55 protein-coding genes, 4 tRNA genes and 2 pseudogenes (2 of these 61 cut by a window edge) are annotated in these 55,067 nt (G+C 59.9%); 36 read left to right on the forward strand and 25 right to left on the reverse strand.

The annotated features are described in order from the left end of the window. The 4 genes from ACV8MC_RS10605 to ACV8MC_RS10620 all read right to left on the reverse strand — a co-directional run. A protein-coding gene (locus tag ACV8MC_RS10605; RefSeq protein ID WP_457265227.1) for a GreA/GreB family elongation factor crosses the window boundary here: on the reverse strand, nt 1-83 show its 5' end (the start). It extends 412 nt beyond the left edge of the window; 83 of the gene's 495 nt are visible here — the first part of the coding sequence; it begins with the start codon at nt 81-83; its stop codon lies off the left edge, out of view. Nucleotides 84-153: 70 nt separating this feature from the next. Beyond that, complete coding sequence (locus ACV8MC_RS10610) at nt 154-510, reverse strand: hypothetical protein (protein WP_095181853.1); 357 nt, start codon at nt 508-510, stop codon at nt 154-156. A gap of 219 nt (nt 511-729) precedes the next feature. Next, the gene (locus tag ACV8MC_RS10615) at nt 730-2,583 is read right to left on the reverse strand and encodes an Lnb N-terminal periplasmic domain-containing protein (protein ID WP_457265229.1); all 1,854 of its coding nucleotides are present in this window, start codon (nt 2,581-2,583) and stop codon (nt 730-732) included. Between the two features lie 97 nt (nt 2,584-2,680). Next, nucleotides 2,681-3,169 carry a DUF3015 domain-containing protein gene (locus ACV8MC_RS10620; protein ID WP_016773112.1) on the reverse strand — a complete coding sequence of 163 codons (489 nt, stop codon included), beginning with the start codon at nt 3,167-3,169 and terminating at the stop codon, nt 2,681-2,683. A gap of 302 nt (nt 3,170-3,471) precedes the next feature. Here ACV8MC_RS10620 and ACV8MC_RS10625 point away from each other — a divergent pair, with 302 nt between their 5' ends. Both ACV8MC_RS10625 and ACV8MC_RS10630 read left to right on the forward strand, forming a co-directional pair. Next, nucleotides 3,472-5,910, forward strand: a complete 2,439-nt coding sequence (locus ACV8MC_RS10625; protein ID WP_457265231.1) for a Lon protease family protein — start codon at nt 3,472-3,474, stop codon at nt 5,908-5,910. Nucleotides 5,911-6,234: 324 nt separating this feature from the next. Next, the gene (locus ACV8MC_RS10630; protein WP_016773114.1) at nt 6,235-6,555 is read left to right on the forward strand and encodes a PA4575 family protein; all 321 of its coding nucleotides are present in this window, start codon (nt 6,235-6,237) and stop codon (nt 6,553-6,555) included. Here ACV8MC_RS10630 and ACV8MC_RS10635 read toward each other — a convergent pair. After that, complete coding sequence (locus tag ACV8MC_RS10635; RefSeq protein ID WP_457265233.1) at nt 6,552-8,381, reverse strand: hypothetical protein; 1,830 nt, start codon at nt 8,379-8,381, stop codon at nt 6,552-6,554. The two genes, ACV8MC_RS10630 and ACV8MC_RS10635, sit on opposite strands and share 4 nt — an antisense overlap. Before the next feature lie 160 nt (nt 8,382-8,541). On the opposite strand from ACV8MC_RS10635, the gene ACV8MC_RS10640 reads away from it, so the two are divergent. From ACV8MC_RS10640 to ACV8MC_RS10650, 3 genes are all read left to right on the forward strand, one after another. Next, nucleotides 8,542-9,030 (forward strand): TIGR00645 family protein, encoded by a 489-nt coding sequence (locus ACV8MC_RS10640; protein WP_016773116.1) that lies wholly within the window; start codon nt 8,542-8,544, stop codon nt 9,028-9,030. A 130-nt stretch (nt 9,031-9,160) separates the two neighbouring features. Beyond that, the gene (locus tag ACV8MC_RS10645; protein WP_305381553.1) at nt 9,161-9,466 is read left to right on the forward strand and encodes a DUF6482 family protein; all 306 of its coding nucleotides are present in this window, start codon (nt 9,161-9,163) and stop codon (nt 9,464-9,466) included. 120 nt (nt 9,467-9,586) lie between these two features. Then, nucleotides 9,587-10,204, forward strand: coding sequence for an FKBP-type peptidyl-prolyl cis-trans isomerase (locus tag ACV8MC_RS10650; RefSeq protein WP_039761705.1), 618 nt, complete (start codon nt 9,587-9,589; stop codon nt 10,202-10,204). Nucleotides 10,205-10,343: 139 nt separating this feature from the next. Here the strand turns inward: ACV8MC_RS10650 and ACV8MC_RS10655 are convergent, their stop codons facing one another. The 3 genes from ACV8MC_RS10655 to ACV8MC_RS10665 all read right to left on the reverse strand — a co-directional run bounded on the left by ACV8MC_RS10655 (nt 10,344) and on the right by ACV8MC_RS10665 (nt 12,297). After that, a complete protein-coding gene (locus ACV8MC_RS10655) occupies nt 10,344-10,601 on the reverse strand; it encodes a PA4570 family protein (RefSeq protein WP_016773118.1) in 258 nt (85 codons plus the stop codon). 204 nt (nt 10,602-10,805) lie between these two features. Next, a complete protein-coding gene (locus tag ACV8MC_RS10660) occupies nt 10,806-11,147 on the reverse strand; it encodes a zinc ribbon domain-containing protein YjdM (protein ID WP_016773119.1) in 342 nt (113 codons plus the stop codon). A gap of 181 nt (nt 11,148-11,328) precedes the next feature. Next, nucleotides 11,329-12,297, reverse strand: a complete 969-nt coding sequence (locus ACV8MC_RS10665; protein WP_016773120.1) for a polyprenyl synthetase family protein — start codon at nt 12,295-12,297, stop codon at nt 11,329-11,331. A gap of 241 nt (nt 12,298-12,538) precedes the next feature. Here ACV8MC_RS10665 and rplU point away from each other — a divergent pair, with 241 nt between their 5' ends. From rplU to ACV8MC_RS10690, 5 genes are all read left to right on the forward strand, one after another. Beyond that, nucleotides 12,539-12,850 carry a 50S ribosomal protein L21 gene (gene rplU, locus ACV8MC_RS10670; protein ID WP_007924746.1) on the forward strand — a complete coding sequence of 104 codons (312 nt, stop codon included), beginning with the start codon at nt 12,539-12,541 and terminating at the stop codon, nt 12,848-12,850. A 35-nt stretch (nt 12,851-12,885) separates the two neighbouring features. Then, nucleotides 12,886-13,143, forward strand: coding sequence for a 50S ribosomal protein L27 (gene rpmA / locus ACV8MC_RS10675; protein ID WP_016773121.1), 258 nt, complete (start codon nt 12,886-12,888; stop codon nt 13,141-13,143). Nucleotides 13,144-13,336: 193 nt separating this feature from the next. Continuing rightward, a complete protein-coding gene (gene cgtA / locus ACV8MC_RS10680; RefSeq protein WP_457265238.1) occupies nt 13,337-14,560 on the forward strand; it encodes an Obg family GTPase CgtA in 1,224 nt (407 codons plus the stop codon). Between the two features lie 137 nt (nt 14,561-14,697). Further along, nucleotides 14,698-15,816, forward strand: a complete 1,119-nt coding sequence (gene proB, locus ACV8MC_RS10685) for a glutamate 5-kinase (protein WP_039761700.1) — start codon at nt 14,698-14,700, stop codon at nt 15,814-15,816. A gap of 10 nt (nt 15,817-15,826) precedes the next feature. Beyond that, entirely contained in the window at nt 15,827-16,294 is a 468-nt protein-coding gene (locus ACV8MC_RS10690) for a CreA family protein (RefSeq protein ID WP_041477794.1), read from the forward strand. Nucleotides 16,295-16,478: 184 nt separating this feature from the next. On the opposite strand, the gene rpsT is transcribed toward ACV8MC_RS10690, so the two are convergent. After that, nucleotides 16,479-16,751 carry a 30S ribosomal protein S20 gene (rpsT, locus tag ACV8MC_RS10695; protein WP_003228351.1) on the reverse strand — a complete coding sequence of 91 codons (273 nt, stop codon included), beginning with the start codon at nt 16,749-16,751 and terminating at the stop codon, nt 16,479-16,481. 252 nt (nt 16,752-17,003) lie between these two features. On the opposite strand from rpsT, the gene murJ reads away from it, so the two are divergent. The 6 genes from murJ to ispH all read left to right on the forward strand — a co-directional run bounded on the left by murJ (nt 17,004) and on the right by ispH (nt 24,556). Continuing rightward, complete coding sequence (gene murJ, locus ACV8MC_RS10700; RefSeq protein ID WP_122506671.1) at nt 17,004-18,542, forward strand: murein biosynthesis integral membrane protein MurJ; 1,539 nt, start codon at nt 17,004-17,006, stop codon at nt 18,540-18,542. A 129-nt stretch (nt 18,543-18,671) separates the two neighbouring features. After that, nucleotides 18,672-19,610 carry a bifunctional riboflavin kinase/FAD synthetase gene (ribF, locus tag ACV8MC_RS10705; RefSeq protein ID WP_016773125.1) on the forward strand — a complete coding sequence of 313 codons (939 nt, stop codon included), beginning with the start codon at nt 18,672-18,674 and terminating at the stop codon, nt 19,608-19,610. Between the two features lie 13 nt (nt 19,611-19,623). Then, complete coding sequence (ileS, locus tag ACV8MC_RS10710) at nt 19,624-22,455, forward strand: isoleucine--tRNA ligase (RefSeq protein WP_095181847.1); 2,832 nt, start codon at nt 19,624-19,626, stop codon at nt 22,453-22,455. Continuing rightward, nucleotides 22,448-22,960, forward strand: a complete 513-nt coding sequence (gene lspA, locus ACV8MC_RS10715) for a signal peptidase II (RefSeq protein WP_024014359.1) — start codon at nt 22,448-22,450, stop codon at nt 22,958-22,960. Before ileS ends, lspA begins: the two co-directional genes overlap by 8 nt. Beyond that, nucleotides 22,953-23,405: an FKBP-type peptidyl-prolyl cis-trans isomerase gene (fkpB, locus tag ACV8MC_RS10720; protein ID WP_056790492.1), complete on the forward strand. Its 453-nt coding sequence runs from the start codon at nt 22,953-22,955 to the stop codon at nt 23,403-23,405. Before lspA ends, fkpB begins: the two co-directional genes overlap by 8 nt. A gap of 206 nt (nt 23,406-23,611) precedes the next feature. Beyond that, the gene (ispH, locus tag ACV8MC_RS10725) at nt 23,612-24,556 is read left to right on the forward strand and encodes a 4-hydroxy-3-methylbut-2-enyl diphosphate reductase (RefSeq protein ID WP_016773129.1); all 945 of its coding nucleotides are present in this window, start codon (nt 23,612-23,614) and stop codon (nt 24,554-24,556) included. Here ispH and ACV8MC_RS10730 read toward each other — a convergent pair. Beyond that, nucleotides 24,513-25,082: a GspH/FimT family pseudopilin gene (locus ACV8MC_RS10730; RefSeq protein WP_056790489.1), complete on the reverse strand. Its 570-nt coding sequence runs from the start codon at nt 25,080-25,082 to the stop codon at nt 24,513-24,515. The two genes, ispH and ACV8MC_RS10730, sit on opposite strands and share 44 nt — an antisense overlap. A gap of 130 nt (nt 25,083-25,212) precedes the next feature. Here ACV8MC_RS10730 and ACV8MC_RS10735 point away from each other — a divergent pair, with 130 nt between their 5' ends. Genes ACV8MC_RS10735 through thiO form a run of 7 tightly spaced genes read left to right on the forward strand, consistent with a single transcriptional unit; the run spans nt 25,213 to nt 31,983 of the window. Then, nucleotides 25,213-25,686, forward strand: coding sequence for a GspH/FimT family pseudopilin (locus ACV8MC_RS10735; protein ID WP_041477800.1), 474 nt, complete (start codon nt 25,213-25,215; stop codon nt 25,684-25,686). Continuing rightward, nucleotides 25,683-26,132: a type IV pilus modification protein PilV gene (gene pilV, locus ACV8MC_RS10740; RefSeq protein ID WP_071173641.1), complete on the forward strand. Its 450-nt coding sequence runs from the start codon at nt 25,683-25,685 to the stop codon at nt 26,130-26,132. Before ACV8MC_RS10735 ends, pilV begins: the two co-directional genes overlap by 4 nt. After that, nucleotides 26,129-26,842 carry a PilW family protein gene (locus ACV8MC_RS10745; RefSeq protein WP_056790483.1) on the forward strand — a complete coding sequence of 238 codons (714 nt, stop codon included), beginning with the start codon at nt 26,129-26,131 and terminating at the stop codon, nt 26,840-26,842. Before pilV ends, ACV8MC_RS10745 begins: the two co-directional genes overlap by 4 nt. Before the next feature lie 10 nt (nt 26,843-26,852). Next, nucleotides 26,853-27,332: a pilus assembly PilX family protein gene (locus ACV8MC_RS10750; protein WP_095181844.1), complete on the forward strand. Its 480-nt coding sequence runs from the start codon at nt 26,853-26,855 to the stop codon at nt 27,330-27,332. Next, nucleotides 27,319-30,408, forward strand: a complete 3,090-nt coding sequence (locus ACV8MC_RS10755; RefSeq protein WP_457265245.1) for a pilus assembly protein — start codon at nt 27,319-27,321, stop codon at nt 30,406-30,408. The genes ACV8MC_RS10750 and ACV8MC_RS10755 overlap by 14 nt, the downstream gene beginning before the upstream one ends. A gap of 15 nt (nt 30,409-30,423) precedes the next feature. Then, a complete protein-coding gene (locus tag ACV8MC_RS10760; RefSeq protein WP_095181842.1) occupies nt 30,424-30,825 on the forward strand; it encodes a type IV pilin protein in 402 nt (133 codons plus the stop codon). Nucleotides 30,826-30,882: 57 nt separating this feature from the next. Next, nucleotides 30,883-31,983 (forward strand): glycine oxidase ThiO, encoded by a 1,101-nt coding sequence (thiO, locus tag ACV8MC_RS10765; RefSeq protein WP_457265247.1) that lies wholly within the window; start codon nt 30,883-30,885, stop codon nt 31,981-31,983. 92 nt (nt 31,984-32,075) lie between these two features. On the opposite strand, the gene ACV8MC_RS10770 is transcribed toward thiO, so the two are convergent. The 4 genes from ACV8MC_RS10770 to ACV8MC_RS10785 form a co-directional block, all read right to left on the reverse strand. After that, entirely contained in the window at nt 32,076-33,422 is a 1,347-nt protein-coding gene (locus ACV8MC_RS10770) for a sigma-54-dependent transcriptional regulator (RefSeq protein ID WP_375122703.1), read from the reverse strand. After that, nucleotides 33,419-35,008 carry a sensor histidine kinase gene (locus ACV8MC_RS10775; RefSeq protein ID WP_073475487.1) on the reverse strand — a complete coding sequence of 530 codons (1,590 nt, stop codon included), beginning with the start codon at nt 35,006-35,008 and terminating at the stop codon, nt 33,419-33,421. The genes ACV8MC_RS10770 and ACV8MC_RS10775 overlap by 4 nt, the downstream gene beginning before the upstream one ends. Beyond that, complete coding sequence (locus ACV8MC_RS10780; protein WP_056790465.1) at nt 34,998-35,231, reverse strand: PP0621 family protein; 234 nt, start codon at nt 35,229-35,231, stop codon at nt 34,998-35,000. The genes ACV8MC_RS10775 and ACV8MC_RS10780 overlap by 11 nt, the downstream gene beginning before the upstream one ends. Nucleotides 35,232-35,358: 127 nt before the next feature. Then, nucleotides 35,359-36,375, reverse strand: a complete 1,017-nt coding sequence (locus ACV8MC_RS10785; RefSeq protein ID WP_056790462.1) for an outer membrane protein assembly factor BamD — start codon at nt 36,373-36,375, stop codon at nt 35,359-35,361. A 151-nt stretch (nt 36,376-36,526) separates the two neighbouring features. On the opposite strand from ACV8MC_RS10785, the gene rluD reads away from it, so the two are divergent. The 9 genes and pseudogenes from rluD to ACV8MC_RS10830 all read left to right on the forward strand — a co-directional run. Continuing rightward, nucleotides 36,527-37,489: a 23S rRNA pseudouridine(1911/1915/1917) synthase RluD gene (gene rluD / locus ACV8MC_RS10790; RefSeq protein WP_016773140.1), complete on the forward strand. Its 963-nt coding sequence runs from the start codon at nt 36,527-36,529 to the stop codon at nt 37,487-37,489. Next, nucleotides 37,486-38,208, forward strand: a complete 723-nt coding sequence (pgeF, locus tag ACV8MC_RS10795; RefSeq protein WP_150638502.1) for a peptidoglycan editing factor PgeF — start codon at nt 37,486-37,488, stop codon at nt 38,206-38,208. The genes rluD and pgeF overlap by 4 nt, the downstream gene beginning before the upstream one ends. Before the next feature lie 130 nt (nt 38,209-38,338). Next, nucleotides 38,339-40,903, forward strand: a complete 2,565-nt coding sequence (clpB, locus tag ACV8MC_RS10800; protein WP_016773142.1) for an ATP-dependent chaperone ClpB — start codon at nt 38,339-38,341, stop codon at nt 40,901-40,903. A 297-nt stretch (nt 40,904-41,200) separates the two neighbouring features. Next, nucleotides 41,201-41,276, forward strand: a tRNA-Asn gene (locus ACV8MC_RS10805). A gap of 9 nt (nt 41,277-41,285) precedes the next feature. After that, nucleotides 41,286-41,362: transfer RNA gene (locus ACV8MC_RS10810), tRNA-Pro, on the forward strand. A 5-nt stretch (nt 41,363-41,367) separates the two neighbouring features. Beyond that, a tRNA-Lys gene (locus ACV8MC_RS10815) sits at nt 41,368-41,443 on the forward strand. A gap of 97 nt (nt 41,444-41,540) precedes the next feature. Continuing rightward, nucleotides 41,541-41,617, forward strand: a tRNA-Pro gene (locus tag ACV8MC_RS10820). Between the two features lie 161 nt (nt 41,618-41,778). Further along, nucleotides 41,779-42,501: pseudogene (locus ACV8MC_RS10825) on the forward strand (MCP four helix bundle domain-containing protein); the annotation flags it as partial. Between the two features lie 303 nt (nt 42,502-42,804). Then, a pseudogene (locus tag ACV8MC_RS10830) lies at nt 42,805-43,404 on the forward strand (methyl-accepting chemotaxis protein); the annotation flags it as partial. 156 nt (nt 43,405-43,560) lie between these two features. On the opposite strand, the gene ACV8MC_RS10835 reads toward ACV8MC_RS10830, so the two are convergent. From ACV8MC_RS10835 to ACV8MC_RS10850, 4 genes are all read right to left on the reverse strand, one after another. Then, on the reverse strand, nt 43,561-44,859 hold the full coding sequence (locus tag ACV8MC_RS10835) for an NAD(P)/FAD-dependent oxidoreductase (protein WP_016773144.1): 1,299 nt from the start codon (nt 44,857-44,859) through the stop codon (nt 43,561-43,563). A 63-nt stretch (nt 44,860-44,922) separates the two neighbouring features. Continuing rightward, the gene (locus ACV8MC_RS10840) at nt 44,923-45,096 is read right to left on the reverse strand and encodes a DUF3094 domain-containing protein (protein ID WP_007909875.1); all 174 of its coding nucleotides are present in this window, start codon (nt 45,094-45,096) and stop codon (nt 44,923-44,925) included. 51 nt (nt 45,097-45,147) lie between these two features. Then, a complete protein-coding gene (locus ACV8MC_RS10845) occupies nt 45,148-45,675 on the reverse strand; it encodes an MOSC domain-containing protein (protein ID WP_095181837.1) in 528 nt (175 codons plus the stop codon). Further along, nucleotides 45,672-46,298: a DUF1780 domain-containing protein gene (locus ACV8MC_RS10850; RefSeq protein WP_007909887.1), complete on the reverse strand. Its 627-nt coding sequence runs from the start codon at nt 46,296-46,298 to the stop codon at nt 45,672-45,674. Before ACV8MC_RS10850 ends, ACV8MC_RS10845 begins: the two co-directional genes overlap by 4 nt. 190 nt (nt 46,299-46,488) lie before the next feature. On the opposite strand from ACV8MC_RS10850, the gene ACV8MC_RS10855 reads away from it, so the two are divergent. Beyond that, entirely contained in the window at nt 46,489-47,178 is a 690-nt protein-coding gene (locus ACV8MC_RS10855; protein ID WP_457265253.1) for an energy-coupling factor ABC transporter permease, read from the forward strand. Between the two features lie 65 nt (nt 47,179-47,243). Then, nucleotides 47,244-47,459 (forward strand): hypothetical protein, encoded by a 216-nt coding sequence (locus ACV8MC_RS10860; RefSeq protein ID WP_016773148.1) that lies wholly within the window; start codon nt 47,244-47,246, stop codon nt 47,457-47,459. A gap of 7 nt (nt 47,460-47,466) precedes the next feature. Here ACV8MC_RS10860 and yacG read toward each other — a convergent pair whose 3' ends face one another. Genes yacG through pilB form a run of 5 tightly spaced genes read right to left on the reverse strand, consistent with a single transcriptional unit; the run spans nt 47,467 to nt 52,078 of the window. Further along, nucleotides 47,467-47,667 carry a DNA gyrase inhibitor YacG gene (yacG, locus tag ACV8MC_RS10865; RefSeq protein WP_016773149.1) on the reverse strand — a complete coding sequence of 67 codons (201 nt, stop codon included), beginning with the start codon at nt 47,665-47,667 and terminating at the stop codon, nt 47,467-47,469. Next, on the reverse strand, nt 47,664-48,287 hold the full coding sequence (gene coaE / locus ACV8MC_RS10870; protein WP_457265256.1) for a dephospho-CoA kinase: 624 nt from the start codon (nt 48,285-48,287) through the stop codon (nt 47,664-47,666). The genes yacG and coaE overlap by 4 nt, the downstream gene beginning before the upstream one ends. Further along, nucleotides 48,284-49,156 carry a prepilin peptidase gene (locus ACV8MC_RS10875; protein ID WP_457265257.1) on the reverse strand — a complete coding sequence of 291 codons (873 nt, stop codon included), beginning with the start codon at nt 49,154-49,156 and terminating at the stop codon, nt 48,284-48,286. The genes coaE and ACV8MC_RS10875 overlap by 4 nt, the downstream gene beginning before the upstream one ends. 1 nt (nt 49,157) lies before the next feature. Next, nucleotides 49,158-50,375 (reverse strand): type II secretion system F family protein, encoded by a 1,218-nt coding sequence (locus ACV8MC_RS10880; RefSeq protein WP_095181835.1) that lies wholly within the window; start codon nt 50,373-50,375, stop codon nt 49,158-49,160. Nucleotides 50,376-50,377: 2 nt separating this feature from the next. After that, the gene (gene pilB / locus ACV8MC_RS10885) at nt 50,378-52,078 is read right to left on the reverse strand and encodes a type IV-A pilus assembly ATPase PilB (RefSeq protein ID WP_056790439.1); all 1,701 of its coding nucleotides are present in this window, start codon (nt 52,076-52,078) and stop codon (nt 50,378-50,380) included. A 226-nt stretch (nt 52,079-52,304) separates the two neighbouring features. Between pilB and ACV8MC_RS10890 the strand changes: the two genes are divergently transcribed. Continuing rightward, nucleotides 52,305-52,721, forward strand: coding sequence for a pilin (locus ACV8MC_RS10890; protein ID WP_071173630.1), 417 nt, complete (start codon nt 52,305-52,307; stop codon nt 52,719-52,721). 291 nt (nt 52,722-53,012) lie between these two features. Continuing rightward, entirely contained in the window at nt 53,013-53,366 is a 354-nt protein-coding gene (locus tag ACV8MC_RS10895) for a BON domain-containing protein (RefSeq protein WP_071173629.1), read from the forward strand. Between the two features lie 264 nt (nt 53,367-53,630). Here ACV8MC_RS10895 and ACV8MC_RS10900 read toward each other — a convergent pair whose 3' ends face one another. Then, on the reverse strand, nt 53,631-53,930 hold the full coding sequence (locus ACV8MC_RS10900) for a DUF2845 domain-containing protein (RefSeq protein ID WP_150742242.1): 300 nt from the start codon (nt 53,928-53,930) through the stop codon (nt 53,631-53,633). Beyond that, nucleotides 53,927-55,067 carry the 3' end of a DUF748 domain-containing protein gene (locus tag ACV8MC_RS10905; RefSeq protein WP_457265261.1) on the reverse strand. Its footprint extends 1,811 nt past the window's final position, so the window shows 1,141 of its 2,952 coding nt (coding positions 1,812-2,952); its start codon lies beyond the right edge, outside the window; it ends in the stop codon at nt 53,927-53,929. Before ACV8MC_RS10905 ends, ACV8MC_RS10900 begins: the two co-directional genes overlap by 4 nt.

The following is a 55,067-nucleotide window of genomic DNA, read 5'->3' on the forward strand; positions in this document are numbered from 1 at the left end:
TTGGGCTGCGTGCTGACCTGACGTTCGACCGGCTGATCGGCCTGCGCGGCGGCGTTGTCTTCGTTGACGAATGCGCGACTCATGAAGTCCTCCTGTTAAAGGATTTGGGCCATGGTTGCCGGCATTTGGTTTCAACGGATGTCTGCAAGCGACCTATTGCGAGCGATAAGCCCGCCCGACGTCCTGGTCCTTCTGCTGCTGCCAGGCACGTTCGCGCTCATCCCAATGTTCGTTGCGATATTGCTCGCGATCCCTGTTTTCCAGCATCGCCTGACATTGGCGGAAGCCGTCGACCCAGCCGTCGGCGTATTGCTGGTCCTTGAGATAGCGCGGCACATTCTTGCGAAACTCACCGCTGATCGAGCCCGCCGCTTGCCGGCCGCTGACGCAACCGTCATCGAAACCGTCGGCGAAGGCCGGTGGATAACCCTTGGCGATCAAGTCTTCATGGGTGGTCTGGCAACCGCCCAGCGCCAATACAACGCCCAACAATCCCACGCACCGCCACATCGCACTCTCCCGCGCCGATACTCGGCTCATAAGGAAAGTCTAGAAGGGGATTCATGAGGCGGCTGTCGAAGGCCTGTGAAAAATCCATTGCACACCACAAGGCCCCTGTGGGAGCGAGCCTGCTCGCGAAGGCGTCTTGTCAGGCAACACTGCTATTGACTGACCCACCGCTTTCGCGAGCAGGCTCGCTCCCACAGGGAGATTTACACAGGCTCGGGATCAGTAGTGATACCACTTCACTTCAAGCATGACTTCCGTTTCCGGGCTGGCGAGCTGGCTGAACTCGCGTTGCGCGCTCAGGCGCAAACCGAGGTTGCGCGACAGCTCCCACTGCTGATTCAGGCTCAGGCTGCGGCGCACTTCGCCGTTGAAGAAGTAGTCGCCCTTGGCCTCCAGGCTCAGATTGCCCAGCGGGTTTTTCCACAGCACGCCGGTATTGAAGCCACCAGCCGGGGAAACGAACTCGGCGAAGTCGTTGTTGTGTTCCACGCGCACCGTGCCCAGCGCGAAGCCGAGCACGTCTTCGCCCAACTGCCACGTGCCGCCGCCGCCACCGTTGACATGGCTGACCAGCGTTTCGTCGTCATGCTTGCCCGGCACGCGCTCAAGGCCACCGGTGACTTGCCACGACAGCGGTTGCAGCAGCTCGTTGCGCGGTGTCAGCGAACGAATGGTGGCCAGATCCAGTTGCTGTAACTGCCAGTCATTGCCTTCGTACTGGCGCAGCTTCAGTTGCAGGATCTCGATCTGCGCCCCGAGAGGAAAGCTTTCGGCGTTGTCATTGAGGTCGTGATAAGCCATGCGCAGGCCATATTCGCCAAAGGCGCGATCGCCTCGCGTACCTAGGCCGGCCTGCCAGGTGCGGGACTCGTGGCCATCTTCGGGCAGACCGGGTTGCGGAATTTCCAACTCCGGCGCCGGGTTCTTGTTGATCGCCCGCAGCAGTTCAAAACTGCGCTGCGCTCGTTGCGGGTCGCGCTCCTGACCGTTGGCGCGGTAGCGCTCCAGACGATAGGCGGCGTCGACGATCAACGCCTGACGTGCGCGCGGCAGGGCTTTGAACTTTGGCTCTTGCAGGACTTTTTGATCGGCGCTGACTTTCAGCACCCATTGCTGTTCTTCATCGCTCAACGGTTCGGCGCGGCTGAGCAGTTCACGTTCGCGGGACGGGCGATATTCGAGGTGTTCGACCAGCCCGGCCTCTTTCACCGCTTTGACAGTGTCGGTCGGGATCGCGGTCAGCGGGAATTGTTCGGTCAGGCGCAGGCTCGGTCGCGCCACTTGCAGCAGTTCCAGCAAACGATACGAGCAGTTTTCGTCGAAGAAGAAGTAGTCGAACTGGATCTGCTTGAGCTCCCACACATGTTCGACCATGCGTGCGGTTTCTTCCTGAGTCAGGTTGAGGCGGTATTCCCACAGGTCGCGGTTTTCCAGGCTGCGGTATTCCGAGAGTTTTTCCTGATACGGCACCAGCGCAAACAGCCCCGGGTAGCCGCCCATCAAGCCTTTCCAGGCATACAGAATGCTGTTGTCCGAGCCTTCGATGTAGGCACCGAAGTTGATCGCGTAGCTGAGCAGCGAAGTCTTGTCGGCCTGCACATCCGCCTGATCGATGCGCAGCAGGGTGTGGCCGAACATCGACGAAGGGCTGTTGAGATACGCCGCCGGGAAGATCATCACCGCGCTGTGCGGCGAGACGTCCTTGAACCATTGCTTGTATTCGGCGCATTCGGGCGCTGGCAGGTCGGCGAGATTGAGCTGCGCTTTCAGCCAGCGTGTACGCGCCGGGTAGACGCATTGTGCGTGTTGCTCGCCGAGGCTGGCCGGGGCGTACAGCGCCTGCACGGTGGCGGCCAGTTCGCGGTCCGGATGCTCGTTGCCGTCGGGCGCGAGAAAGAACTTCTTGTCGCTGACATAGCTGCGCCAGCCGCCGAGTTTGGCGGTTTCGTAATGACCGAGGGAAATCCAGAAGCGGTCGTTGGCCAGTTGCTGCAAACGTTGAGGATCGATGTGAGGCGCGGCGGACAGCGGGGCGCAGACACAGAGCGCCAGCCAGGCAAGGCGTTTGAGCATAGTCGGCAACTTGAACAGGAAAAGAAATAAAAGACCCAAAGAGGGGCGGGCCAAAAAAACAAAACCCGCTTCCCGAAGGAAGCGGGCGGGGTCGAGCTTAAGCCTGAGTTGCGTACTTGGCCAGACGTGGGTCCGATTTCAGTACCGCCAGGGTGTTGGTATGCACGTCTTCAGCGGTCACGTCAGCCTTGCTGAAGATCTGCTGGAAGTGCTCGTGGGTCACTTGCGCGAAGTGCGCGCGATCTTCCGGTGCTACGCCCAGGACCACGGCATAAGTGGTCAGCGCTTCGCCATTGCCTTTGGCCATGTCTTCGGACAGCTCGTTCATCATGCCATTCATGGCGAACCAGGATTTGCCGCCGTAGGTCAGCGATGCGTTGGTCGAGCAACCGTTGGTGCCGGAAGTCATACCGAACGTGGCGTTACCGGAAGTGCCGTTGGTGGTGGAAGCAAGGAAGTGCGCCGGGGTGCCACGCTGACCTTCGAACAGCATGTTGCCCCAACCGCAATCCGGGCCGCCCGGGGCTTGCGCCATTGCGTTGATGGATACAGCGGTGAAGAGAGTACCGAGAAGAATCCGTTTCATAGCTTTGTTCTCTTTATGTGCATACCAATGGACAGGGTTCTGGCCCTTCGCGCTCTGCCCGAGGACAGAACCGAAAGTGTCAGTGGGCCGGTATTAGTTCCAGCCGCGCAGTTTGGAGTTTAGGCACGTTCCAGCGGTTCCGTGATTTTTTGCAAAATATTTGGAATAAACCTCTGATTTATCGGGATGCGTCGGCCGGCCGCGCGCTTGTCTATGCTTTGTCATGTGGCGCGCCTTGCCAGTGGGGCACGGGCAGCGCCAGAATGCCGCTACCTGCCCCGCCTGATTGTTAAGGAAGCCCGATGCCTGATCCTGTTGCTGCCAGCCTGCGTCTTGCGCCCGAAGCGCTGACTCGTCCGTTTTCCGCTGAACAGTTCAGCTTCACTAGCACCAATGATCTGGAGCCCTTTCGCGGTGTGCTCGGCCAGGAACGCGCGGTCGAAGCCTTGCAGTTCGGTGTGGCGATGCCACGCCCCGGTTACAACGTATTCGTCATGGGCGAGCCCGGCACTGGCCGTTTTTCGTTCGTCAAACGCTACCTGAAAGCCGAAGGCAAGCGCCTGCAGACCCCGGCGGACTGGGTCTACGTCAACAACTTCGATGAGCCGCGCGAACCGCGTGCACTGGAGCTGCCATCGGGCACGGCGGCCTCGTTCATCGCTGACATCAACGGCCTGATCGACAACCTGCTGGCGACTTTTCCGGCGGTTTTCGAACACCCGTCCTACCAGCAGAAAAAAAGCGCCATCGACCGCGCCTTCAACCAGCGCTACGACAAGGCGCTGGACATCATCGAGCGCCTGGCCCTGGAAAAAGACGTCGCCCTGTACCGCGACAGCAGCAATATCGCCTTCACGCCGATGCTCGACGGCAAGGCCCTGGACGAAGCCGAATTCGCGCAGTTGCCGGAAGCCGAGCGCGAGCGTTTTCACGATAACATTTCCGGCCTCGAAGAGCGCCTGAACGAAGAACTCGCCAGCCTGCCGCAGTGGAAGCGCGAGTCGAACAATCAACTGCGCCACCTCAATGAAGAAACCATCACCCTGGCCTTGCAGCCGTTGCTGGCGCCGCTGTCGGAGAAGTACGCGGAGAACGCCGGGGTCTGCGGTTACCTGCAAGCGATGCAGGTCTACCTGCTGAAAACCGTGGTCGAACAACTGGTCGACGACAGCAAGACCGACGCCGTCGCGCGCAAGTTGCTGGAGGAACAATACGCACCAAGCCTGGTGGTCGGGCATCCGGCCAGCGGCGGTGCACCGGTGGTATTCGAGCCACATCCGACCTACGAAAACCTGTTCGGCCGCATCGAGTACACCACTGATCAAGGTGCGCTCTACACCACTTACCGGCAGTTGCGTCCGGGTGCGCTGCACCGCGCCAATGGCGGTTTCCTGATTCTCGAAGCGGAAAAAATGCTCAGCGAGCCGTTCGTGTGGGATGCGCTCAAACGCGCCCTGCAATCGCGCAAACTGAAAATGGAGTCGCCGCTGGGCGAGATGGGCCGCTTCGCCACCATGACCCTGAATCCGCAGCACATCCCGCTGCAGGTCAAAGTCATCATCATTGGTGCGCGGCAGCTGTATTACACGCTGCAGGATCTCGATCCGGACTTCCAGGAGATGTTTCGCGTTCTGGTCGACTTCGACGAAGACATCCCGATGGTCGACGAAAGCCTCGAGCAGTTCGCCCAGCTCCTGAAGACGCGTACTTCGGAAGAAGGCATGGCGCCGTTGACCGCCGATGCGGTGGCACGATTGGCGACCTACAGCGCACGGCTGGCCGAGCATCAGGGGCGCTTGTCGGCGCGCATTGGCGATCTGTTCCAACTGGTCAGCGAGGCGGATTTCATTCGCCATCTGGCCGGCGATGAAATGACCGACGCCGGCCATATCGAACGCGCCCTGAAAGCCAAGGCCACCCGCACCGGGCGGGTCTCGGCGCGGATTCTCGACGACATGCTCGCCGGAATCATCCTCATCGACACTGACGGTGCAGCAGTCGGCAAGTGCAACGGGCTGACGGTGCTGGAGGTCGGTGATTCGGCGTTCGGCGTGCCGGCGCGGATTTCCGCCACGGTCTATCCGGGCGGCAGCGGTATCGTCGACATCGAACGTGAGGTCAACCTCGGCCAGCCGATTCACTCCAAAGGCGTGATGATCCTCACCGGTTATCTGGGCAGCCGTTACGCCCAGGAATTCCCGCTGGCGATTTCGGCAAGCATTGCGCTCGAGCAGTCGTACGGTTACGTCGACGGCGACAGTGCATCGCTGGGCGAGGCGTGCACGCTGATTTCGGCACTGTCGAAAACCCCGCTCAAGCAATGTTTTGCCATCACCGGTTCGATCAACCAGTTTGGCGAAGTGCAGGCGGTCGGCGGGGTCAACGAGAAGATCGAAGGCTTCTTCCGCCTCTGCGAAGCACGCGGTCTGACCGGCGAGCAGGGCGCGATCATTCCCCAGGCCAACGTCGCCACGCTGATGCTCGATGAGAAAGTCCTCGCCGCCGTGCGCGCCGGCCAGTTCCACGTGTATGCGGTGCGTCAGGCCGATGAGGCGCTGAGCCTGCTGGTGGGCGAGCCGGCCGGAGAGCCGAACGCCGATGGCGAATTCCCCGAAGGCAGCATCAATGCCCGAGTGGTCGAGCGCCTGCGCGATATCGCCGAGATGATCAGCGAAGAGGACTTGAAAGAGGCCGAGAAGGAGCTGGCGCAGGAGGCTCTCGCCGAAGCCAAACCGGCCTGATCAGTTCACGCCAGACCCTGTGGGAGCGAGCCTGCTCGCGAAAGCGCTGTATCAATCGACGAATGAGTTGGCTGATCCATCGTCTTCGCGAGCAGGCTCGCTCCCACAATGCTTTTCCAGATTGATTTCTGCGGGGATCTTCGGGGAATGTGTCACGAGTCTGGCGCCAATATTCACACAATGACCATTCGGCGCCTTCTGGTTCCATTTGGCTTGCGCGGGACACTTTTCTTCTATTCTCAGGTCAAGGATATCGACAGTATCACTGGATCGAGCCAGTCCTCCCATGGGGGCTGAATACCGGCTTTACCGAGGGTCGCCGCCATGTCGCGCAACCTCTGTCTCACCCGTCAATGCCTGGGTCTGGTGACCCGGATCGAATGCGCCGTCAAGCCGCTGGCCGGCGACAACGGCATGTGGACGCTGCTCTTCGCGGCCGGCATGGCCGGCGAACAACCTTCCGCGATCAAAGCCCAAGGCCCTTTTCACGGCCCGGTCGCGGCCGAGTCGATTCTCGACACCATCGTTGAAAGCCTGACCTTGCATGGTTACGAACTGGCCGATGATCCGCAGATCTGGAGCCTGCACCTGCAAGCCCAGTTGCGGCAGATCAACGGCGGCCGTGGGCGCAGCCTCAACGGTTAAGGTGCTGACTGGTCGACCTGCGCCTTGTCGAGCTTGACCTCAAAACCGTATTGCACGGTGGCGAGGTCGGTGCGCTGATAGGTTTCCACGCGAGTCGGGCGACCGTAAAAATAGTGCACGCCGAGTAGCGCCGGGCCTTCTGCACTGGCGTCGTGGCTGACCGAAAGAATCTGCTTGAGGTAGTGGCCACTGTCGTCCTTGACGAAGAAACGCCATTCGTTGGCCGGGAAGGTTTTCAGGTCGACCACCAGCGTGTTGTCCTTGATCGCCAGGCCTTTGGGCAATGACTGCGCGTCGTAGGATTGCTTCGCCACCGTCGCCAGGAACAACGGCATCGAGCCCACGGCAATCGCCGGGGTTTCCGGAAACAGGTTCAGATCATATGTAATCGTCGCTTGCAGCGGATCGACCTGGTACGCCTCGGGCGGCAGTTCGATCGGCTCGTCGAGTTTGCCGCCGCGCTTTTCCGTGAAGAAAGTCACCGGGCTGACGCCGGGATTGAGTTGGTCGCCAAGCAATTCGTCATTGAAGGTGCGGCGGTGGGAAAACTCGATACGCGCCGCGCTCGGCTCTTCCACCGATTGATGAATGCGCACGCCGGCCTTCAATTGTTCCTCGGTCAGGTCCGCGCCTTTGAGCCAGTTGGCGGCGAGATCGTCATACACCACAACTGGCAGGTCCAGCGGCTGCACGGCTTTGGCCGTGGTGTGCGGATTGAAGGTGCGCACCGGCAGGTCCAGGGATTTGCGCGTCACTGTTGCCGAGGAGAAGTCGAGCACACTGACTTCCAGTGTGTCGATCGGGCCGTGGAAATACACCTTGTTGTAGCGGCGCGGGTGTTCTTTCTCGAAGGCTTGCTGTTCGTCGCTGAGCTGTTTTTCCAGGGTGTCGCTCCAGCTCTTCTGCTTCTGTAACTGCGTCAGTTGCTTCTGGTAGAACGCGACCTGCTCCGGGCTTTCGTTGATTGAACCGGCGCGCACCAGGTATTGGCCGCTGGCGTCGCGGGCCTGGACGATCAGCGGATTGATCCGGGTTTCGGCCACTTCTGCCGCGAGCGGCAGGCTGTTGCTGACTTCGACCTCGGCGAAGTTCTTTTCCAGCTTGAGCAGTTTGACGCTGAGGTTGTCGTTGCTGCGGGTTTGGCCGACATCTTTGTGCGTCAGGTCGAAGCTGTACAAGCGACGGGGCGCAATGACCTCGACCTGGCCTTGCAGGCTGACCGGTTGTGGCAGGCTTTTTTTGTCGACGTTGAGGCCATCGATGAACGGATAGGTCACCGTCAGGTCATCGGGGTTGGTCACGTTGGAGCTGGACGGGCTGAGCTGAATGCCAGGATCGGTCTCCGACCACTCCGGCTGCCAGGCGATCACGCGTTTGTTGCTCAACGTCACCGAGTGCCACTCGATGCCGTGCGGGAATAGAAAACCGCCGGGAATGTTCAGGTTGAACGGGAATACCGGTTGCAGATCGGTCAGGTAATCCGAACTGGCGTCCTTGTGCAGCACGAACAGGCCGTTGATGAAGGTATCGACTAGCGCCTGCGGGGTAGGGTAGTGCTTGAGCACGGCGAGGGCGTCGGCACCGTATTCGGTATGCGGGGTGATGTCGTCAAGCTTGAGCCTGGCCCGTTCGAGCAACAGCAGCGAACCGCCGAGTTCGGTGATGGCGTCCTTGAGCTTCGGATCGCTGATCGTGTCCAGTGACTGTTCGAAGGTGGCGGTCTTTTCGTCAAGGTTGGCGACTTGTTTTTCATCGCCGGGCGAGCAACCGCCGATGAGCAAGGCGAGGCAGATTCCGGCAGTCGTCAAGGCTGATCGCACATCCATTTCCACGCATCCTGTCCACTGTCATTGGGCTGTCAATGCTTTGGACACTAGCAGAAAAACTTTGTCACACACACGCAGGTGGCGGATTTTCCGGCGGTTTCTGGCTGTCACAGCGGGCTGTTATACTCGCCGCCATTTCCAGCCCCTTGTGTGAGAGTCATTGGAACGCTTTATCGAAAATGCAATGTACGCCACCCGCTGGCTGCTGGCGCCGATCTACATCGGCCTGTCCCTCGGTCTGCTGGCGCTGGCATTGAAGTTCTTCCAGGAAATCATCCATATCCTGCCCAACGTCTTCGCCATGGCTGAATCGGATCTGATTCTGGTGCTGCTGTCGCTGATCGACATGGCGCTGGTGGGCGGTCTGCTGGTAATGGTGATGATTTCCGGCTACGAGAACTTTGTCTCGCAACTGGACATCGACGAAGGCAAAGAGAAGCTCAGCTGGCTGGGCACCATGGACTCGTCGTCGCTGAAGATGAAAGTCGCGGCGTCGATCGTGGCGATTTCCTCGATCCATTTGCTGCGTATCTTCATGGACGCCAAGAACGTCGATCCCGAGCATTTGATGTGGTACGTGATCATTCACATGACTTTTGTGGTATCCGCATTTGCCATGGGTTACCTGGACAAGGTCACCAAGCACTGATCAGCCGATCAAGGCAAAAAAACCGCCCGTCTGTTGCGAAACAGACGGGCGGTTTCGTTTGTGGCTTGTGCTTTCAAGCGCAGCGGCCTATGCCTGTAACGGTGCGATTCGCCATGTGTGAGGTGCTTCCATGAACCTGCAAGAGTTGAACGCGTTTGCTGTTGCCAAAAAGGTCGACGAGTTGAACCTGATCTCGATGGAGGGTGGCATTTACCTGTTGGAAGCGAGGATGCATGGGGCGGCGTATCCGTTGAGCGATCTCAAGGGCAATATGCTGACGCTGCGCTCAGTGGAGCACGCGCGGGATCTGCTGCATGCCTTTCCGGTACTGCCCTTCAATCTTGTGCACACCTCGGTCCACGACGAAATGTGTGGCCTGGTCGGTGACCTCGATGAAAGCCTGAAAGTGCCGCTCGCCTGGCGCTCGGCCCTGTAGCCCCGGCCCCAAGTCCGGGGTATCTGTGCTAGTCTGCTCGCCCTTTTGGTTCCGGGCGCGCCGGGACGCGCTGTGCACGCACGGCAAGTCCTGTGGCCGTCCGCACAGCGGAGCAGTGTCATGTCCGAAGTAAATCTGTCCACCGACGAAACCCGCGTCAGCTACGGTATCGGCCGTCAACTCGGCGACCAGCTGCGCGACAACCCGCCACCGGGTGTCAGCCTGGACGCGATCCTGGCCGGTCTGACCGACGCTTTCGCCGGCAAGCCAAGCCGTGTTGGCCAGGAAGAAATGTCCGCCAGCTTCAAGGTGATCCGCGAGATCATGCAAGCCGAAGCAGCGGCCAAGGCTGAAGCCGCGGCTGGCGAAGGCCTGGCCTTCCTCGCCGAAAACGCCAAGCGTGACGGCATCACCACTCTGGCCTCCGGCCTGCAATTCGAAGTGCTGACTCAGGGCGAAGGCGCCAAGCCGACCCGTGAAGACCAGGTACGTACGCATTACCACGGCACCCTGATCGACGGCACTGTGTTCGACAGCTCCTACGAGCGCGGCCAGCCTGCAGAATTCCCGGTTGGCGGCGTGATCGCTGGCTGGACCGAAGCCCTGCAACTGATGAATGCCGGCAGCAAATGGCGCCTGTACGTGCCGAGCGAACTGGCTTACGGCGCACAAGGCGTGGGCAGCATCCCGCCGCACAGCGTTCTGGTATTCGACGTCGAGCTGCTGGACGTTCTGTAATACCGAGCCTGCCTTGATGGCGGGCTAAAAAATGTGGGAGCGAGCTCGCTCGCGAAGGCGGTTTTTCAGTCGACTCATTCGTTGGCTGATTTATCGCTTTCGCGAGCAAGCTCGCTCCCACAGGTTTTTTTAATGCTGCTCATATTTCGATCTTGTTGTGCAGCTCATTGGTCGGGCGCAACGCCCGGGCATAGCAGAACAGGAACAGATTGCGCACCAGCTCCTTGAGTACCAGCGGCTCGCTGGAATTGAGGCTGCTGACGTCCAGATCACCTTGATCCTGCAGCTCATGCAAAGCTTCTTCTTCAAGCACCGCACAGACTTCGCCGGTTTCCCGATGGAGGATTCTGAGGTACGGGTGTGGGCGATCCAGCCAGGCGTCGATCAAATAAGTCATGGGTCTCATCTCCTTGAAAGGTTTCAATGAGAATAATTCTTATTCATCAAATAGCAAGTGCCTATTGGCGGATCGTGGATTTTTCCGGGTAAAGGTTGTGTCAGATCAAAATGGCTGGCTGATCGCCATACGCGGCTTCATTGAGCTGAAGCGGGGAGGGCAAAGCTCCATCCCACGGCTGGCGCAGGATGGATGACGCAAGGCTCAGACTTTTCTGACGAACTCGGATTTGAGCTTCATCGGGCCGATGCCGTCGATCTTGCAGTCGATGTCATGATCGCCATCGCACAGGCGGATATTCTTGACCTTGGTGCCGACCTTGACCACCAGCGACGTGCCCTTGACCTTGAGGTCCTTGATCACGGTGATGGTGTCGCCGTCCTGCAGGACGTTGCCGACCGAATCTTTCTTCACGGCATCATCGGCCGCCACTTCGGCTTCGCCGCTGGCAGACCACTCGTGGGCGCACTCGGGGCAGACCAGTTGGGTGCCGTCTTCGTAGGTGTATTCGGAATTGCATTTCGGGCAGGGTGGCAACGTGCTCACTAAGGTTCCTTGGGTATCAGGAGGGCTAAAGGGCGCACATTGTATAGGGTTTTACGCGGAGGAGGGCATAGCGCAGAAACAACTGTGGGAGCGAGCCTGCTCGCGAAAGCGCTGTGTCAGTCAACATTGAGTCGATTGGCAGATTGCTTTCGCGAGCAGGCTCGCTCCCACAGGGGATGAATCAGTGCGTGCGGGCGACGGCGAACTCGCTCAATTCCACCAGCGCATCGCGGTATTCGCTGGCCGGCAGCGCCTCGAGGCACTTGATCGCGCGGGCCACGTAATCGCGGGCCAGTTGCGCGGTGTACTCCAGCGAGCCGGACGCTTCGACGGCGATACGGATGCTTTCCAGGTCTTCGATCCCGCCTTTCTGGATCGCCTGACGCACCAGTGCGGCCTGTTCGGCCGTGCCTTCGCGCATGGTGTAGATCAGCGGCAGGGTTGGCTTGCCTTCGGCCAGATCGTCACCGACGTTCTTGCCCAGGGTTTCCGCGTCGCCTTTATAGTCGAGCAAGTCATCAACCAGCTGGAACGCCACACCCAGGTGATCGCCGAACGTGCGCAGGGCTTCACTCTGCTCGGCGGTCGCGCCAGCCAGGGCGGCGGCGCTGTGGGTCGAGGCTTCGAAGAGCATCGCGGTCTTGCCGCGGATGACTTCCATGTAGGTTTCTTCGCTGGTGCTGGCGTCACGCACCTTGGACAGCTGCAACACTTCGCCTTCAGCGATGATCCGCGTGGCTTGAGACAAAATCTTCATCACCGGCATCGAGCCCAGTTCGACCATCATTTCGAACGAGCGCGAATACAGGAAGTCGCCGACCAGCACGCTCGGGGCATTGCCCCACATGGCGTTGGCGGTCGAGCGGCCACGGCGCATGCCGGACATGTCGACGACGTCGTCATGCAGCAGGGTCGCGGTGTGCAGGAATTCGATGGTGGCGGCCAGCAGGCGCATGTCGTCGCCTTCGCGACCCAGGGCCTTGCCACACAGCAACACTAATAAAGGACGCAGGCGTTTGCCGCCGGCCGACGTGATGTAATCGCCGATTTTCGATACCAGCGGCACTCGAGACGTCAGCTGCTTCTTGATGATGCCGTCGACGGCGCTAAAATCGTCCGCCACCGCGCGGTAGAAAGCTTGGGGTTGCATCAGCGAGAGTCGCTCCAGAAGGGTTGCGCGGCATGCTAGGACCCCCGTCCAGACCTGTCAAGGCGCGATGGACGGCCACTTGCGCGAGGCAGATTGCTTGCGTACAATCGCGCACCCTGAACTTCCTGGGCAGCACCTGCCTTACGCAATTGCACTTGGGCCGTTCCAGCCCCATGCAGCCATGCCAGCCAATACCTCTTCTTATAAAGAGCTGGGTGAGCAGGATTATCGGAGAAATACCATGTACGCAGTAATCGTTACCGGCGGTAAGCAATACAAGGTCGCTGAAGGTGAATACCTGAAGATCGAAAAACTGGAAATCGCTACTGGCGAATCCGTGACTTTTGATCGCGTTCTGCTGGTCGCCAACGGCGACGACGTGAACATCGGCGCACCAGTTGTTGCTGGCGCAACCGTCAAGGCTGAAGTGATCTCCCAAGGTCGTCACGATAAAGTCCGCATCATCAAGTTCCGTCGCCGTAAGCACCACATGAAGCGTATGGGCCACCGCCAGTGGTTCACCGAGATCAAAATCACCGGTATTCAGGCTTAATTACAGCCTAATTCCTCACTAGGAGAATTGAACTCATGGCACACAAAAAAGCTGGTGGTAGTACCCGTAACGGTCGCGACTCAGAAGCCAAACGCCTTGGCGTGAAGATGTATGGCGGCCAGGTCATCAAGGCCGGCAACATCATCGTGCGTCAGCGCGGCACCCAATTCCACGCTGGCTACGGCGTTGGCATGGGCAAGGATCACACTCTCTTCGCTAAAATCGAAGGCGTGATCAAGTTCGAAGTAAAGGGCGCCTTCGGTCGTCGTTACGTGAGCGTAATCGCGGCTTAATCGCGAGATCGCTGGAGAAGCCCTGTCTTGCGACGGGGCTTTTTCGTTTGTGGGGTGAGTCTCTTGCAAAGCTGTTTGTATGGGCTGTCGGCGTGCGATGCAGGTCGTGTCTTGGGGTCGCTGCGCTCATTTTTGCAAGAGTCTTATGTCTTGATTGTTTTTCGGCTCGTCCGTACGGCGAGAGGCGTTGGTTATGAAGTTTGTTGATGAAGTATCGATTCGCGTAAAGGCCGGTGACGGTGGCAACGGTGCCATGAGTTTCCGCCGGGAAAAATTCATTGAAAACGGCGGCCCGAACGGCGGTGATGGCGGTGACGGCGGTTCCATCTACATGATGGCCGACGAAAACCTCAATACCCTGGTCGACTACCGTTACACCCGTCACTTCGATGCCGAGCGTGGCTCCAACGGTGGCAGCACCGACTGCACCGGCAAGAAGGGCGAAGACCTGATCCTGCGCGTGCCGGTCGGCACTACCGTGATCGACTCCGCCACCCAGGAAGTCATCGGCGACCTGACCAAGGCTGGTCAGAAACTGATGGTAGTGCAGGGCGGCTGGCACGGTCTGGGTAACACCCGTTTCAAATCCAGTACCAACCGTGCGCCGCGTCAGACTACGCCAGGCAAGCCGGGCGAGCAGCGTGACCTGAAACTGGAAATGAAAGTGCTGGCCGACGTCGGTCTGCTGGGCTTGCCGAACGCCGGTAAAAGTACCTTTATCCGTTCGGTCTCGGCCGCCAAGCCGAAAGTCGCCGACTACCCGTTCACCACACTGGTGCCGAACCTGGGTGTGGTCAGCGTCGATCGCTGGAAAAGCTTCGTCATTGCCGACATTCCGGGCTTGATCGAAGGCGCTTCCGATGGTGCCGGCCTGGGTATTCGCTTCCTCAAGCACCTGGCGCGTACGCGTCTGCTGCTGCACCTCGTCGACATGGCGCCGCTGGATGATTCCAGTGCTCCGGACGCAGCTGAAGTGATCGTCAGCGAGCTGATCAAGTTCAGCCCGTCGCTGGCCGAGCGTGATCGCTGGCTGGTGCTGAACAAGTGCGATCAGATCCTTGAAGAAGAGCACGATGCTCGCGTCAAGGAAATCGTCGATCGCCTGGAATGGACTGGTCCGGTGTACGTGATCTCGGCCATCGCCAAGATCGGTACCGAGCGTCTGTGCCACGACATCATGCGTTACATGGAAGACCGTGCCGATCGCCTCGCCGCAGACCCTGCGTACAAGGAAGAGCTGGCCGATCTCGATCAGCGCATCGAAGACGAAGCCCGTGCGCAGTTGCAGGCGCTGGACGACAAGCGTGCCCTGCGTCGCAGTGGCGTGAAGTCGGTCCATGACATCGGCGACGATGACTGGGACGAAGAAGATGTGGATGACGAAGACGGTCCGGAAATCATTTACGTGCGTGACTGATCCGTTGCGATAAACTTGAACGCCGCTCAATCGAGCGGCGTTTTAGTATCCGGAAATCGATCGTTGGTCAGCAATCGCCACGATTAACGTCACGGGCAGTGCCAGGTCGCGCTGCCCTCAAGCTAAGGTTGAAGATGATGCGGAGCAAGGTGACAGGTGCGCAGCGTTGGGTCGTGAAGATCGGCAGCGCTTTGCTGACAGCTGACGGCAAAGGGCTGGATCGCGCGGCAATGAGTGTCTGGGTCGAGCAGATGGTGGCGCTGCATGAGGCGGGCGTCGAGCTGGTGCTGGTGTCCTCCGGGGCGGTAGCGGCCGGCATGAGTCGCTTGGGCTGGACCGCACGACCCAGTGCCATGCACGAGCTCCAGGCGGCCGCTGCAATCGGTCAGATGGGGTTGGTGCAGGCGTGGGAGTCGAGCTTCGCCGAGCATGGCCGGCACACTGCACAGATTCTCCTGACCCACGACGACCTGTCCGACCGCAAGCGCTACCTCAATGCCCGAAGCACCTTGCGTGCACTGGTCGAGCTGAAAGTCATTCCGGTGATCAACGAAAACGACACTGTGGTCACCGATGAAATCCGTTTCGGCGACAACGACACGCTGGCGGCGCTGGTGGCCAATCTGGTCGAGGCCGATCTGCTGGTGATCCTCACTGATCGCGACGGCATGTTCGACGCCGATCCGCGCAACAATCCCGATGCGCAGCTGATTTATGAAGCGCGCGCCGATGATCCGACGCTCGATGCGGTTGCAGGTGGTACCGGCGGTGCGCTGGGGCGTGGCGGCATGCAGACCAAGTTGCGTGCGGCACGCCTGGCAGCGCGTTCCGGTGCGCACACCATCATCGTTGGCGGGCGGCTTGAGCGTGTGCTTGATCGTCTCAAGGCGGGCGAGCGCATCGGCACGCTGCTATCGCCGGAGCGTGGCATGCTTGCGGCGCGCAAGCAGTGGCTGGCCGGTCATCTGCAAACCCGTGGCACTCTGGTGCTGGATGAGGGGGCGGTGTCGGCGTTGTCCAAGGGCAACAAAAGTCTGCTGCCGGTGGGGGTGAAACTGGTTCAAGGCAGTTTCCGTCGCGGTGAGATGGTCGTCTGTGTGGCGCCGGACGGTCGGGAGATTGCGCGGGGTCTGGCCAATTACAGCGCCCTGGAAGCGCAAAAAATCATCGGTCAGTCGTCGGATGCGATTGTCGGTTTGCTCGGTTACATGGCGGAGCCGGAACTGGTTCACCGTGACAACCTGATTCTGGTCTAAGGAAAATTCGATGCGTGTAGCGAAAGGGTTGTTGGGCCTGCTGATGGCCATGCCGTTGCTGGTCTCGGCCGAGGAAATCGGTCAGGTGTCGACGGTGTTCAAGTTTGTCGGGCCGAATGACCGGATTGTGGTCGAAGCGTTCGACGATCCGAAAGTCGAGGGCGTGACCTGCTACCTGTCGCGTGCCAAGACCGGCGGAGTGAAGGGTGGTCTCGGTCTGGCCGAGGATCGTGCCGAAGCCTCGATCGCTTGTCGTCAGGTCGGGCCGATCAAGTTCAAGGGTGAGTTGAAGGACGGCGACGAGGTGTTCAAGGAGCGCACCTCGCTGGTGTTCAAGACCATGCAAGTGGTGCGTTTCCTCGACAAGAAGCGCAACACGCTGGTGTATCTGGTCTACAGCGATCGCTTGATCGAGGGTAGTCCGCAGAATGCGGTCACGGCCATCCCGATCCTGCCGTGGGTGCCGGTCCAGCAATAAGCGCCACCAATCCGAACTGTGGGGGCGAGCCTGCTCGCGAAGAGGTCATGTCGGTCGATAGAAATATCAACTGGCAGATCGCATTCGCAAGCAGGCTCGCTCCCACACTTTTTTGCCTGTAGCTTGTTGAATCACAGGCAATAAAAAACCGACCCTGAGGTCGGTTTTTTAATGACTACGTCGATTAAGCGGCTTCTTTCAGCGCTTTGACGTGGCCATTCAGACGGCTCTTATGACGAGCAGCCTTGTTCTTGTGGATGATGCCTTTATCGGCCATACGGTCGATAACTGGCACAGCCAGAACGTATGCAGCTTGAGCTTTTTCAGCGTCTTTTGCGTCGATGGCCTTAACTACATTCTTGATGTAGGTACGAACCATGGAACGCAGGCTGGCGTTGTGGCTGCGACGCTTCTCAGCCTGTTTTGCACGTTTTTTGGCGGAAGGTGAGTTGGCCACCGTCGAGCTCCTCGAAAGACTTTTTAGGAAATAGCAAACAAAATAGGCCGCGAATCATGCCGATGAAGACTTGTCTTGTCAAGGGCACTTGAATCGTTCCGCTAAGTGGTAGGTATAAAGAGGCGGGATATTTATTTCCGGCGCTTGACCTGTAAACTCGCGAGCTTTGGCTCTGTGCTGTTGCGGCGCGGAGTATCGCACAAGTAGGCGCATTGTTCGCCTGCTGTTTATCGACAGGCACAAACTCTCTCAATGAATCTGCTCAAATCGTTGGCCGCCGTCAGCTCTATCACGATGCTTTCCCGGATTCTGGGTTTTGTTCGTGACACGCTGATCGCGCGGACATTCGGCGCCGGGATGGCCACGGATGCCTTCTTTATTGCGTTCAAACTGCCCAACCTGCTGCGGCGCATCTTTGCCGAAGGGGCTTTCTCCCAGGCGTTCGTGCCGATCCTGGCCGAATATAAAAGCCAGCAGGGCGAAGAGGCGACGCGTACCTTTATTGCCTATGTATCGGGCCTGTTGACGCTGGTGTTGGCGGTTGTGACTGCACTGGGCATGATCGCTGCGCCCTGGGTGATCTGGGCCACAGCGCCCGGTTTTACCGATACCCCGGAAAAATTCCAGCTCACCTCCGATCTGTTGCGGGTGACCTTTCCTTATATATTGCTGATCTCGCTGTCGTCGCTGGCCGGCGCGATTCTGAATACCTGGAACCGCTTCTCGGTGCCGGCCTTCGTGCCGACTCTGCTCAACGTCAGCATGATCGTGTTTGCGCTGTTCCTCACGCCGTACTTCGATCCACCCGTCATGGCCCTTGGCTGGGCGGTGCTGGTCGGCGGTCTGGCGCAGTTGCTGTATCAGCTGCCGCACCTGAAAAAGATCGGCATGCTCGTGCTGCCACGCCTGAACCTGCGCGACAGCGGCGTGTGGCGGGTGATGAAGCAGATGCTGCCGGCGATTCTCGGCGTGTCGGTCAGTCAGATTTCGCTGATCATCAACACCATTTTCGCCTCGTTTCTGGTCGCAGGTTCGGTGTCGTGGATGTATTACGCCGACCGTTTGATGGAATTGCCGTCGGGTGTGCTGGGCGTGGCGCTCGGCACGATTCTCCTGCCAACGCTGGCCAAGACCTACGCCAGCAAGGATCGCCACGAATACTCGCGGATCCTCGATTGGGGGCTGCGCCTGTGCTTTGTGCTGGTGTTGCCGTGCGCGCTGGCACTGGGGATTCTTGCCGAGCCGCTGACTGTTTCGTTGTTCCAGTACGGTCAGTTCAGTGGCTTTGATGCCGAGATGACCCAGCGCGCGCTGATTGCCTATTCGGTCGGCCTGCTCGGGATTATCGTGATCAAAGTGCTGGCGCCGGGCTTTTATGCGCAACAGAACATTCGCACCCCGGTAAAAATCGCAATTTTCACGCTGGTCTGCACGCAGTTGTTCAACCTGGCACTGATCGGGCCGCTGGCCCACGCCGGCCTTGCCTTGGCGATCAGTGCCGGTGCTTGCCTGAACGCCGGGCTGCTGTTCTACCAACTGCGCAAGCAAAAGATGTATCAACCGCAACCGGGCTGGGGCAAATTCGGCTTCAAGCTGGTCGTTGCGGTGACCGTGATGTCGGCGGTCTTGCTGGCCGGCATGCATTTCATGCCCGCCTGGGATGAGGGCCATATGCTTGAGCGCTTCTTGCGCCTGGGCGCGTTGGTGGTGGCCGGTGTGGTGGCGTATTTCGGTATGTTGCTGCTGCTGGGTTTCCGTCTGCGAGACTTCAATCGCAAGGCCTTGAGCTGAGGTTTCAGCCTTCATGAGCAGGCATGGGCCGGCGGTTTTGTCGGCTCGTTCACTTTGCGTTACGGTGTTGCCTGTCGTCGGCCGTCGGGTGTGGTTATAATCGACCACTTTATGAGCAAGAAGCGCGTTATGCAGCTGGTTCGAGGCCTCCACAACTTGCGCCCCCAGCATCGGGGCTGCGTCGCCACTATTGGCAACTTTGACGGTGTTCACCGTGGTCACCAGGCTATCCTGGCCCGGCTGCGTGAGCGTGCGCTCGAGTTGGGCGTACCCAGCTGCGTGGTGATTTTCGAGCCGCAGCCACGGGAGTTCTTTGCGCCCGATACCGCACCGGCACGTCTGGCGCGGTTGCGCGACAAGCTGCAATTGCTGGCCGCTGAAGGCGTCGACCGGGTGTTGTGCCTGGCTTTCAACCAGCGGCTGAGCAAGCTCAGCGCCAGTGAATTCGTCGATACCATTCTGGTCGATGGCCTTGGCGTGCAGCATCTGGAGGTCGGTGACGATTTCCGTTTCGGTTGCGACCGCCTCGGCGATTTCGATTTTCTGATGCAGGCCGGGCAGGTTCACGGTTTCACCGTCGAAGCGGCGCAAACCGTCGAGCTGGACGGCATTCGCGTCAGCAGCACGCAGGTGCGCAACGCCTTGGCTGCGGCCGATTTTGCCTTGGCCGAACGCTTGCTCGGCCGTCCGTACCGCATCGCCGGTCGCGTGCTGCATGGGCAGAAACTGGCCCGGCAACTGGGCACGCCCACTGCCAACATTCAACTCAAGCGTCGTCGCGTGCCGTTTACCGGGGTGTATCTGGTGAATGTCGACATCGACGGCAAGACCTGGCCCGGCGTCGCCAATATCGGCGTGCGCCCCACGGTGCAAGGAGATGGCAAAGCCCACCTCGAGGTCCATCTGTTAGATTTTGCCGGCGATCTGTATGACCGGCGTTTGACGGTGGTTTTCCACCAAAAGCTGCGTGAAGAGCAGCGCTTCGCCTCTCTGGAGGCATTGAAAACGGCGATCAATGCGGATGTCGCCACCGCCCGTGCACTAGCCGCACCTAGCGCCCATCGCTAATGAAGAGCCTTAAATGACCGACTATAAAGCCACGCTAAACCTTCCGGACACCGCCTTCCCAATGAAGGCCGGCCTGCCACAGCGCGAACCGCAGATCCTGCAGCGCTGGGACAGTATTGGCCTGTACGGAAAGTTGCGCGAGATTGGCAAGGATCGTCCGAAGTTCGTCCTGCACGACGGCCCTCCGTACGCCAACGGCACGATCCACATCGGTCACGCACTGAACAAGATTCTCAAGGACATGATCATCCGCTCGAAAACCCTGTCGGGTTTCGACGCGCCGTACGTCCCGGGCTGGGACTGCCACGGCCTGCCGATCGAGCACAAGGTGGAAGTGACCCACGGCAAGAACCTCGGCGCGGATAAGACCCGCGAGCTGTGCCGTGCCTACGCCACCGAGCAGATCGAAGGGCAGAAGTCCGAGTTCATCCGTCTCGGCGTGCTGGGCGACTTCGCCAACCCGTACAAGACCATGGACTTCAAGAACGAAGCCGGTGAGATCCGCGCCCTCGCCGAAATCGTCAAGGGTGGTTTTGTCTTCAAGGGCCTCAAGCCAGTGAACTGGTGCTTCGATTGCGGTTCGGCTCTGGCTGAAGCGGAAGTCGAGTACGAGAACAAGAAGTCCTCGACCATCGACGTTGCGTTCCCGATCGCTGACGAGGCCAAACTGGCTGCGGCCTTCGGTCTGGCCTCGCTGAGCAAACCTGCTGCGATCGTGATCTGGACCACCACCCCGTGGACCATCCCGGCCAACCAGGCGCTGAACGTGCACCCGGAATTCAACTACGCCCTGGTCGATATCGGCGACAAGCTGCTGGTGCTGGCGGAAGAGCTGGTCGAAGCCTGCCTGGCACGCTATGGCGTGGAAGGTTCGGTCGTCGCCACCACCACCGGTAAAGAGCTGGAGCTGATCAACTTCCGTCACCCGTTCTACGATCGTCTGTCGCCGGTGTACCTGGCTGACTACGTTGAACTGGGCGCAGGCACCGGCGTGGTTCACTCCGCCCCGGCCTATGGCGTGGACGACTTCGTGACCTGCAAGAAATACGGCATGGTCAACGACGACATCCTCAACCCGGTACAGAGCAACGGCGTGTACGTGCCGTCGCTGGAATTCTTCGGCGGCCAGTTCATCTGGAAGGCCAACCCGGCCATCGTCGAAAAACTGACCGAAGTCGGTGCGCTGATGCACACCACCGTCATCGAACACAGCTACATGCACTGCTGGCGCCACAAGACTCCGCTGATCTACCGCGCCACCGCGCAGTGGTTCATCGGCATGGACAAGGAGCCAACCAGCGGCGACACCCTGCGCGTGCGCTCGCTCAAAGCCATCGAAGACACCAAGTTCGTTCCGGCCTGGGGCCAGGCGCGCCTGCACTCGATGATCGCCAATCGTCCGGACTGGTGCATCTCGCGTCAGCGCAACTGGGGCGTGCCGATCCCGTTCTTCCTCAACAAGGAAAGCGGCGAGCTGCACCCACGTACCGTCGAGCTGATGGAAGAAGTCGCCAAACGCGTTGAAGTCGAAGGCATCGAAGCCTGGTTCAAACTCGACGCCGCCGAACTGCTGGGCGATGAAGCGCCGCAATACGACAAGATCAGCGACACCCTCGACGTCTGGTTCGACTCCGGCACCACGCACTGGCACGTCCTGCGCGGATCGCACCCGATGGGCCACGAGAGCGGCCCGCGTGCCGACCTGTACCTGGAAGGTTCCGACCAGCACCGTGGCTGGTTCCACTCCTCGTTGCTGACCGGTTGCGCCATCGACAACCACGCACCGTACCGCGAACTGCTGACGCACGGCTTCACCGTCGACGAGTCCGGCCGCAAGATGTCCAAGTCGCTGAAAAACGTGATTGAGCCGAAGAAGATCAACGATACGCTGGGCGCCGACATCATGCGTCTTTGGGTCGCGTCGACCGACTACTCTGGCGAAATCGCTGTGTCGGATCAGATCCTGACCCGCAGCGCCGATGCCTATCGTCGTATCCGTAACACCGCGCGCTTCCTGCTTTCCAACCTGACCGGTTTCAATCCGGCCACCGATCTGCTGCCGGCAGAAGACATGCTGGCGCTGGATCGCTGGGCGGTGGATCGCACGCTGTTGCTGCAACGCGAGTTGCAAGAGCATTACGGCGAATATCGTTTCTGGAACGTGTACTCGAAGATCCACAACTTCTGCGTGCAGGAGCTGGGCGGTTTCTACCTCGACATCATCAAGGACCGCCAGTACACCACCGGTGCCGACAGCAAGGCCCGTCGCTCGTGCCAGACCGCGCTGTTCCACATCTCTGAAGCGCTGGTGCGCTGGATCGCGCCGATCCTCGCCTTCACTGCTGACGAGCTGTGGCAATACCTGCCGGGCGAGCGTAACGAGTCGGTCATGCTCAACACCTGGTACGAAGGCCTGACCGAGCTGCCGGAAGGCTTCGAGCTGGGTCGCGCCTACTGGGATCGCATCATGGAAGTGAAAGTCGCGGTCAACAAAGAGATGGAAATCCAGCGTGCGGCGAAAGCCGTCGGTGGCAACCTGCAGGCCGAAGTGACGCTGTTTGCCGAAGAGGCGCTGAGCGCCGACCTGGCCAAGCTGAGCAACGAGCTGCGCTTTGTCCTGATCACCTCGACTGCCAGCGTTGCACCATTCGTTCAGGCTCCGGCCGATGCAGTGGCCACCGAAGTCAGCGGTCTGAAACTGAAGATCGTCAAATCGGCGTTCCCGAAATGCGCGCGGTGCTGGCATTGCCGCGAAGACGTCGGCGTGAACCCGGAGCATCCGGAAATCTGCGGGCGTTGCGTCGACAACATCAGCGGTGCTGGCGAGGTTCGTCACTATGCCTGATGCCATTGGCCGTTTCGGACGGCTGAGCTGGCTGTGGTTGAGCCTGCTGGTCCTGGTCATTGACCAGGCCAGCAAGTTCTACTTCGAAGCCAAGCTCGAAATGTTCCAGCAGATCGTGATCATTCCCGATCTGTTCAGCTGGACGCTGGCCTACAACACTGGCGCTGCTTTCAGCTTCCTCGCCGACAGCTCGGGCTGGCAGCGCTGGCTGTTTGCGCTGATCGCCATTGTCGTCAGTGCGGTGCTGGTGGTCTGGCTCAAGCGTTTGGGTCGCAACGACACTTGGCTGGCCGTCGCCCTGGCACTGGTGCTGGGTGGCGCGCTGGGCAACCTGTATGACCGCATTGCCCTGGGCCATGTGATCGACTTCATTCTGGTGCACTGGCAGAACCGCTGGTATTTCCCGGCGTTCAACATTGCCGACAGCGCGATCACCGTTGGCGCGATCATGCTGGCACTGGACATGTTCAAATCGAAGAAAACCGAAGAGGCTGCTCATGACTGAACCGCAATCGACTGAGCAACGCATCGGCCAGAACACCGAAGTCACCCTGCACTTTGCCTTGCGCCTGGAAAACGGTGACACCGTCGACAGTACCTTCGACAAGGCCCCGGCGACCTTCAAGGTCGGCGATGGCAACCTGCTGCCGGGTTTCGAAGCCGCACTGTTTGGCTTCAAGGCCGGCGACAGGCGCACAGTGACCGTTGAGCCGGAAAACGCTTTCGGACAGCCAAACCCGCAGAACGTGCAGACCATCCCGCGTTCGCAGTTCAACGACATGGAGTTGTCGCCGGGTCTGCTGGTGATCTTCAACGATGCGGCCAATACTGAATTGCCAGGAGTGGTGAAGGAATTCGATGACACGCAAGTGACCGTCGACTTCAACCACCCGCTGGCGGGCAAGACGCTGACCTTTGACGTGGAAATCATTTCCGTCAAAGCGATCTAAAAATGCAGGAGTGAGCTTCTGTGGCGAGGGGATTCATCCCCGCTGGGGTGCGAAGCGCCCCCAGACCAGTCAACGGATTCTGAGATAAGTCCGTTGAAGGTCTGCGACTGCTACGCAGCCGAGCGGGGATGATTCCCCTCGCCACAACAAGCAGGTCTCCACAGTCTGTTTTCCATTGTTTTCGCGCGCAAGACACGAGGCACAGCATGCAAATCAAACTCGCCAACCCCCGTGGCTTCTGCGCCGGTGTGGACCGGGCGATCGAAATCGTCAACCGCGCCCTGGAAGTCTTCGGGCCGCCGATCTATGTGCGTCATGAAGTGGTGCACAACAAGTTCGTCGTCGAAGACCTGCGCAGCCGTGGCGCGATTTTCGTCGAAGAGCTCGATCAGGTACCCGATGACGTGATCGTCATCTTCAGCGCCCACGGTGTTTCCCAAGCCGTGCGCAACGAAGCTGCAGGTCGTGGCCTGAAAGTCTTCGATGCAACCTGCCCGCTGGTGACCAAGGTGCACATCGAAGTCGCCAAATACAGCCGCGACGGTCGCGAGTGCATCCTGATCGGCCACGCCGGTCACCCGGAAGTCGAAGGCACCATGGGCCAGTACGATGCCAGCAACGGCGGCGCGATCTACCTCGTCGAAGACGAAAAGGACGTGGCCGCATTGCAGGTACGCGATCCGGAAAGACTCGCCTTCGTCACCCAGACAACCTTGTCGATGGACGACACCAGTCGCGTTATCGATGCCCTGCGCACGCGCTTCCCGGCCATCGGTGGTCCGCGCAAGGATGACATCTGCTACGCCACACAAAACCGCCAGGACGCCGTCAAGCAACTGGCCGACGAGTGCGACGTGGTGCTGGTGGTCGGCAGCCCGAACAGTTCCAACTCCAACCGTCTGCGTGAACTGGCTGAGCGTATGGCGACTCCGGCCTACCTGATCGACGGTGCCGAGGACCTGCAACAGAGCTGGTTCGACGGCGTCGAGCGTATTGGCATTACCGCTGGCGCGTCCGCACCGGAAGTGCTGGTCCGGGGCGTGATCCAGCAATTGCAGGCCTGGGGCGCGACCGGTGCCGACGAGCTGGCTGGCCGTGAGGAGAACATCACGTTCTCGATGCCGAAAGAGCTGCGCGTCCGTTCGATCTGACGCTTCTGCCTTTGTCGCACAGCGCCTGTTCGGTCTCCTGACTGCCCAGGCGCACGCGACCGGTCGCCGCCAGCACGATCTGCCGCTGGCTGACCGGTTCGCGCGGCGAGCAGATGTGTATTGTCCCCGCCTGAAATCGCCGTCCCGGCATCAGCGGCTGTCCCAGATGACTGAACCGCACGTAGCGGCTCACCCACCAATTGCCGACAATCGCCACCTTCGCCTCACTGGCGCGTTCAACCAGCAGCGGATTGCTGCTGTCCTCCGGCCCTTTGCCGCTAAGATCCAGAATGATTCGCCAACCCTGACTCCAGTCGCCGTCAATGCCATGGATCACCACACTTTGATTGTGGGTCATAGCCAGGGTGCGAGCATGGCGGATACCCTCGAGCAGCGACTGCGCTGCGTGGTCGCGCTGAGTCGCTTGCTTGAGCGCGGCGAACGCCGGGCTGACCAGCAGCAGAACAATTGCGCCAATCGCCAGTCCCATAAGCAGTTCAATCAGGCTGAAACCGTGTTGCGGCATGAAAAATCCCTCCGTGGAATGGTATGAGCAGCGCAATCCGTGCGCCGCGCAGGGCAAATCAGTCGGCGCGTGCCGAGCGAATGTTCTAGCGTGTAAAAGCAGGTATAGCCGACGGCAACGGAGGGCACCGATGGATCTTCGTACAAAAGGTTTCACGCTGGTCGAGTTGCTGGTCGCCATTGCGGTGTTCCTGATACTGATCACGCTGGCGGTGCCGGCCTTTACCCGTACGATCCAGAGCAGCAAGGCAGATACCGAAGTCGGCGACTTGCAGCGGGCAATCAATTTCGCTCGCCTCGAGGCAATCAACCGCGGCGTCACGACACGTCTGCGTCCGACCGCTGGCGGCAGTGTCTGGACCGGTGAGCTGGCGGTCTACGACAGTACTGGCAATCCGGCCAATGTGTTGCGGGTTGTTCCAGCAATGAGCAGTGGCGCGACTCTGACGCTACCCTCAGGAGTGACCGCACTGGATTTCAACAATCTCGGCGGTCTGGCGGCACCGTCGACGGCGGTGGTCATCGGTTACACGCTGGGCACGCAAAGCAGGACGCTGAACGTGTGTTTGAACGGACGCATTCAATTGGGTGGAAATTGCGGATGAGGGCAGGGAGCAAAAACGCACAGGAGGGCATGACGCTGATCGAAGTGCTGGTCGCGTTGCTGATTCTTACCGTCGGGCTGTTGGGCGCAGCGGCGGTGCAGCTCAATGCGCTGAAGTACACCGACAGTTCGCGGATGACCAGTCAGGCCAGTTTCATCGCCTATGACATGATGGATCGCATCCGCGCCAATTCCGGCGCCAACTACACCGTCACGCCACCGACCTCGGGCAATCTGAGTAATGCGCGGGATCAGGATCTCTACGATTTCACCACCAACATCGCCAACTTCGGCGGCCCGACCGCGACGGGCAGCATCACCCTCAATCAGCGGGTCTACACCATCACCATTACCTGGAGCGATGCGCGCGCGGCGAACGCTGCCAGTGCACAGCGCAGTTTCGTGCTGAGCAGCCGGGCGGCGGTCGATCCGGTGGCCACACCATGAAGTACGCCAGCCGTGGTTTCGGCCTGATTGAGCTGCTGATTGCCCTGGCTTTGGGGCTGATCGTCGTGCTCGGCGTGGTACAGATTTTCATCGCCGCAAAAAACACTTACGTCAGTCAGAACAGCGCCGCAGCGATGCAGGAAGATGCGCGCTTCGTTCTCAGCAAAATGATTCAGGAAATCCGTATGGTCGGCATGTTCGGCTGCCTCGGCACCATCGTCGACTCCAGTTCTGCAGGGGATTTCAACACCGCGCAACTCATCCCGATCAACTGGGATAACGCCAGTCTCAAGCTGACCATGGTCACCGCCGATGTCGGCAGCGGCGGGGGAACGCCGACCTGGACGGTGATTTCCGATTGTCGCAACAGCGCGGTCGCCTACAGCGGATTGCGCAGCCCGACCACGGGGCAGATCGCGTTCCCGATCCGGCGCCTGATCTACAGCTTCAGCAATAACCAGATCCTCATGGGCACTGGCAGCGGCAATCCGGCGCAGCAAGTGCTGGTGAACAACGTCAGCGCCTTCAACGTCACATTCGGTCTGGCCAGCTCCGCGACCGACGTCGCAGCTTCAACGTACAGCAGCAACCCCGGCGATCCGGCGCGCATCCGCAGCGTGCGCCTGAGCCTGACCCTCACCGACCCGAACAATCGGGTGCGCAATCAAACCTTCAACGTGGTTGCGGCATTGCGCAACCGCTTGCCATGAGGGGGCGGCGATGAGGATTTCCTTGCAACAACGTCAGGCCCAGCGCGGCATGGTCCTGTTGGTGAGCCTGGTGTTTCTGCTGTTGCTCACATTGATCGGTTTGTCCTCGATGCAGAGCGCCAACCTGCAAGAGAAAATGGCCGGCAGCGTAAGCCTGCGCAATCAATCGTTTCAGGCTGCGGAAGCGGCGTTGCGTATCGGCGAAAGTGCGGTGCAGCTGGACAGTTACTCGTTGGCGGTGTGCAGCGGCACGACCCAATGTCTGCCGCCGGCGGAGTCGTCAGTGGTCAGCTCGGCCGGCTTCAATTCGACCTCCGGGGTGACCTGGATCGCCGCCGGTAATGGCTTTTATGGCGTGCAGAACATCGGCACGACCCTGACGGCGGTGAACGTGCCGAGTAACACTTCGGCGACGTTGTATCGAGTCACTGCGGTCGGCATCGCCGGCAATTCGCGTAGCGTGGTGGAGAGTGTCTATGCGAAGTATTGAGCGCGGCCTGTCGCTGCTGATCGGCATGCTGCTGAGTTGCTACCTGGCGGCACCGGCCTGGGCTTTCACGCCTTCCGATTCGCCATTGCTGAGCGCGGCTGCGGTGGCGCCCAACGTGATGCTGCTGATCGATGACTCGGGGAGTATGAACAGCATCATCTACGCCGCCGGATTCGACCCGAACGTCAACCGCACTCCCGCCCGGCAGTGCAATGCCTTCCTCGGCTTGTGCTCTGCACTCAATGCGCCGCAGATTACTGGCGACACAGTGTTTCTATCGAGCCTGCCGACTTCCGGGTGCTCGGGAGGCGCCTATGCGTTCTACAACAACAGCGTGGCGCCGTTGTGCCTCAAGCTCCCCGACCCGGTAGGCAACGAGAGCACTCGGTATTCCGCCGATTACATTTCCTACATAGTCAGCCTCGCCAACAGCACCGGCACCCGCGACTTCACTACGGGGGCGATTCCCAACGATTACCGGATGAACGTGGCGCGCAACGTTTCCACCGCACTGGTGAGCAGCAACCGCACTTTGCGCATGGGCCTGTCGACATTCAATCCGGCGACCAGCAGCAACCCGGGCAACGGCGGTTTCATCGCCCGCTCGATCACCGATTTGTCACCCGTCGCGGGCAGCGTCACCCAGGCCCAGGCAGACACCAACTACAACGCGCTGATTTCATCGATCAACGGCTTGAACGCCGTGGCCAACACTCCGTTGGCCGAGAGCTACTACGAAGTCACGCGCTACATGCGTGGCTTGGCGCCTTACTACAACGGCACACCGGCGAGCTATACCAGTCCGATTCAATACCGCTGCCAGAAAAACTACGGCGTGGTGATTACCGATGGCTTGCCAACCTATGACCGTACCTTCCCGACCAACGATCCGCTGGGAGGCAGCCGGCTACCGAACTGGGATGGCGTGAATAACGATGGCGACAACCTCAACGGTGACGGTGAAGGCGACACGCTTTATCTGGATGACATCGCCAAATTCGCCTTCGACATCGACATGCGTTCGACCGGTACTGACGCAGCAGGCAAGAGCTGGAACGCGGTGGATTTTCCCCGGCAGAACATGAACACCTACACCGTGGGTTTCGCGGCGGATAACGACATGTTGTCCGACGCCGCCAGTTACGGGCAGGGCAGGTACTACCAGGCGACCGACAGCTCCGGGCTCAATGCGGCGTTATCGTCGGCATTGAGCGATATCACTTCCAAGGCCGGCTCCGGTGGTGCCGGCGTCGCCAGCAGCAGCACCTTGAGCAGTGGCAGCAGTTTTTACCAGACCACTTACGATCCCAAGGATTGGCGGGGCACGATCAGGTCGTTCGGCTTTACCTCGACCGGCACGGTAAATACCTCGGCGGCGCAATGGTCGACCGACACCACCATCGTGCCCTCTGCCACAGCGCCGACTTTCCAGTCATGGAACACCTTGAGCAACACGCCTATTGCCCTGGCACTCCTCAACTTTTCCCCGGCGCAGCAGACTACGCTGAATCAGGGGTTGCCCGCCGGAATCAACGGTAATGATCTGGTGGAGTGGAGCAAAGGGACCAACAGGGCCGGGCTCAAAGTGCGCACTGCGCTGCTGGGCGACATCATCAATTCGCCGCTGGTGCTCGCGTCGCCTTCGGACAAGACCGCATCCGATCTGACGGGTGACAGCAGTTACACCAACTACCTGACCACCAAGGCTGCGAACATGAATGCCAGTCTGGTGGTGAACGCCAACGACGGTTTCGTCAACGTGATCAATTCGGCGAACGGCACCCGCCGTTATGCCTACATGCCCTCCAGCGTGCTGCCTTCGTTGCGGCTGATTGCGGATACCAATTACGTCAACGGCGTCAGCCACAAGTTTCTCGTGGACGGTCAGGTCGGCGTGTTCGATGCGCAGGCCGGCACCACCTGGAGAACGCTGGCCATTGGCGGAACGGGGGCCGGTGGTAAAACCTTCTACGGACTGCAACTGTTCGATGCCTCGGCAGGCAACGTGATCAAGGCACTGTGGGAAGTCAGTGCGCCGGCTACGGCCAATGCGTCGAATGCTTTCAATGATCTGGGTTACGCCTACGCCCGTCCGGAAGTCGCACGCTTGGCCAATGGTCGCTGGGCGACATTCATCGCCAATGGTTACGGCAGCAATTCGGGGGTTGCAGCGTTGTATGTGCTGGATGCGCTGGATGGTTCGCTGATCAGGAAAATCGTCATCGACAGCACGGAAACCACTAACGGTCTGTCTTCGGTAAAACTCAGGGTCAATTCCTCGAACGTAGTGCAGGCTGCCTACGCTGGTGACCTGAAGGGGCGTATGTGGAAATTCGACTTGAGCGCACCCGGGGCAGAAAGCTGGGGCGTGGCGTTTGCCGGCAAGCCATTGTTCACCGCCCCGGGCGGGGCAACGCAGCCGATCACCGCGCAACCGCTGCTGGCGGATAATCCGCAGGGCGGCAAGCAGGTGTTCTTTGGCACCGGCAAGTTCAACGAGACTGCCGACAAGACCAACAAGGATCTGCAGGCGTTCTATTCGATCTGGGATGCGGAAGGAGGCTCAGGGCAAATCACCGTTAGCAGCTTGCAGGCACAGGCGATTACCGGCTCGTTCTCCGGCAGTTCCGGGCAGTTTCTGACCACCAGCCAGAATGAAACGACGTATCCGGCAGAGAAAGGGTGGTATCTGCCGCTGGCGTATAACAACGTGCTGACCGGTGAACGCGTGATCAATCAGGCCAGTATTGTATTGGGGCGAGTTGTTTTCACCACTGCCAGCGTCGATACCACCGACCCTTGTTCGAGTTTTGGTACGGGCCGACTGGTCGAACTCGATGCGTTCAACGGTAAGATGCTCAACTACGCCGTGATCGACACCAACGGTGACCGTTTGGTCGATGGCACTGACACGATATCAAGTGGCGTGGTATTCACCGGTGGCATTCCGACCCTTAACGTTATTTCCGCGGGTGGTACGGGAAAGGTCGTGACCGAGACCAGTGGCGTCATCACCACCGTTGTGGAAAAAGGTGGCGGCGGCAGCCGTCGTATCATGTGGCGACAAATCCAGTAAGCGAGAATTTGAGGCATGCGCAGAACCAGCCGAGGTTTTACCCTGATCGAGATCATGATCGTCATCGCGATTATCGGGATCATCCTCACCATCAGTATCCCCAGCTACAACGAATACGTGAAGAAGGGCCGTCGCGCCGAAGTGGTCTCGCTGCTCTCGGAGCAGGCGCAGACCCTCGAACGCTTCTACACCCGCAACAATGTCTACACCGGCGTCACCGGGCTGAGCCCGGGCAATGATTTCTACACCATCACCCCGACGCTGACCGACCAGACCTTTGTGCTGACCGCGGTGCGTAAAACCGGCTCGGCCATGGCCACCGACAAATGCGGGGATTTCACTCTGACCAACACCGGCGTGCGAAGCATGAACAACGCGACTACCGGTGTGACCGCCAAGGATTGCTGGGGCCGCTGACGCATTCTTTTTCGGGCGCCTTTTGCGCCCACTGTCTTTTTTACGGTTGGATCAAACATGACCAGGCAACAGCAAGTAGTGATTGTCGGCGGCGGGGTGATTGGCCTGCTCACTGCCTACAATCTCGCCTCCGAAGTGCGCAGCGTGGTGCTGCTGGATCGCTCGAATGTCGGCCAGGAATCGTCCTGGGCTGGCGGCGGCATCGTCTCGCCGTTATACCCGTGGCGCTACAGTCCGGCAGTCACCGCGCTGGCGCATTGGTCGCAGGATTTTTATCCACAGCTCGGCGAACGCTTGTTTGCCGACACTGGGGTTGATCCTGAGGTGCACACCACTGGTCTGTATTGGCTGGATCTGGACGATGAAGCCGCAGCCCTGGCCTGGGCCGCGCGGGAAAATCGGCCGCTGCGGGCTGTGGATATCTCGGCGGCACATGACGCGGTGCCGGTGCTCGGCAGCGGTTTCAGCCGAGCGATCTACATGGCCGATGTCGCCAATGTGCGCAATCCACGGCTGGTCAAATCGCTGAAGGCCGCGTTGCTCGGGCTGCCGAATGTGACGATTCATGAGCAATGCGAAGTCAGTGGCTTCGTCCGCGAGGGTGAGCGCGTGGTTGGCGTGCAAACCTCCACCGGGGTGATCAGCGGCGACCAGATTGTGCTGACAGCGGGGGCGTGGAGCGGTGATCTGCTCAAGACGCTGAGCCTGACGCTGCCGGTCGAGCCGGTCAAAGGCCAGATGATTCTCTACAAGTGCGCGGCTGATTTCCTGCCGAGCATGGTGCTGGCCAAGGGGCGTTATGCGATCCCGCGTCGCGACGGTCACATTCTGATCGGCAGCACGCTGGAGCACGAAGGTTACGACAAGACCCCGACCGACATAGCGCTGCAAAGCCTCAAGGCCTCGGCAATCGAATTGCTGCCGGCGTTGGCGGATGCTGAGGTGGTCGGGCACTGGGCCGGGCTGCGGCCGGGGTCGCCGGAAGGGGTTCCCTTTATTGGCCGGGTGCCGGGGTTCGAGGGGTTGTGGCTGAACTGCGGGCATTACCGCAACGGGCTGGTGTTGGCGCCGGCGTCGTGTCAGTTGTTTGCTGACGTGATGCTGGGGCGGGCGCCGATTATTGATCCGGCGCCGTATGCGCCTGGGGGCCGTATTTAGTCAGAGGCTGGTAGACCGCCTTCGCGAGCAGGCTCGCTCCCACAGGAATACTCATTCCAAATGTGGGAGCGAGCCTGCTCGCGAAGGGGCCTTCAATCCAGTCCCAATTTCTTCAGCCGATAACGCATCGACCTGAACGACAGACTCAACCGCTGCGCCGCCGCCGTGCGGTTCCAGCGGGTTTCCTCCAGCGCCTGCAAAATCAGCTTCCTCTCGACGCTCTCCAGATAATCCTCAAGATTGTCGACCTGCGTCAGATCGGCCATCGCGCCATCCGCCGTGCAATTGCCTTCGCTCAAACGCAGATCCTGCGCTTCGATCGTGCGGTTTTCACACAAGGTGTGCGCGCGTTCGAGAACATTCTCCAGTTCGCGCACGTTGCCGGGAAAGCGATAGTTCTTCAGCGCCTCCAGCGCTTGCGGGTGCAGGCGCGCTTCGGGTTGTCCGGTGTCTTTGGCCAGGCGCTTGAGTACGTGCATGGCAAGCGCCTCGATGTCGTCGCGGCGTTCGCGCAGGGACGGCACGCGCAGTTCGATGACGTTGAGCCGGTAATACAGATCCTGGCGGAAGCGTTCGGCCGAAACTTCGGCTTCAAGGTCTTTGTGCGTGGCGCAAAGGATGCGTACGTCGACCACCGTTTCTTGCTGGCCGCCGACGCTGCGCACGGCTTTTTCCTGAATCGCCCGCAGCAGTTTTACCTGCATCGACAGCGGCAGGTCGGCGACTTCATCGAGAAACAGAGTGCCGCCATGGGCCGCCTGGAATAGCCCCGGCTTGTCTTCGACGGCACCGGTGAAGCTGCCTTTGCGGTGGCCGAAAAATTCGCTTTCCATCAGTTCCGACGGAATTGCCCCGCAGTTCACCGGCACAAACGGCTGGCTGGCGCGCGGGCCTTGTTCGTGAATCAGACGCGCGACCAGTTCTTTGCCGCTGCCGGATTCACCACTGATGTACACCGGCGCCTGACTGCGTGCGAGCTTGTCGATCTGCTTGCGCAGATTGGCCATCGGCGGCGAATCGCCCAGCAAGCGTCGCTCGATTGCCGTGCTCAAGCCGCCCGCTGTCGGCAGGCGCAGCGCCGAGCTGACCAGTTCACGCAGGCGCGGCAGCTCCACCGGTTTGGTGAGGAAATCGAACGCCCCGGCCTTCAATGCATTGATGGCCGTTTCCAGGCTTCCGTACGCAGTGATCATCGCCACTGGCAGGTTTGGATCGCGTTGCTGAATGTGTTGCACCAGCTCCAGCCCGGTGCCGTCGGGCAGGCGCATGTCGGTCAGGCACAGGTCAAAGTGCTCGCGCTGCAACAGCGCCTGAGCCTCGCCCAGATTGCGTGCGCTGAAGGTCTCGAGTTTCATCCGTCCCAGGGTGATTTCCAGGAGCTCGCGGATATCCGGTTCGTCGTCGACGATTAGAATTTTTTGCCGTGGGCTTGTATTCAACTTTGTTTCCGTCCGTGAGCAAAAGTGATGCAAAAGCAGCCGCCGCCTTGGCGTGATTTGAAGTCTAGGCGTGCCTGGTTGCTTTCGCACAGCTCACGGGACAGATAAAGGCCAAGACCGGTGCCCTGACTGCTCGTAGTGAAGAACGGCTCAAACAGATGCGCCTGTTCATCGGCCGACACGCCGGGGCCGTTGTCCTGCACTTCGAGCACTGCCAATTGGCTGTCGGGGTCGACGAACAGTGCCAGCCATACTTCGGCCTGCTCGTGCAGTTGGGCACTGTGACGCCAGGCGTTGCGGATCAGATTGTCGAGAATCTGCCGCAGCTGGTTGGGGTCCATCAGCGTGGTGAAATCGCCGGAATTGATTCGCAGATGAATGTGCTGGCGCTCATTGGCCTGCTCGCGGGTCTCGCCGACGAAATCTTCCAGCCACGGCTTGAGGTCCAGCCGTTGCGGCGCGCTTTGCTGGCGGCGGGACAGTTGCAGGACGTTTTCGATGACTCGGTTCATGCGCTGGGAGTGGTCTTGAATAATCTGCGTCAGACGTCGATCTGCGCTATCGAGTTCCTCGGACTCGGCCAACAGCTGCGCGGCATGACTGATCGCGCCCAGTGGATTGCGAATTTCATGGGAGATGCCGGCGGTCAAACGCCCGAGCGCAGCGAGCTTGAGTTGCTGGGCTTGTTGGGTGATTTGCGCCAGGTCTTCGAGAAACACCAGCGTCTGCTGGTTCGGACTCTGCTCGAGAGCGATGAAGCTGGGTTGCAGCTCAAGGCCATTGCCGGGGATTTTCAGACTCTGCGGGCGCAAGGTCGGGTTGTTGCGCCACAGTTGCAGGCGCTCGACGAGTGCTGGCGAATATTCGTCGATCAAATGACCTTGCAGGTGACTATGGCCGAGCAGACTCTGCGCACTGTGATTGGCCAGTTGTACCCGGCGGTGCTCGTCGAGCACCAGAATCCCCGTGCGCATGCGTTGCAGGATCAACGCGTTCAGCGCCTCCAGGCTGACCACTTCGCTGGCGCGCTGTTCGGCCAGGGTCTCGCTGACTTCGAGGCGGCGGATCAGCCCTTGCACCAGCAGTGAGGCGGCGAAGCACAGCGCGCCGAGGGTGCCGGCTTGCAGGTACGCGTTGGCGCTCAAGGGGCGGCTGAGCCCCAGCAGAAAACTCAGGCCGACAATGCCGATCGCCGCGATGGCGGCAATCAGCAGGCCGATGCGTCGGCGCAGCAGGGTGTTGCTGATCGCCACCGAGACCACCAGCAGATTGCCCAGCGCACTGGCCACGCCGCCGGCCGCGTAGAACAGGCCGCACAACAGCAGCACATCGACAAGCGCCAGGGTGAACAACTGCGCCGGGCGCCGGGTGTTTTCGAGGAACACCACCAGCAGCATATTGATGATCAGGTACAGCCAGCTGCCGCCGCGCAGCAGATCGTCGTTGGCCGACGTCAGCAGGCGGTTGTCCATGTTGCTGGAGATCAGCAGCACCAGGGTGATGCCGACACTTAGACGGTACAGGTGATAAAGGCGCAGCAGACGCTGCGCCTGTTTCTGGTCGGCGTTGACGGCCTCAGCGACCACTGGCGCCCGGGCCTTGCTCGAGATGAGCCTGGCTGCAATACCACAGTTGCTGGTTGCCCAGCGCGCGGTCGCGCGGCAGGTGCACGCCGCAGTGGGCGCAACGCACCATCGGCGGCGCGTCCTGTTCGCGCGGCGATCGGGCGGACGAGGCGGGGGCCTTGAATTTGCGCCAGAGCCAGATGGCGGCGAAGATCAGGGCAATCCAGAACAATAAACGAAGCATGATGAGCGGCTTTTCGACTGATGATCCGGCAGTTTAGCCAAGGACCCGATCAGCGCACAGCCTATTAAAGCGCGGCAATAAAAAAGGGAGATCCGCAGATCTCCCTTTTTTCGTACAGCCGGTGTGATCAGTCGAACACGCCGAAGGTCATGTAGCTGAACCACGAGCGGTCGGTGTCGCTGGATTCCGGTTCTGGCTCTTCGATCACGTCGCCGTTCTCGTCTTTAGGCTTGAGCTCGTTCGGGATCGCATCTTTCGCGTCCTGGAACTGCTTCTGCACGTCCTGGTTGGCGCGGGTTTCGCCCGGCGGCAGCGGTGGACGCGATTCGATCAGGCCCAAAGTCGCTTTGCTCAGGAACGAACGGTTGTCAGCTTCGGCTACGCGTGGCACGAACTGGCCATCCTCCAGGCTCGGGTGGTCCGGATAGTTGAGCTTCAGGGTTTCCAGGCTGGTGGCCGCCAGATCGTCGAGGTGCAGACGCTGGTAGGCTTCAGTCATCACCGCCAGGCCGTCGCCGACCGATGGGGTTTCCTGGAAGTTCTCCACGACGTACTTGCCACGGTTGGCAGCGGCTACATAAGCCTGACGGGTCAGGTAGTAGTCAGCGACGTGGATTTCGTAGGCGGCCAACAGGTTGCGCAGATAGATCATGCGCTGCTTGGCGTCCGGCGCGTAGCGGCTGTTCGGGTAGCGGCTGGTCAGCTGCGCGAACTCGTTGTACGAGTCGCGGGCGGCGCCCGGGTCACGCTTGGTCATGTCAAGCGGCAGGAAGCGCGCCAGCAGGCCGACGTCCTGGTCGAACGAAGTCAGACCCTTGAGGTAGTACGCGTAATCCACGTTCGGATGCTGCGGATGCAAACGAATGAAACGCTCGGCGGCAGACTTTGCAGCTTCCGGCTCGGCGTTCTTGTAGTTGGCGTAGATCAACTCCAGCTGAGCCTGATCGGCGTAGCGACCGAACGGATAACGCGACTCCAGAGCCTTCAGCTTGGCTGTGGCGCTGGTGTAGCTGTTGTTGTCCAGGTCAGTCTGAGCCTGCTGATACAGCTCGGCTTCGCTGAGGTTTTCGTCTACGACTTCCTTCGATGAGCAAGCAGCGGTCAATGCGAGGATGGCGATCAGCAGCAGGTGTTTCACTTGCATGGCGGCTTGCGTCCCTATGACGGCCGCTGTCTTGGGCGGGGCCGTCCTGTTATGATGAGCGCCCCGTTGAAAAGCCTCGGGGCAAAAGACGCCGTATTTAACCACAAGCGCGCAGCCGAAACCAAAGGCTGTGCCGACGCCCAGTCCGAGCATGTCCGATAAAATTGAACTTCGCGCAGAGGTGCCGTCCGAATTGGGCGGCCAACGCCTCGATCAAGTCGCCGCCCAACTCTTCGCTGAGCACTCACGCTCGCGCCTTTCCGCCTGGATCAAAGAAGGTCGCCTGACTGTGGACGGGGCGGTGATCCGCCCGCGCGACATTGTGCATGGCGGTGCCGTCCTTGAGCTGACTGCCGAGCAGGAAGCCCAGGGCGAGTGGATCGCCCAGGACATCGAGCTCGACATCGTCTATGAAGACGACGACATCCTGGTGATCAACAAGCCTGCGGGCCTGGTGGTGCACCCGGCTGCCGGTCACGCCGATGGCACCCTGCTCAACGCTTTGTTGCACCATGTGCCGGACATCATCAATGTCCCGCGCGCCGGTATCGTGCATCGTCTGGACAAGGACACCACCGGTCTGATGGTGGTGGCCAAGACCATTCAGGCGCAGACCAAACTGGTTGCGCAATTGCAGAGCCGCAGTGTCAGCCGCATCTATGAGTGCATTGTCATTGGCGTGGTCACCGCCGGTGGCAAGATCAACGCACCGATCGGTCGTCACGGCCAGCAACGCCAGCGCATGGCAGTGATGGAAGGCGGCAAGCCTGCCGTCAGCCATTACCGCGTGCTCGAGCGTTTCCGTTCGCACACCCACGTGCGGGTGAAACTGGAAACCGGTCGGACCCACCAGATCCGCGTGCACATGGCGCACATCAACTTCCCATTGGTCGGCGATCCGGCGTATGGCGGGCGTTTCCGCATTCCGCCTGCGGCCAACCCGACCATGGTGGAATCGCTCAAGCACTTCCCGCGTCAGGCGCTGCACGCGCGTTTCCTTGAACTCGATCACCCGACGAGCGGTGAGCGCATGAGCTGGGAATCGCCGCTGCCGGAAGATTTCGTCTGGCTGCTGACCCTGCTCAAGCAGGATCGCGAGGCCTTCGTCGGATGAACTGGCTGACGCCGGACTGGCCTGCGCCGGCCAGCGTCAGGGCCTGTGTCACCACCCGCGAGGGTGGTGTCAGCGAGGCGCCGTTCGACAGCCTGAATCTGGGCGATCATGTCGATGATCGTCCGCAGGACGTTGCCGAGAACCGTCGGCGTCTGACCGAACACTTCTCCATACAGCCTGCCTGGTTGCAGCAAGTGCACGGGATCACCGTTGCCCATGCTGATCCGGGCATCGTTGCGACTGCAGATGCCAGTTGGACGGCAACGCCGGGTATTGCCTGCGCGGCGATGACGGCAGACTGTTTGCCGGCATTGTTCTGCGATCGTGCCGGCACGCGTGTCGCGGCCGCTCATGCCGGTTGGCGGGGTCTGGCGGCGGGCGTGCTTGAGGCAACTCTCGACAGCCTCGATGTTCCTGCTGACGAGGTACTGGTCTGGCTCGGCCCGGCCATTGGCCCCAAAGCCTTTGAAGTCGGTCCGGAAGTACGGGAAGTCTTCATCAATCAACTGCCTGAAGCAGCAGAAGCGTTCGTACCGAGCAACAATGCCGGCAAGTTCATGGCTGATATCTATCTGCTGGCGCGCCTGCGTCTGGCTGAACGGGGTGTCACGGCTGTTTATGGTGGCGGTTTCTGCACCGTGACCGATCCGCGCTTCTTCTCCTATCGCCGTGCGTCGCGCACCGGTCGTTTCGCCTCCCTTGTTTGGCTCACCCGCTAAACTCTCTGATCTGCATCAACTCTCCGACGCTTGAATCTCCCAGAATCGACCGCATCTACAGTGGTATCTGGCAGGTTTCTTTATTCAGGATGGTTTCTTAGGTCCGGCCTGCTCAAAAGGAAGGTGACCCATGCGTATTGACCGTTTAACCAGCAAATTACAGTTGGCCCTGTCCGACGCCCAGTCGTTGGCGGTTGGCCACGATCATCCGGCCATCGAGCCGGCGCACTTGATGCAGGCCATGCTTGAACAGCAGGGCGGTTCGATCAAGCCGTTGCTGATGCAAGTAGGCTTCGACGTCAACAGCTTGCGTAAAGAGCTGACCAAAGAGCTCGATCAACTACCGAAAATCCAGAACCCGACCGGCGACGTCAACATGTCGCAGGATCTGGCGCGCCTGCTCAATCAGGCTGACCGTCTCGCTCAGCAGAAGGGCGACCAGTTCATTTCCAGCGAACTGGTGCTGCTCGCCGCGATGGACGAGAACAGCAAGCTCGGCAAGTTGCTGCTCGGCCAAGGCGTGAGCAAGAAGGCCCTGGAAAACGCGATCAACAACCTGCGTGGCGGCGAAGCGGTAAACGACGCCAACCACGAAGAGTCGCGGCAGGCGCTGGACAAGTACACAGTCGACCTGACCAAACGCGCCGAAGACGGCAAGCTTGATCCGGTGATCGGCCGCGACGACGAAATCCGTCGCACGATTCAGGTTCTGCAACGCCGCACCAAGAACAACCCGGTGCTGATCGGTGAACCTGGCGTGGGTAAAACCGCGATCGCCGAGGGGCTGGCGCAGCGCATCATCAACGGCGAAGTGCCGGACGGCCTTAAAGGCAAGCGTCTGCTGTCGCTGGACATGGGCGCGCTGATTGCCGGCGCCAAGTATCGCGGCGAGTTCGAAGAGCGCCTCAAAGGCTTGCTCAATGAACTGTCGAAGCAGGAAGGGCAGATCATTCTGTTCATCGACGAACTGCACACCATGGTCGGCGCCGGTAAAGGCGAAGGCTCGATGGACGCTGGCAACATGCTCAAGCCTGCGCTGGCTCGCGGCGAGCTGCACTGCGTCGGCGCGACCACGCTCAATGAGTACCGCCAATATATAGAGAAGGACGCGGCGCTCGAGCGGCGTTTCCAGAAAGTTCTGGTGGACGAGCCGAGCGAAGAAGACACCATCGCGATTCTGCGTGGCCTCAAGGAGCGTTACGAGGTCCACCACAAGGTGGCGATCACCGACGGCGCGATCATCGCTGCGGCCAAGCTCAGCCATCGCTACATCACGGATCGACAGCTGCCGGACAAGGCCATCGACTTGATCGATGAGGCAGCCAGCCGTATCCGCATGGAGATCGACTCCAAACCGGAAGTGCTCGATCGTCTGGAGCGGCGCCTGATTCAGCTGAAGGTGGAATCCCAGGCGCTGAAGAAAGAAAGCGACGACGCGGCGAAGAAACGCCTGGAAAAACTCCAGGAAGAAATCGAGCGTCACGAGCGTGAGTATTCCGATCTGGAGGAAATCTGGAACTCGGAGAAAGCCGAGGTGCAGGGTTCTGCGCAGATTCAGCAGAAGATCGAACAGTCGCGCCAGGAACTGGAAGCCGCGCGCCGTAAAGGCGACCTGAATCGCATGGCCGAGTTGCAATACGGGGTGATCCCCGATCTGGAACGCAGCCTGCAGATGGTCGACCAGCACGGCAAGAGCGAAAACCAGTTGCTGCGCAGCAAGGTGACTGAAGAAGAGATTGCCGAAGTCGTGTCGAAGTGGACCGGCATCCCGGTGTCGAAAATGCTCGAAGGCGAGCGCGACAAGCTGATGAAAATGGAGAGCCTGTTGCACAAACGGGTAATCGGTCAGGAAGAAGCGGTCGTGGCTGTGGCCAATGCCGTGCGGCGTTCCCGCGCCGGACTGTCCGACCCGAATCGTCCGAGCGGCTCGTTCATGTTCCTCGGCCCGACCGGTGTCGGTAAAACCGAGCTGTGCAAGGCGCTGGCCGAATTCCTTTTCGATACTGAAGAGGCGATGGTGCGGATCGACATGTCCGAGTTCATGGAGAAACATTCCGTGGCTCGTCTGATCGGTGCGCCACCAGGCTACGTCGGCTATGAAGAGGGCGGTTACCTGACCGAAGCGGTGCGTCGCAAGCCGTACTCGGTGATCCTCATGGACGAAGTCGAGAAGGCGCACCCGGATGTGTTCAACATCCTCCTGCAAGTGCTTGAGGATGGCCGTCTGACCGACAGTCACGGGCGTACGGTGGACTTCCGCAACACGGTGATCGTGATGACGTCCAACCTCGGGTCGATGCAGATCCAGGAACTGGTCGGTGATCGTGAGGCGCAGCGTGCTGCTGTGATGGACGCGCTGACCTCGCACTTCCGTCCTGAGTTCATCAACCGCGTTGACGAAGTGGTGATCTTCGAGCCGCTGGCGCGGGATCAGATCGCCGGCATTACCGAGATCCAGTTGGGCCGCCTGCGCAGCCGCCTGGCGGAGCGCGAGCTGAAGCTGGAGCTGAGCCCGGAGGCGATGGACAAGCTGATCGCCGTCGGTTACGACCCGGTGTATGGCGCACGTCCTTTGAAACGGGCGATCCAGCGCTGGATCGAAAACCCGCTGGCGCAGTTGATCCTGTCGGGTCATTTCATGCCGGGCGACACCGCCACCGGCAAGGTCGAGAACGACGAAATCGTTTTCGGCTAAGCCTCAGCGGCAATGAAACCGGGAAGGCCTCGCATTGCGAGGCCTTTTTTTCGCCAGGCTGTTGAACTCAAAGGAAAAGGCTTGTAAAGTGCGCCCCGCAGTCAGTCACCGGCAGCGTTTCAACCCACCGGGTTGGAATCTGAAATAAGTTGCAAATCATTAACTTGAAAGCAATTTAGGGGGTTGACAGAGGTGTTCTAGGTTGTAGAATAGCGCGCCTCAGACACACGAACGCAGCGATGCGAACGGGTGGCGAGATGCAACAAAGCTTCACCGTTGTAAATTGAAATATGTAGTTCCGTGATAGCTCAGTCGGTAGAGCAAATGACTGTTAATCATTGGGTCCCAGGTTCGAGTCCTGGTCACGGAGCCAATTTCAAACCGGGGTATAGCGCAGTCCGGTAGCGCGCCTGCTTTGGGAGCAGGATGTCAGGAGTTCGAATCCCCTTACCCCGACCATATTTGGGTCGTTAGCTCAGTTGGTAGAGCAGTTGGCTTTTAACCAATTGGTCGTAGGTTCGAATCCCACACGACCCACCATTTTTGAAACCAGTTTGCGCTGGGATCGAATCTTAAGATCAGAGGCCAAAAGCGCTGATCGAAGAAGGCGATCTTTGAAAGGTCGCCTTTTTTTTACCGGGGTATAGCGCAGTCCGGTAGCGCGCCTGCTTTGGGAGCAGGATGTCAGGAGTTCGAATCCCCTTACCCCGACCATATTGAAAATCCTCGTATCGAAAGATACGGGGATTTTTTTTGCCTGCCGAAAGCTGAATCCCTTCAAGTCGTCATACAACCTGCCGATAGCCCGCTAACACGAGGGGACTGCCAACGCTTCGCCCCTTGATCTGGCCATTACAAGAATAAGGGCGTTCGTCATGTTGCTTCGTCAGTTGAATATTGCTCCCCGGGCTGCGCTGGGATTTGCCCTGATCGCGGTGTTGGTGGCCTTGCTCGGCGTGTTTGCGCTGGGGCAGATGTCGAGCATTCGCGACAGCGAGGTGGCGGTGGAGAACCGCTGGTTGCCGAGCATCCGTGGCGGCGACGAGATCCGCGAACTGATGCTGCGCATCCGCACCATCTCCCTGCGCATGGCGCTCGATCAGGATCCGGCCAATATCGCCACCTATCGCGGCCAGATGGACACCCGCGACAAGGAACTGAGCGAGAAAATCGCCGCCTACGACAAACTGGTCGACACTGCCGAAGGTCAGCAGCTGTATGACCAGTTCAAGAAAACCTTCGCCGTCTATCGCACCGGCATCGCCCAGTCATTCACCCTTGCCGAGCAAGGCAAGCGTGACGAGTTGACCAAATTGTTGCTGGTTGACATGAAGACCGTGGTCGACGGCTCCGGCAAGCAACTCAACGATCTCGCCGATCTGTTCGCCCGCCAGGTCGCCGCCGAAAGCGAGAAGTCCGCCGCGCATTATGAAACCTCGCGGACCATCGTCAGCCTGTTCATTGGCCTGGCAGCGCTGGCCACGGTGGCGCTGGCGATGTTGCTTACGCGCAGTATCGTGCGCCCGCTGAGCAGCGCTGTGGATGCCGCTGAAAGTGTCGCCAAGGGCGATCTCACGCGGCCGATCGAAACTCATGGCAACGACGAAGTCAGCCGCTTGCTCAAGGCCTTGGCGACGATGCAACAGAACCTGCGCGAGACGCTGCAAGGTATCAGCGGCTCAGCCACACAACTGGCCACCGCCGCTGACGAACTGAGCGCCGTCACCGTCGACAGCACCCAAGGCCTGCAAGAGCAGAACAACGAAATCGAACAAGCTGCCACTGCGGTCAACGAGATGACCGCTGCGGTGGAGGAGGTCGCGCGCAACGCGGTGTCGACGTCCGATGCCACGCGCCAGTCCAGTCAATCAGCGCAATTGGGCCAGGAGCGCGTCAGCGAAACCGCCAGCGCGATCAATGCCCTGGCCAGTGATGTACAGAACACCGGCGAGCTGGTGCAGTCGCTGGCCAATCAGTCACAGGACATCGGCAAGGTTCTGGACGTGATTCGCGCCATTGCCGAGCAGACCAATCTGCTGGCGCTCAACGCTGCCATCGAGGCAGCACGTGCGGGCGAAAGCGGTCGCGGCTTTGCGGTGGTAGCCGATGAGGTGCGCGCGCTGGCGTATCGCACCCAGCAATCGACGCAGGAAATCGAACAGATGGTGCAAGGCATGCGCAGCGGTTCGAGCCAGGCACTGGAGTCAATGCAGGCCAGCGCATCTCGTGCGGCGAGCACGCTGGTTCTGGCAGAGCGGGCGGGTGAGGCGTTGGTGACGATCACGGCGTCGGTGCACGAGATTCACGAGCGCAACCTGGTGATCGCCAGCGCTGCCGAAGAGCAGGCGCAAGTGGCGCGGGAAGTGGATCGCAATCTGGTGAACATTCGCGACCTGTCGGTGCGTTCGGCTGCGGGGGCTGATCAGACCAGCGCATCGAGCCATGAGCTTTCGCAACTGGCCAATGCGCTGCAGGGCATGGTGCGACGCTTTCAGCTCTGATGAACAGAGATCAATTGCAGGCCTTCGCCTGCTGATTTGCGCACAACACGAAACAATGTGGGAGCGAGCCTGCTCGCGAAGGGGCCGGATCATTCAACGACAGTGTTGACAGACCCACCGCTTTCGCGAGCAGGCTCGCTCCCACAGGTTGGCGCTTTAGTGCAGTTTCAGACGCGGTTCGGTGCCACGACCAATCTTGCTGCCCAGCATCAACATCGCCGTGCGGAACGGCCCGTACAGCGCCATCTGGTGCATGCGGTACAGCGACACATAGAACATCCGCGCCAGCCAGCCTTCGAGCATGACGCTGCCGGTCAGGTTACCCATCAAGTTACCCACAGCAGAAAAACGCGACAGTGAAATCAGCGAGCCGTAGTCGGTGTACTTGTACTCCGGCAGGGTCTTGCCTTCGATGCGCAATTTCAGCGACTTGGCCAGCAGCGACGCCTGTTGGTGTGCCGCTTGTGCCCGTGGCGGCACGTTGCGATCGGTGCCCGGTTGCGGGCAGGCCGCGCAGTCGCCGAAGGCAAAGATGTTTTCGTCGCGAGTGGTTTGCAGAGTCGGCAGCACTTGCAGCTGATTGATGCGGTTGGTCTCCAGACCGTCGATGTCCTTGAGGAAACCCGGTGCGCGAATGCCGGCAGCCCAGACTTTCAGGCTGGCCTTGATCTCGTTGCCATCGGCGGTGATCAGGCTGTCGGCAGTCACTTCGCTGACTGCTGCGTTGGTCATCACATTGACCCCGAGCTTCTCCAGGGTTTTGTGCACCGGCCCGCTGATGCGCTCCGGCAGGGCAGGCAGCACCCGTGGGCCGGCTTCGATCAGCGTGATGTGCATGTTTTCCGGTTTGATCCGGTCCAGACCATAAGCGGCCAATTCATGGGCGGCGTTGTGCAGCTCTGCCGCCAGTTCGACGCCAGTGGCGCCAGCGCCGACGATGGCCACGCTGATCTGCTCGACCACGTCGGTCTGCCCGGCGTGGGCGCGCAGATAATGATTGAGCAATTGCTGGTGGAAGCGCTCAGCCTGTTTGCGTGTATCGAGGAACAGACAATGCTGCGCCGCGCCCTGGGTGCCGAAATCGTTGGTGGTGCTGCCGACGCTGATCACCAGCGAGTCATAAGCCACTTCACGCGCCGGTACCAGCTCGACGCCGTTTTCGTCATAGGTCGCGGCCAACTGGATTTTCTTCTGCGCACGATCAAGCCCGCTCATGCGCCCAAGCTGGAACTCGAAGTGGTTCCATTTCGCCTGGGCGACATAGTTGAGTTCGTCTTCGGAGGAGTTCAGGGAACCGGCGGCCACTTCGTGCAGCAGCGGTTTCCAGATGTGGGTCAGGTTCGCGTCGACCAGCATCACGCTGGCCGTGCCGCGCTTGCCCAGAGTCTTACCCAGACGGGTAGCCAACTCCAGACCGCCGGCGCCGCCGCCGACAATGACAATACGATGGGACATAGGGATAACTCGCAAGGTTTTTAAAGGAAATCGGTGCGGTTACCCGAGGGAGCGCAAGGCAGCTCATAACGTCAGGTAACTGATAAATCGGCTCAACAGGCCCAGACCAATGGTCACTGCCAGCACCAGCACCAGGAGCATCCAAGGCCGGAAAGGCCGGCGCTCGACACGGTGTTGGGACAATTGCAGGTACTCTTCGACATGCTTTTGGTCTTCGGGGTTCAGGCGGCTGGTCATATTTGCCTCGTCAGGTAGACGTTACTGAATGAGCACAGGCTACAGCGGTTTTCAGCCCGGATTGAACGCAGCGTAGCCGCTGCCCGGGACCGGTTCGACGCACACGCTATCGTCGAGGCGAATGATGCCGCTTTGTAACACCCGGGCGGTGATCCCGCCATGCCCGCGCACGGCTTGAAAAGTGCCCGGGCCGAGATTGTTCTGCAAACGTGCGCAGGGCTGACACCAGCCAGTGGTTTCGAGTATCGCTTGCCCGATGCGAAAGCGCCGCCCCTTCAGGCTAAACAAATTGATTCCGCTTATAACGAGATTGCGCCGCAGATCTTCAGGCCGGACCGGCTCGTCATCGGGACGGCCCATCAATGCGTTGATTACCGCCAGGTGCTCCCATTGAATCAGTGTCACCTGTCGCGCATTGCGAACGCCCGGGCGGGCGTGGTCGCCGGTGAGCCCGGCTTCCAGCCGCGCCTCGACCGCCTCGAGCTCAAGCATCGGCCCACGGGATTCTGGACGCACACCGATCCAGCGCACACGACCGGTTTGCGGAACCTCGGCGATCAACTGCTGCAGCGGCGTCACAGGCTGATACCCACGTCGAACACAATGCTGCGGCCGAGGTTGCTGCGCAGAAAGTCCGGTGCGTCGGGGTGGGCGAACAACACGCGGGCGAATGTCGGGCCGACCAGCGACAGCGAGCGCCAGCCCTGACGCAGATATTCGGTCGGTGGCGGGAAATGACTGTTGAGATCGAGCACTTCGCGCTTGAGGCTGGCGAAGGCGATGATGTCCAGTTCACCCAGATCCATGCCGCGTTCCTTGTAGTTGTGCGCCTTCTTGCGCAGGGTTGGCGCCAGGCGCAGGAGAAATTCATTGGCCGGGATGCGTTTGGGCTTGGCTTCGCGGCGCACCAGTTGGCTCAGGGAAAACGCGCTGCGCCGACGCTGCAATTCGTCGCGCCATTCATCATTGAGACGGCGGCCCTCATCGAGGACGAAAAAAACTTCGAAATTGGCATCGCGAAACAACACGTCCGGCGGCTCACCGGCCGGGGCGAATTCGTCGGCGCGGTAGGGGATGTTCAGACCTTGCAGCAGGCGCTGGCAGACCCAACGCTCACGCTCCCATTTGCGGGCATTGGACAGGAACGCGTTGGCTTGCTCGGCCGCGATGGTCAGCAGGCGTAAATAATCTGAATCATCCATAAGCCCAAGCTTAGCGTCCAAATGCGACAAGCAGATAGCTTTGCATCGGCTCAGACATAAACGTCGCGCGATTGCGCCCTTGTAGGAGCTGCCGAAGGCTGCGATCTTTTGCTTTTATAAACAAGATCAAAAGATCGCAGCCTTCGGCAGCTCCTACAAAAAAGCGTGTCGAGTAGCAGGTGAGGGAATCATGATCGGTGCCGAACTGCTTTCAACGGCAAGCCTGACACTCGGCTGGCTGATTTATCTGCCGGCGCTGCTCTGGGCGATCATGCGTGCGCCATGGGTCGAGCTGTTCAGCGACAGTCGTCGGCAGCACTTGCTGTTCGGCACGGTGTTCGCGCTGTTTCTGCTGTGGCTGGTGCGCAGGGATTTCGACACCGGTGTGTCTTATCACTTCATCGGCATGACCGCGGTGACGCTGCTGCTCGATTGGCCGCTGGCGATTGTCGGCGGGCTGGTTGCGCAGATTGGCCTGGTGCTTTTGGGGCGTCAGGACCTGGCTGCGGTGGGCGTCAATGGCGCGTTGCTGATTCTGCTGCCAGTGCTGATCACCGAGTGCGTGGCGATTCTGGTCGAGCGTGCGCAGCCACGCAATCCATTCGTTTACATCTTCTGTTCCGGCTTCTTCGCCGCCGCGTTGTCCGGCCTGTTGTGCCTGATCCTCAGCCTGACGCTGCTGTGGTACGACGGCCTCTTCGCCATGCCGGAATGGCTGGAAGATTTCGTCGGCTACCTGTGGTTGCTGCTGTTTCCCGAGGCTTTTATCAACGGCATGGTCATCAGTGCATTGGTGGTGTTCTGCCCGGAATGGCTGGAGACCTTCAACCGCACCCGCTACCTTTCGGCGCCGTGGAAGGACGACGATCCGAAGTCTTGATCCACATCAAACCGGCCAGGCAGCAGAGATTTCATGCTCGCGCAAATCCCTTCAGGAGCAGTGGCATGGGCGTTTATGAATGGGCGCGGCAGGAAACCCGGCAGAGTCTGGAGCTGGCGCAGGAAGTGGGCTTTGACCCGGGCCTGAGTTTGCGCGCCCTGCTCAGCGCCGTGGTGCAGCAGAGCAAGGCAGTGCGCAATGCCGAAGACCTGGCCGACGAGTTGCGCTTTCTTGCGGAGAACCTCGACGACAGTCAGGACTACGGCTTTATGCGGCCCTGATCAGCGATCAGTGACGCGGATCGAAATCGCCGGAAAACAGCTCGTCCTCGGCATCCGGGGCGACCGGAATCTTGTGTTCTTCCGAGGCCCAGGCGCCGAGGTCGATCAGTTTGCAGCGGTCGGAGCAGAACGGACGGAATTTGTTCGCCGGGGTGAATTCGACGGGGGCGCCGCAGGTCGGGCATTCAACGGTTGGAATCTGGCTCATGCTTGGCCTCCGGATAAAGTCAGATAAAAGTGATGCAGACGCTCGACCTCGCTGTGCAGCCAGGCGAGGTCGCGGTCGTTGACGATCACGTCGTCGGCACGGCTCACGCGGTCTTCACGGCTCGATTGCGCCTTGAGGATCGCCTGCACCTGCGCTTCGCTGGTCTGGTCACGCTGCAAGGTGCGTTCGATCTGCAGTTGTTGCGGCGCATCGATGACCAGGATGCGCTGAGTCATCGCGTATTGCCCGGACTCGATCAGCAGCGGTGAAACCAGAATCGCGTAAGGCGATTTTGCCTGCGCCAGATGATCAGCGATTTCTTCGCCGATCAACGGATGCAGCAGCGCTTCGAGCCAACGTCGCTGTTCGGGCTCTTCAAAAATCAGTTTGCGCAGGGCGGCGCGGTCCAGCGTGCCATCGGACTGCAACACGCCGGAACCGAAATGCTCGGCGATTTTCGCCAGCGCCGGACGCCCCGGCTCGACTACCCAGCGCGCCGCATGATCGGCATCCACCACATGCACACCGAGATCGATGAAGTGCTGCGCCGCCGCACTTTTGCCGCTGCCGATGCCGCCGGTCAGGCCGAGGATCCAGGGTTTTTCCACAGGGGTATTCATTTCAAACCGACAGACTGCCAATAGAAGTCGGTTATTTGACCACCCCAGAGCAAGGCAATCCAGCCGGCAATCGCCAGAAAGGGTCCGAAGGGGATCGGCGTCGAGGTTTCCTGGGCGCGCAGACGCAGCATGACAACGCCCAAAATCGCCCCCACCAGGGAAGATAGAAGAATCGTCAGCGGCAGAATCTGCCAGCCACCCCATGCGCCGAGCAAGGCCAACAGCTTGAAATCGCCATGGCCGATACCGTCCTTGCCGGTGAGCAGTTTGAACAGCCAGAACACCGACCACAGCGCCAGATAACCCGCGACCGCGCCCCACAACGCATCGGGCAACGCCACGAACACGCCGAAGCTGTTGACGATCAGCCCCAGCCACAGCAGCGGCAGCACCAGCACATCGGGCAGCAGTTGATGTTCGCAGTCGATCAGACTCATCGCCAGCAAGCCCCATGTCAGCAAGATCAGCAGACCTGCCGGCCAACCGAAGCCGAAATGCCAGGCAATGAATGCCGAGAGGACGCCGCAGGCCACTTCGGTCAGCGGGTAACGTTTGCTGATCGGCGCCGAGCAGCCTGAGCATCGCCCGCGCAGCCACAGATAACTGAGCAGCGGAATGTTTTCCCAAGGGCGGATCCGGTGTCCGCAATGCGGGCACGCGGAGTGCGGCAGCATCAGGTTGTAGGTCGGCACAGGCGTTTCAGTGGGCAGGCCGAGCACATCATGGGCCTGCTGGCGCCAGTCGCGCTCGAGCATCTTCGGCAGGCGCCAGACCACTACGTTGAGGAAGCTGCCGACCACCAGCCCGAGCAGCAGCGCGCTGACCACAAAGGCCAGCGGATACACGGCAAACAGTTCGTCGATAGGCATGTCAGATCGCTGAGCCGAGCTGGAAGATCGGCAGGTACATGGCCACCACCAGTCCACCGACGATGACCCCCAGCACCACCATGATGAACGGCTCCATCAGGCTGGTGAGGTTGTCGACCATGTTATCGACTTCCGCTTCATAAAAACCGGCGACCTTGTCGAGCATGTCATCCAGCGCGCCCGATTCCTCGCCGATGGCGGTCATCTGCACCGCCATGTTGGGAAACACACCGGTGCTGCGCATGGAGAAATTCAGTTGCATGCCGGTCGAGACGTCCTGCCGCACCCGCAACACCGCGCGCTTGAACACCACATTGCCGGTGGCACCGGCGACCGAGTCCAGTGCTTCCACCAGCGGCACACCGGCTGCGAATGTGGTCGACAGGGTGCGGGCAAAACGTGCGACGGCGGACTTGTACATCAAGGTGCCCACCAGTGGCAGCTTCAGCAGCCAGGCATCGCGCCGGTCGCGCAGGGCCTGCGAAGTCTTCAACGCGTGGCGAGTGCCGAAAAACGCTGCCACCAGCGCAAAAAGAATGGCCCACCACCACTGCTGCATGAATTCCGACAGGCTGATGATCATCAGGGTGAAGCCCGGCAGTTCTGCGCCGAACCCGGAAAACACCGACTGGAACTGCGGCACCACTTTGACCAGCAGAATGCCTGTTACCACTGCCGCCACCAGCACCACGGCGGTGGGGTAGGTCATGGCTTTCTTGATCTTGGCCTTGAGCGCTTCGCTTTTTTCCTTATAGGTCGCGACCCGTTCAAGCAAGGTGTCGAGGGCGCCAGACTGTTCGCCGGCGTCGACCAGATTGCAGTACAACTCGTCGAAGTATTGCGGTTTCTTGCGCAGGGCAGTAGCGAAGCTGTTACCGGCCGCGACCTCCTGTTTGACCTCGTCGACCAGTTTGCGCATGGCCGGGTTTTCGAAGCCTTCGCCGATGATGTCGAAGGACTGCAACAGCGGCACGCCGGCCTTCATCATGGTCGCCATCTGCCGGGTGAACAGGGCGATGTCCTGCGGTTTGATGCGTTTGCCCAAGGTCAGCAGGGAGGCGGATTTCTTGCGCACCTTGCCCGGGTTTATCCCCTGTTTGCGCAGTTGCGCCTTGATCAGTGCGGGGTTCTGTCCGCTCAACTCGCCGCTGACTTTACTGCCTTTGCGGTCCGTGCCTTCCCAGGCGTAAACGCTGACTTTCGCTGCCTTGACCGCCATGTTCAATCCTTGGTGACCCGGTTGATTTCCTCAAGGCTGGTGATGCCTTGCATGGCCTTGTGCAGCCCGGAAGTGCGCAGATCGGCGAAGCCGTCGCGGCGCATCTGAATATCGATTTCCAGCGAATTGCCCTCGGCCATGATCAACCGTTGCAGGTCCGGTGTGTTCTTTACCACTTCATAAATCCCCACGCGTCCTTTGTAACCGCCATTGCAGTGATCGCAACCGACCGGCTCGTAGATCGTGAAATGGCCGATGCGTTCCTCGGGGAAGCCTTCCTTGAGCAAGGTTTCGTGCGGGATCTCCAGCGGCCGCTTGCAGTGTGCGCACAACTTGCGCGCCAGACGCTGGGCGATGATCAGGCTGACCGAGGTGGCGATGTTGAAACCGGGAATGCCCATGTTGTGCAGGCGTGTCAGGGTTTCCGCTGCGCTATTGGTGTGCAGGGTCGACAGCACCAGGTGGCCGGTCTGCGCAGCCTTGATTGCGATCTCGGCGGTTTCCAGATCGCGGATCTCGCCGACCATGATCACGTCCGGGTCCTGACGCAGAAACGAGCGCAGCGCTTGGGCAAAGTCCAGCCCTTGGCGGGGATTGACGTTGACCTGATTGATGCCTTCCATGTTGATTTCCACCGGGTCTTCGGCGGTGGAAATATTGATGTCGACGGTGTTGAGGATGTTCAGCCCGGTGTACAGCGACACGGTTTTACCGGAGCCGGTGGGGCCGGTGACCAGAATCATCCCTTGCGGCTGTTTCAGCGCGGCGAGGTACAAGGCTTTTTGTTCGGCTTCGTAACCCAGTGCGTCGATGCCCATTTGTGCACTGGACGGGTCGAGAATCCGGATCACTACTTTTTCGCCCCACAGAGTCGGCAGGGTGTTGACGCGGAAATCGATGGATTTGCTTTTCGACAGGCGCATTTTGATGCGGCCGTCCTGAGGTTTGCGCCGTTCCGAGATATCCAGACTGGCCATTACCTTCAAGCGCGCGGCAATGCGCCCGGCCAACTGGATCGGCGGCTTGGCCACCTCGCGCAGCATGCCGTCGGTGCGCATGCGCACCCGATAGTTTTTTTCGTAGGGTTCGAAATGCAGGTCGGAAGAGCCGCTTTTGATCGCATCGAGCAGCATCTTGTGCACAAAACGTACGACCGGGGCGTCGTCGGCATCTAGGCCGCCAATCACGTCCTGTTTGTTGTCATCAATGGACTCGACGTCGAGGCCGTCGAGATCGACATCGGCCATTTCCTCCAGGCCCGAGGCATGGCTGTCGAAGAACTTGTCGATGGCGTCGCTGAGCTTGTCGTCCTCCACCAGAATCGCTTCTGTGCTCAGGCCGGTGCTGAACTGGATGTCGCTGATCGCCTGCTGATTGCTTGGGTCGGAAAGGCCCACGAACAATTTGTTGCCGCGCCGCCAGAGGGGCAGGGCGCAGTGCTGGCGAACCAGTTTCTCACTGACCAGGCCCTTGGGCTGAGTCTCTTTGTCGAGGCAATGTAGATCGAGCAGGGCCATGCCGAAATGTTCCGAGGCGATCTCGGCAATTTGCCGGCTGTTGACCAGTTTGTTGTGCACCAGGTAATTGACCAGCGACACGCGATTGCGCTGGGCCTGCGCCCAGGATTGCCGGGCGCTTGTTTCCGTGAGCAGTTCGGCCTGGACCAATTGCTTGGCCAGACCGCTCAGAGCGATGTCATTCATGGGGATTCCGCACGCTTGCCGTTCATGACTTATAGCCTAGTCAAGTGACAGCGCCAAACACGGCCGGTGCAGGTGACAAAAAGTGTCAGATAGTGCGGTTGCGGGTTGTAGGAAACGGCGTTGGGGAATGAGCGCGCCCAGCAGACGGGGGCAAATGGGCGTTGGCATGGGCTGTGCTGGGCCTTGTTCAGATCATGAGATTTCGACTCATGCATGGAGCGTGTCTATGAAAAAACAACAAGGCTTTACATTGATCGAGCTGCTGATCGTTGTGGCGATCATCGGCATTCTGGCGACTATCGCCCTGCCGCAGTATTCGAAGTATCAGGCGCGGTCGAAGGTGACGGCGGGTATTGCCGAAGTTTCCGCCCTCAAAGTCAATTTCGAAGACGTGATCAACGCGGGATCTGGTGATCCAACTTTGGCTAACGTCAACGCAAACGTAGGTGCCACTCAAAACTGCACAATGGGTGTGAGTGGCAAAGTGGCTGACGGTACCGGGACGATTACTTGCAAGTTGCTTAATGCTCCGGCTCCGGTTCTTGGCCAGACGATCACCTTGACTCGTAGTGCGACCGCAGGTTGGTCTTGCGGCTTCTCCGGTTCCAAGGAATACACGACGACCAGTTGCCCTGGCGTTTAACTGAGTACAAAGCGAATGCCCCGCACTGCGGGGCATTTTCGTATGGTCACCTGTCTACAAAAGCTCCAATAATTTCAGCAGCTTATGAACTTTCCGAAAAACCGCAACTTGCATGCGAAATTGCGTTGAGTCATGCATTTTGCATGAAAATGAAAATTGGCGTTTATCATAACTAATTGTTTTACAAGGATTTTATGCGACTGAAAAAGTTGGCACAGCGTTCGCAATATCTCCGGTAACCCTGCTGACAAGCGTTACAGCAGACTTCCAGTAAAAACAGGAGTTACTCGTATGAAGAAGTTCGCTATCACTGCCGCTGCTACCGCTCTGACCCTGACCATGGCTGGTGGCGCTTTCGCCCAGTCCGCTCAGGCTACCCAGTCGCCAATGGTTCTGGCTGCCGGTGAAATGACCAAGGCTAAAGAAGAGACTTCCGATACCTGGATCACCACCAAGGTCAAAGCTGATCTGGTCACCGAAAAAGGCATTCCAGGCACTGATATCAAAGTCGAAACCAACAAGGGTGTAGTTTCCCTGTCGTCGACCACTGCGGTAACCGAGTCGCAGAAAGAAGTCGCCGTAGGCATCGCCAAGAAAATCAAAGGCGTTAAAGCGGTCTCCGCTGACGGCCTGAAAGCCGAGTAAGGCAAGACTTCTCGCCTGAACCGGGAGAAGACGCGACAGACGGGCCGAGCAATACGTCTGCCGCAACTTTAGAGTTCATGCGAACGGTCACACGGATGTGACCATTACAGGCCCCGGCACTTGTGTCGGGGCCTGTTCTATTTTGGGCAATACCAATGTGGGAGCGAGCCTGCTCGCGAATGCGTAGTGTCAGCCGACAAGTTCGTCAGTAGACAGACCGTATTCGCGAGCAGGCTCGCTCCCACAGGGTGAATTTCGTTCGGCTTAGTTACCGCGTTTGCTGTTGATCTGCCTCAAGCGATTACCTTCAAAGCGCAGGTACTGGTACATGCCGTTGTTTGGTCCGTAGGTCCATTCCTCGACCTGAAACTCTTCGCGGCGATTGGCACTGCGCTTGTAGCCGAGCACATCGCGGCTGACCGGCTCGCCGCATTTTTGCAGCACCTCGCTAGCGCGGTCGCCGAGGCTGATCAATTGGCTGCCGCAGCGCAATGTATCCGAAGCCGACGCATGGCCGGCGGCGCACGTCAGAGCGAGCGCCATCAACCAGTTACGCGCGGTCATTCTGCATCCAGGTGCATTTGCGTGACCACGCGGCCATCGCTTTCGGCCTCGCCGAGGTTGGCGTCGATGAAATACACGCGGTCATCCTCGAGCTTGCCCTTGTCGACCAGGTAATCCTTGATGGTGCTGGCGCGATCCTGGCCCAACTGGCGCAACAGCACCTCGCTGCCACTCCAGAACGCGATCACGCCCTGGCGCATTTTCGCCGTGCGTTCTTCCTTGCCCAGGTCTTTCCATTCTGCCGGTGGCTGGGTTTTCAGGCGGGTGCGGTAGATGCCTTCGAGCAACGCGCCTTTCTCGCTTTCGGGCACTTGCAGCAGCGAGGCCTGGGCCGGAACTTTGTCGCCACGGCGCTGGAGCATCTTGTAGTAGTTGTACTGATATTCGCGTTCCAGGCGTTGTTCGGCGAGCAGTGGCCCATCGCTGCTCTTCGCGGCCGTGCCTTCGATTTCCAGGCGCAGCGCCGGACGTTCCTTGAGTGCCTGCGACAGTTTCACCAGCGCCGCTTCGGCGTCTTTGCTCAGATCGCTGGAGCCCGGCGCGAAGGACACCGTGCCGAGGTCTTCGGAGCCGCCGCCACTGACCAGCCCGCCGATCATCTTGAACGGTGCGGCGGCCGCTTTGACGATCAGATTGCGCAGGGTCTGCCAGACGATCGGCATCACGCTGAACTGCGGATTATTCAGATCGCCGGTCACCGGCAATTCGATGGAGATCTTGCCGTCGACGTCCTTGAGCAGGGCGATCGCCAGTTTCAGCGGCAGACTCACTGCATCAGGGCTGTCGACCTTCTCGCCCAGTTGCAGCTGCTCGACGACGACTTTGTTCTCGGCTTTCAGCTGGCCTTTGGTGATCAGGTAGTGCAGATCGAGGTTGAGCCGGCCCTTGCGGATGCGGTAGCCGGCGAATTTGCCGGAGTAGGGCGTCAGGGTCGTCAGTTCGACGCGCTTGAAGCTGGTGGCGATGTCGAGGCTGGCCATCGGGTCGAACGGATTGACCGCCCCCTTGATGGTGACCGGCGCATAGCGGTCGACCTTGCCTTTGATATCGACGCTGGCCGGCTTCGCCTGACGACTGTCAATGGTGCCGATCTGACCGTTGAGCTGCTGCACGGCGGTGGCGAAATTCGGCGTCAGG

Source organism: Pseudomonas sp. PK-RTE-24, assembly GCF_054052265.1.

Excerpts from the sequence above, each read along its gene's own strand:
- ACV8MC_RS10860 (WP_016773148.1), top strand. The coding sequence starts at position 47,244 with ATGGGCGTTTATGAATGGGCGCGGCAGGAAACCCGGCAGAGTCTGGAG.
- ACV8MC_RS10755 (WP_457265245.1), top strand. The coding sequence starts at position 27,319 with ATGCGAAGTATTGAGCGCGGCCTGTCGCTGCTGATCGGCATGCTGCTG.
- ACV8MC_RS10665 (WP_016773120.1), bottom strand. The coding sequence starts at position 12,297 with ATGCAACCCCAAGCTTTCTACCGCGCGGTGGCGGACGATTTTAGCGCC.
- ACV8MC_RS10890 (WP_071173630.1), top strand. The coding sequence starts at position 52,305 with ATGAAAAAACAACAAGGCTTTACATTGATCGAGCTGCTGATCGTTGTG.
- ACV8MC_RS10780 (WP_056790465.1), bottom strand. The coding sequence starts at position 35,231 with ATGCTTCGTTTATTGTTCTGGATTGCCCTGATCTTCGCCGCCATCTGG.
- ACV8MC_RS10760 (WP_095181842.1), top strand. The coding sequence starts at position 30,424 with ATGCGCAGAACCAGCCGAGGTTTTACCCTGATCGAGATCATGATCGTC.
- ACV8MC_RS10630 (WP_016773114.1), top strand. The coding sequence starts at position 6,235 with ATGTCGCGCAACCTCTGTCTCACCCGTCAATGCCTGGGTCTGGTGACC.
- proB (WP_039761700.1), top strand. The coding sequence starts at position 14,698 with ATGCGGAGCAAGGTGACAGGTGCGCAGCGTTGGGTCGTGAAGATCGGC.
- thiO (WP_457265247.1), top strand. The coding sequence starts at position 30,883 with ATGACCAGGCAACAGCAAGTAGTGATTGTCGGCGGCGGGGTGATTGGC.
- ACV8MC_RS10840 (WP_007909875.1), bottom strand. The coding sequence starts at position 45,096 with ATGACCAGCCGCCTGAACCCCGAAGACCAAAAGCATGTCGAAGAGTAC.
- ACV8MC_RS10880 (WP_095181835.1), bottom strand. The coding sequence starts at position 50,375 with ATGGCGGTCAAGGCAGCGAAAGTCAGCGTTTACGCCTGGGAAGGCACG.
- pilB (WP_056790439.1), bottom strand. The coding sequence starts at position 52,078 with ATGAATGACATCGCTCTGAGCGGTCTGGCCAAGCAATTGGTCCAGGCC.
- ACV8MC_RS10650 (WP_039761705.1), top strand. The coding sequence starts at position 9,587 with ATGTCCGAAGTAAATCTGTCCACCGACGAAACCCGCGTCAGCTACGGT.
- ACV8MC_RS10785 (WP_056790462.1), bottom strand. The coding sequence starts at position 36,375 with ATGCAAGTGAAACACCTGCTGCTGATCGCCATCCTCGCATTGACCGCT.
- pilV (WP_071173641.1), top strand. The coding sequence starts at position 25,683 with ATGAGGGCAGGGAGCAAAAACGCACAGGAGGGCATGACGCTGATCGAA.
- ACV8MC_RS10635 (WP_457265233.1), bottom strand. The coding sequence starts at position 8,381 with ATGGATGTGCGATCAGCCTTGACGACTGCCGGAATCTGCCTCGCCTTG.
- coaE (WP_457265256.1), bottom strand. The coding sequence starts at position 48,287 with ATGAATACCCCTGTGGAAAAACCCTGGATCCTCGGCCTGACCGGCGGC.
- clpB (WP_016773142.1), top strand. The coding sequence starts at position 38,339 with ATGCGTATTGACCGTTTAACCAGCAAATTACAGTTGGCCCTGTCCGAC.
- ACV8MC_RS10900 (WP_150742242.1), bottom strand. The coding sequence starts at position 53,930 with ATGACCGCGCGTAACTGGTTGATGGCGCTCGCTCTGACGTGCGCCGCC.
- lspA (WP_024014359.1), top strand. The coding sequence starts at position 22,448 with ATGCCTGATGCCATTGGCCGTTTCGGACGGCTGAGCTGGCTGTGGTTG.
- fkpB (WP_056790492.1), top strand. The coding sequence starts at position 22,953 with ATGACTGAACCGCAATCGACTGAGCAACGCATCGGCCAGAACACCGAA.
- ACV8MC_RS10750 (WP_095181844.1), top strand. The coding sequence starts at position 26,853 with ATGAGGATTTCCTTGCAACAACGTCAGGCCCAGCGCGGCATGGTCCTG.
- ACV8MC_RS10620 (WP_016773112.1), bottom strand. The coding sequence starts at position 3,169 with ATGAAACGGATTCTTCTCGGTACTCTCTTCACCGCTGTATCCATCAAC.
- ACV8MC_RS10610 (WP_095181853.1), bottom strand. The coding sequence starts at position 510 with ATGTGGCGGTGCGTGGGATTGTTGGGCGTTGTATTGGCGCTGGGCGGT.
- cgtA (WP_457265238.1), top strand. The coding sequence starts at position 13,337 with ATGAAGTTTGTTGATGAAGTATCGATTCGCGTAAAGGCCGGTGACGGT.
- yacG (WP_016773149.1), bottom strand. The coding sequence starts at position 47,667 with ATGAGCCAGATTCCAACCGTTGAATGCCCGACCTGCGGCGCCCCCGTC.
- ACV8MC_RS10645 (WP_305381553.1), top strand. The coding sequence starts at position 9,161 with ATGAACCTGCAAGAGTTGAACGCGTTTGCTGTTGCCAAAAAGGTCGAC.
- ACV8MC_RS10690 (WP_041477794.1), top strand. The coding sequence starts at position 15,827 with ATGCGTGTAGCGAAAGGGTTGTTGGGCCTGCTGATGGCCATGCCGTTG.
- pgeF (WP_150638502.1), top strand. The coding sequence starts at position 37,486 with ATGAACTGGCTGACGCCGGACTGGCCTGCGCCGGCCAGCGTCAGGGCC.
- ACV8MC_RS10835 (WP_016773144.1), bottom strand. The coding sequence starts at position 44,859 with ATGTCCCATCGTATTGTCATTGTCGGCGGCGGCGCCGGCGGTCTGGAG.
- rpmA (WP_016773121.1), top strand. The coding sequence starts at position 12,886 with ATGGCACACAAAAAAGCTGGTGGTAGTACCCGTAACGGTCGCGACTCA.
- rluD (WP_016773140.1), top strand. The coding sequence starts at position 36,527 with ATGTCCGATAAAATTGAACTTCGCGCAGAGGTGCCGTCCGAATTGGGC.
- ACV8MC_RS10615 (WP_457265229.1), bottom strand. The coding sequence starts at position 2,583 with ATGCTCAAACGCCTTGCCTGGCTGGCGCTCTGTGTCTGCGCCCCGCTG.
- ribF (WP_016773125.1), top strand. The coding sequence starts at position 18,672 with ATGCAGCTGGTTCGAGGCCTCCACAACTTGCGCCCCCAGCATCGGGGC.
- ACV8MC_RS10875 (WP_457265257.1), bottom strand. The coding sequence starts at position 49,156 with ATGCCTATCGACGAACTGTTTGCCGTGTATCCGCTGGCCTTTGTGGTC.
- ACV8MC_RS10855 (WP_457265253.1), top strand. The coding sequence starts at position 46,489 with ATGATCGGTGCCGAACTGCTTTCAACGGCAAGCCTGACACTCGGCTGG.
- rplU (WP_007924746.1), top strand. The coding sequence starts at position 12,539 with ATGTACGCAGTAATCGTTACCGGCGGTAAGCAATACAAGGTCGCTGAA.
- ileS (WP_095181847.1), top strand. The coding sequence starts at position 19,624 with ATGACCGACTATAAAGCCACGCTAAACCTTCCGGACACCGCCTTCCCA.
- ACV8MC_RS10655 (WP_016773118.1), bottom strand. The coding sequence starts at position 10,601 with ATGACTTATTTGATCGACGCCTGGCTGGATCGCCCACACCCGTACCTC.
- ispH (WP_016773129.1), top strand. The coding sequence starts at position 23,612 with ATGCAAATCAAACTCGCCAACCCCCGTGGCTTCTGCGCCGGTGTGGAC.
- ACV8MC_RS10745 (WP_056790483.1), top strand. The coding sequence starts at position 26,129 with ATGAAGTACGCCAGCCGTGGTTTCGGCCTGATTGAGCTGCTGATTGCC.
- ACV8MC_RS10625 (WP_457265231.1), top strand. The coding sequence starts at position 3,472 with ATGCCTGATCCTGTTGCTGCCAGCCTGCGTCTTGCGCCCGAAGCGCTG.
- ACV8MC_RS10895 (WP_071173629.1), top strand. The coding sequence starts at position 53,013 with ATGAAGAAGTTCGCTATCACTGCCGCTGCTACCGCTCTGACCCTGACC.
- ACV8MC_RS10735 (WP_041477800.1), top strand. The coding sequence starts at position 25,213 with ATGGATCTTCGTACAAAAGGTTTCACGCTGGTCGAGTTGCTGGTCGCC.
- murJ (WP_122506671.1), top strand. The coding sequence starts at position 17,004 with ATGAATCTGCTCAAATCGTTGGCCGCCGTCAGCTCTATCACGATGCTT.
- ACV8MC_RS10850 (WP_007909887.1), bottom strand. The coding sequence starts at position 46,298 with ATGGATGATTCAGATTATTTACGCCTGCTGACCATCGCGGCCGAGCAA.
- ACV8MC_RS10730 (WP_056790489.1), bottom strand. The coding sequence starts at position 25,082 with ATGCCGCAACACGGTTTCAGCCTGATTGAACTGCTTATGGGACTGGCG.